Genomic DNA, 40,494 nt, shown 5'->3' on the forward strand with positions numbered 1-40,494 from the left:
CATCGTTCCAACGAGTGAGTGAGTCGTAATGGGCCTGACCGACTTGATCTATTACATTGACCCGGAGGGCGGACCGCTAACGCCCACTGCCGAAGAGCGCCTCAACCGACTCCCCGACGGCGCCACAAATCTTTCATTTTCATTTCAAATTCCTCACCCCCTCCCCCGCCTAGCCCTCACAAACGTGCATAAAACAGTACCTTGCATAAAACACTAGTGCCTGCTACAGTTCGTGCCATACAAAGTACCTTGCAATGCACAACACAGAGCGCAGTTAAGCCGAATGAAGACCCAACTAAAGAAAGGCACGCTCGACATGTGTGTACTCGCCGTACTCGCCCGTGGTGACAGCTATGCCTACGAACTCGTATCGACGTTGTCGCAGACGATGGAGATCAGCGAAGGCACGATCTACCCGCTCATGCGCCGCTTGCAGGCCGAAGCGTGGGTATCGACCTACCTGGTCGAGTCGAGCTCGGGGCCACCGCGCAAGTACTACTCGCTGACGGCCGTGGGCCGCCGCAGCCTCGAGGACATGCAGGAAGAATGGAGCAGTTTCGTCGACGAAGTGAATAGCGTGCTCGGCGTGTCCGGCACGATGCATAAGAAAGGGGAACAGCAATGAAGCAGGAGGCATTCATCCAGCAGTTGCGGCAGGCGCTCGAGGGCCTGCCCAAGCACGCCGTCGACGAGATCGTGGCCGACTATCGCGAGTACATCGGTGATGCACTGGCCGCCGGTCGCAGCGAAGAGGACGTCATTGCCGCGCTCGGCGACCCGGCCAAGCTCGCCCGCGAGCTCAAGGCACAGGCCAGCTACCGTCAATGGCAGCAAAGTCGCTCGTTCGGCAATCTGGCCCACGTGATCGTATCGATCGCGGGGCTCGGTCTGCGCAATGTCCTGCTGCTGGTGCCATTCATGCTCTATCTGGTCGTGCTGACTGTCGGCTACGCGATCTCGAGCGCGCTGACGATCGCCGGGCTCGTGGCCGTCGTTGGCCTGGGCAGCCATTACATGTTCGGCTGGCCTGCACTCGATTCAACACCGATCAACGTCACGACGCAGGGCCACCGCCAAAGCAAGAACGTTGCAGAAGCCGCCGGCGACGCATTGAGCGCCCAGAGCGATATCAAGGACGTGAAGGTCGTCGGCGATCGCCTCGTGCTGAAGCTGCGCGACGGCAGCAAAGCGTCGATCCTCACGCACTCGGGCACGATCGTCATCAAGAACGAAGACGGCCAGAACAAAGTGGTCGCGCTCGGCAGCGGCGTGCTGGATTCGCTGACGAAGACCGACGACGGCACCTACAGCATCCGCACGGCTGATGTGGTGGTGTTCAAGCTGAAAGACGACGATGACAACTCTGTATCCATCGTGCACGGTTCGAACAACTCGTTCATCTGGGACATCCGCGACGACAATGCCGACAACGGCCACGTCCGTTTCGAGCAGGATGCGCAAGGCACTCCGAAGAACGTGACGCTCGATAGCGGCGACGAGTCGGTTTCCATCGATGGAGCCAACGGCCTCTCCGTCAAGAGCGGTGACGATTCGGTCGTCATCAACGGGGCTAGCGGCCTTTCCGTCAACAGCGGCAACCAATCGGTTCACATCGGCGGGCTCAAGGGAGCAACGCTGGCAGGCATCGGATTCATCTATGCAGTCGCCTTGCTGATCGGCGGCGTGCTCGGCCTGTCGCTGTGCATATGGCTGACCCGCGCCACCTGGCGCGCCCTCGCCCGCTACGTGCACCGCCAGATCGATGCAATTACGGCACGGCTCGACGGTCGCGAACAACAGGCCTGATTCGCACCATCGAGCGGTTTGACAAAACGCAGTAGAGCGAAGGTCGGCATGGCGCCGACCGGACCAACCACCTAGGAGTCCTTATGAACCTCCACTATCTGACCCATATTTCGAAGGTAACACGCCGTCGTCCCGCGCCCGCTCCGGTGCATCTCGACGGCCTGCAGCTCGACGCGATGTTCGTGATGGATTGGCTCGCGCTCGGTTGGCGTGCGGTACGTGCCCAACCGCTGCTGTGGTTCGCCGCGATGCTCGTGTGCTCCGCTTGTGCCTTCGCTTGCAAGTTCGTGCCGCTCGTACGGCCGCTCATCGTGCTGATCGCCCCGCTCGTCGTCGGCGCGCTGATGGTGGCGCAAGAGCGCCTGCGCATCGGCCGCCCTGCTTCGCTGCGTGAGATCGGCGCGGCCATCAGCCGTCATCACAACGCATTGCTCGCAATCGGGCTCGCCAGCGGCGCGATCATCGTGCTCGGCTATGTGCTCGTGATCGCCGCGCTGCATACGTCGTTCGTGCAATCGTTCGTCGTCAACGGCGTACATCACCTGTCGATCAGCTACGGTGGTAATGGTGTGCGCGGCATCGTCGCGACGCTCGTGGCCGTGCCAGTCTTCACGGTCGCCCTGGGTGCGGCGTGGTTCGCCCCGGCGCTCGTCGTGCTGCACGGTGCCTCACCGCTCGATGCGATGGTGGCCAGCCTGCACGGCGTAGCGCGCAACTGGCGCACGACGCTGATCTTCGTGGTCGCGCTGACCGATGCCGTCCTGCTCGCACCGCACATCCCGCTGATCGCGAGCGCGCTCATGCTGACGCCGCTGATGCTGCTGTCGATCTACGGCGGCTACCGCGACCTCTACACCGCGCCTACCGTGTAAACTCGCTGCATGATTCGACTCGACGATCTCACGATATTCGTACTCGCCGCCGACAACGGCAGCCTGTCGGCGGCGGCCCGTTTGCTGAACCTCGCACCGGCCGTCGCGAGCTCGGCCATCAAGCGACTCGAGGGCGAGCTCAACGTGAGGCTGTTTGCGCGCTCGACGCGCAGCCTGCGGCTCACGCCCGACGGCGAGCGCTACGTCGAATTCGCCCGCAACGCGCTCGCCGAACTACGCGCAGGCAAAGACGCGCTGATGCAGGACAAGGAAGCGCTGCACGGCACACTCACGCTGTCGATCCCGTCAGATCTTGGCCGCCACGCGCTCGCAGGCTGGCTCGATGCGTTCATCGAATGCCATCCGACGCTGGCGCTGAACGTGCGCATCGGCGATACGCTCGTCGACATGTTCCGTCAGCCCGTCGACGCTGTCCTGCGCTACGGCGTGCCGGACGATTCATCGCTCGTCGCGCTGCCGCTGGCGCCCGACAACCGTCGCGTGCTGTGCGCGTCACCGGATTATTTCGCGCGGCACGGCAAGCCCGCGTCGCCCGACGATCTGCATCAACACAACTGTCTGCGTTACGCGCTCAGCGCGTCGACCTACGAACGCTGGACGTTCTATTCGGGCACTGGCGCGAAGACGGTGAAGGTAACGGGCAATCGCGTTAGTGACGACGGCGAACTCGTGCGCCGCTGGTGCGTCGCCGGGCATGGCCTCGCCTACAAGTCGCGGCTCGATGTGCTGGCCGACCTGCGCGCCGGTCGGCTCGAACCGGCGCTCGAAGACTGGACCGGGGAGTTCACCCCGCTCAATCTCGTCACGACACATCGGCTCGCGTTGACGCCGGCGCTCGACAAGCTGCGCGCCTTCTTGCAGCAGCGAGTGGCGGTCTATCTGGAGAGTCAGTGATTCGCAGCGAGGCAGCGTAGCACCTCCTCGGTGCGCCCGTCGGACACGAGCTGCTCGGCCGTCTTGTAGCCGAACTCGGACAGCGGCTCGTTCCGATACCAGAACAAGGCTCGACCGACGTCGCCCGACGCATCGGTGGCCGCGCAAATCACACGCAGCGCCTCGCGCAGGAACCGCTGCACGCTTTCCGAAGCCGGCATGCGACTCAATGTGTTGCGGTGCACGTGCGCTTGCTTCGCCAGCGTTTGCAAATCAATGTTCAGCGCCTCGGAAAAACGCCGCGCCGACACGACCGGCGCCGGCAATTCCGGATCGCGCAAAGCATTCAAGAATTGCTCGAAGCTCGCGCTCGGAGCCAGTTCGCCGGTATCGACCGTCGAGTCCATCGTCAACCTTGCACCCATTACGCACAAACATACCCATTTGAAAGCGCCCGCGCTGCAGACAACGCAGCGCGGGCGCCAGAAGCGACAACGTTACTGCTTCGTGACTTTCGACGTACCGCTGCTGTCGCTATCGACGAGGTCGATCGCCTTGGGCGCCGACATGTCCCCCCAACCACCGCCGAGGGCACGAATGAGGCTCACTGTCGATTCGGCCTGCGCGCCGGTCAGCTGGCTCGCCTGCCGCTCGGCCGCCAGTACCGACCGCTCGCTGTCGAGCACGTCGAGGTAGCTGATCTGCCCTTCGCGGTATTGCGTCTGCGACAGATGCTGAGCGCGCTTGGCCGCGTCGACCGCGTCGTTCTGCGCGTGGATCTGATCGTCGAGCAGACGCAGATCGGAGAGGCTGTCCTCGACTTCACGGAACGCCGTCAGCACCTGCGAGCGATACTGCGCAACGTCTTCGTCGTATTGCGCATGCGCTTGGGTCAGTTGCGCCTTGCGGCGACCACCGTCGAAAATCGGCAGCGACAGCGCCGTACCCGCGAACGGCCCGAGCAGGAACGTGCGGCTCGACCACATGAAGAGCTCGCCGAGCCCTGCCGACTCATAGCCGAACGCCCCCGTGATATCGAGCTTCGGGAAGAACGCCGACCGGGCCAGCCCCACACGCGCGTTCGCCGCGGCCATCGCACGCTCGGCCGCCGCAATGTCGGGCCGCCGTTCGAGCAGCGCCGACGGCAGACCCGGCGGCACTTTCGCGGTGACCGGCACGAGCGGCTGCTGCGCGAACGAGAAGTCCGACGGTAGCTTGCCGAGCAAGATCGCGAGACTGTGCTCGGCCGCCGCACGCTGCCGCGCGACGCCGACCGCATCGGCCTGCGCCGATGCCAGCGAGTTCTTGGCCTGCGACAGATCGAGCTCGCTGACTTCGCCTTCGTCGAAACGACGCTGAACGAGCTTCACACCCTCCTCGCGCAAGGCCACCGTGCGGCTGAACAGATCCTGTTCGGTGTCGAGCTCGCGCAGCGCAAAGTACGTGGCCGCGACATCGGCCTGCAGCGCAAGCTGCACCGACCGGTACAAAGCCTCGCTCTGCTGCGAGTCGGCACGCGCAGCAGAGACGTTCGACCCCACGCGGCCGAACAAGTCGGCCTCGTAGGAGGCCGTCGCCTGCGCGCGCCACAACGTCATCGGCGGCACATCCGCGTTCTGCGGCAGGCCCTGCGAGGCCGGCGACAGACGCTCACGCGTCGGGCCAAAGCCCGCGTCGAGCTCGGGGAACCATGCCGAGCGCGCTACGTCGAGCGACGCACGCGACTGCCGCACACGCGCGGCAGCGGCCTTCAAGTCGGGGTTCGCGGCCCGCGCCTGCTCCTCGAGCTTGTTCAGCGTCTCGTCGCCGAAAATCGTCCACCACTGTCCGCGCTCGAGCGCATCGGACGGCTGGGCCGCCTTCCAGGTCCCCTCGTGTTGCAACGCTTCCGGCGTTTCCTTGAACGCCGACGGTACGCCCATGTCGGGACGCTTGTACTGCGGCTCGAGCGAGCACGCCGCCACGAGCGCCATCAAGAGGCCACCGGCCAGGACACGCTGCGCGGTGCGCATGATGCCGGCTGCCGAATCAAACCTTTTCATTATTTCTCCTAAGCCTCAAGCATCCGTGACCGACAGCTGGGGGACCGCCGCATCGTCCTTCGCATGGCCGGTCGAATGGCCGCCGTTCGAATCTTCGTTCGAGTCCTTGCCCGCAACGTGGATCTTGCCGCCCGCAAGCGTGCGCAGCACCACGTAGAAGATCGGCGTCAGCATGAGCCCGAACAGCGTCACGCCGAGCATCCCGAAGAACACCGCGATCCCCATGGCATGGCGCATTTCCGAACCTGCACCCGTCGACAGCACGAGCGGCACGACCCCCATGATGAACGCGATCGACGTCATCAGAATCGGGCGCAGCCGCAGCCGGCTCGCCTCGATGGCAGCAGCCATCGGCGTACGGCCGTCATGTTCGAGTTCGCGCGCGAACTCGACGATCAGGATCGCGTTCTTCGATGCGAGACCCACCAGCACCATCAAGCCAATCTGCGTGAAGATGTTGTTGTCGCCTTTCAGCAGCCACACGCCCGTCAACGCCGACAGCACGCTCATCGGCACGATCAGGATCACCGCGAGCGGCAGCGTGAGGCTTTCATACAGCGCTGCCAGCACGAGGAACACGAGCAGCACGCTGATCGGGAACACCCAGATTGCCGCGTTGCCGGCCAGCACTTGCTGATACGTGAGGTCGGTCCACTCGAACTTCACGCCGCGCGGCAGCGTTTCCTTCGCGATGCGTTCGATCGCCGCTTGCGCTTGGCCCGACGAGTAGCCCAGCGCCGGACCGCCGTTGATGTCGGCAGCCGTGTAGCCGTTGTAGCGCACCACCATCTCCGGACCGAACGTGGGCGAAACCTTCACGACCGACGACAGCGGCACCATCTCGCCGGCGGCGTTACGCGTCTTTAGTTGCAGGATATCGTCCGGGTGCGCACGGAACGGCGCATCGGCTTGCACGCGCACTTGATAGACGCGACCGAACTTGTTGAAGTCGTTCACATAGAGCGAGCCCAGATAGATCTGCATCGTGTCGAAGATATCCGTCACCGACACGCCGAGCTGCTTCGCCTTCACGCGATCCAGGTCGACGTCCAACTGCGGCACGTTGATCTGGTAGTTCGTGAAGAGCGGCCCGAGCTCCGGCGCCTGCTGCGCACGCTTGATGAACGCGTTCGTCGCCTCATCGAGCTGTGCGTAGCCGAGTGCGCCGCGATCCTCGAGCTGCAGCTTGAAGCCGCCGAGCTGACCGAGGCCCATCACCGGCGGCGGCGGAAACACCGCAACAAATGCACCCTTGATACCGGCGTACTTCATATTCAACGCGCCCGCGATCGCACCCGCGGACAAGGCCTTCGAGCCGCGCTCCTTGAACGGCTTGAGCGTCACGAACACAATGCCCGCGCTCGAGCTGTTCGTGAAGCCGTTCACGGACAGGCCCGGGAACGCCACGGCCGATTCGACGCCGGGCTGCTTCAGCGCGAAATCGCCCATTTCACGGATGACACCTTCGGTGCGGTCAAGCGTGGCGCCGTTCGGCAATTGCGCGAACGCGATCAAGTACTCCTTGTCCTGCGCGGGCACGAAGCCGCCCGGCACGACGTGTGTGACGAGCAGCGTCGCGCCGATGAGCACCGCATAGATGCCGAGCATGACCGACTTGTGACCGATCACGCGCGTCACGCCGTGGCCATACGATGTCGAACCGCGATTGAAGACCTTATTGAATTGCTTGAAGAACCCGCCGAATACGCGGTCCATCGCGCGCGTCAGCCAATCTTTCGGTTCGTCGTGTCCACGCAGCAAGATCGCGCAAAGTGCCGGCGACAATGTCAGCGAGTTGAACGCCGAAATGACGGTGGAGATCGCGATCGTCATCGCGAACTGCTTGTAGAACTGGCCCGTCAACCCGCTCATGAACGCAAGCGGCACGAACACGGCGACAAGCGTCAATGCAATAGCGATGATTGGCCCGCTCACCTCTCGCATCGCTCGATAGGTTGCGGCTCTCGCACTAAGCCCCGCGGAGATATTGCGTTCGACGTTTTCCACCACGACGATCGCATCGTCCACCACGATCCCGATCGCCAGCACCATCCCGAACAGCGACAGCGCGTTGATCGAAAAACCGAAGGCGAGCAACAGCGAGAACGTCCCCACGATCGACACGGGCACCGCGACGAGCGGAATGATCGACGCACGCCAGGTCTGCAAGAACACGATCACGACGATGACGACGAGCGCAATCGCTTCGAGCAGCGTATGTATCACGGCCTCGATACTCGAACGCACGAACTGCGTCGGGTCATAGACGATGCTGTAGTCGACGCCGGCCGGGAAGTCCTTCTTCAGCTCGGCCATGTCCTTGCGAACCTGGTCGGAAATCGCAAGCGAATTCGCGCCAGGCTGCTGGTTGATACCGAGCGCAATAGCCGGCTTGTTGTCGAGCAGCGAGCGCAGCCCGTACTCGGAAGCGGCCAGCTCGACGCGCGCGACATCACGCAGGTACGTCACGCCACCGTCGGGCGAAGTCTTGATGACGATTGCACCGAACTGTGCTTCGTTTTGCAAACGGCCGCGCGCGTTCACCGACAGTTGCAGCGGCACGCCCGGCAGGGACGGCGAGCCGCCGATCACACCCGCAGCCACCTGGACGTTCTGCTCGCGAATGGCATTGACGACGTCGTCGGCCTTCAGGTTGCGCTCGGCGAGCTTGTTCGGATCGAGCCAGACTCGCATCGCGTAGTCGCCGCCCCCCCACAGCTGCACTTCGCCGACACCCGCGATACGATCGAGCCGATCCTTGACGTTGATCAGCGCGTAGTTGCGCAGATACGTCATGTCGTAGCGGTGGTCGGGCGAAATCAAGTGCACGACCATCGTCAGCGTCGGCGAGCTCTTGATCGTCGTCACGCCGAGCCGTTGCACGTCGTCGGGCAGACGCGGCAACGCCTGCGACACGCGATTTTGCACGAGCTGCTGCGCCTTGTCGGGATCGGTGCCGAGCTTGAACGTGACCGTCAGCGTGAGGTTGCCGTCGCTGTTTGCTTGCGACTGCATGTAGAGCATGTTCTCGACGCCGTTGATCTGCTCTTCGAGCGGCGATGCGACGGTCTCGGCGATCACCTTCGGGTTCGCGCCCGGATACTGCGCGTGCACGACGACCGATGGCGGAACGACCTCGGGATACTCGGAGATCGGCAGCTGGAACAGCGCGATCACGCCGGCCAGCAAGATCAGAACCGACAACACGCCGGCAAAGATCGGTCGATCGATGAAGAATTTAGAAATATTCATAATGCGTTCTTAGTAATTGAGCGCTTCCTCGTGCCCTGGCTAGCCGGCACGTTACGAATTGGCCGTCGCGGTCTTGCCCGACGCGTTCGCGTTCTCGCTCGATTCACCCGGAGCCGTGTCGTCGCCGCCCGTCATCGGCACCATGTGGGCATTGACCGTCATGCCGGGCCGGACACGCTGCACACCGTTCACGACGATACGTTCGCCGTCGTGCAGACCGGCCGAGATCACGCGCAGATTGCCGTGCGATGTGCCGAGCTTGACTTCGCGATAGCCCACGCGGCCGGCCGGGTCGACGACCAGCACGAACTTCTTGTCCTGATCGGTGCCGATCGCCGCTTCGTCGATGAGCAGCGACGCATGCGGATCACCGCCGCCGACCTTCACGCGCGCATAGAGGCCCGGCACGAGCGTGCCGTCGGTATTGTCGAAGCGCGCGCGCACGCGGATCGTGCCCGAGGACGTATCGAGCCGGTTGTCGACCGAGGCGATCGTGCCCGAGCGCGAATACCCCGTTTCGTTGGCCAGGCCGAGATTCACGGGCACGTTTGCACCGTTGCGGGAACGACCGATGTATTGCAGGTAGGTCTGCTCATCGACGTCGAACGACGCGTAGATCGGCGAAACCGACACCAATGTCGTCAGCGGTGCGGCGCCGGCGCCCGCCGACACCACGTTGCCGACCGTGATCTCGGCGCGCGAGACACGGCCCGCGACCGGCGCGACGATCTTCGTATAGCCGAGGTTGATGTTCGCGGCCTCGAGCGCGGCTTGGGCCGCCTTGACGTTGGCGCTCGCCTCGCGTGCGGCGTTTTGCTTCTCGTCGTAGTCGCGCTTGGCGATCGCGTTGTCGGTCACGAGCCGCTGCGCGCGCTGCCAGTCGGTTTGCGCGTAGCCGTCACGAGCCTTGGCGGCGGCGAGCTGGGCGTCGGCGCGGTCGACTTCGGCCGCGTACGGGCGCGGATCGATGACGAACAGCACGTCGCCCTTCTTCACGAGCGCGCCGTCCTTGAAGTTGACCGAGACGATCGTGCCGGAGACGAGCGGACGCACGTCGACCTTGTCGATGGCCTCGAGACGCCCCGAGTACGACTGCCAGTCGCTGACGGTCTTATTCAGTACGGTGGCCACGTCGACCTCCGGCGCCATTTGCGCGGCTGCCTTGTTGGGCGAGCTCGCGTTCACGCGAATCGCGCTGAACGTGGCAATGCCCGCGACAGCGACAAGGGCAATCACCGCGCTGGCAATGCGGGTACGAGAAAGGGGCTGTTTGGTCATACGAGGCTCCGGTTTGATGATGTTTTTCTTGCTATCTGTTGCTTTTGTCTTGCTATGACGCGGCAGGTCAGGCGCTTGCGACCGCCACCCGCTCCAGACGACTCTGGAAAAACCGCACGGCGTCCTGCAATGCCTGCGGCTCGTTCGCGATCTTTTCGTGCGACACGCTGGCGTAGCGCGCGACCTGGGTAGGCACACCCGCACCGATCAGCCGCGCCGCATAGGTTTCCGCCTCCACGTGCAGCACGTCGTTCTGCGCCGTGGCGATGAACGTGGGCGGCAGGCCGCTCAGCCGCGTCGATTCGAGCGGCGCCGCATAAGGGTGCATGCGCTGGGACGCTTGCGGCAGGTACGCCCGGTAGCTGGCCGCGCACTGGCGCGGCGAGATGTCCGACGTGACGCGTCGCTCGTCGGCCAGGCACGTCATGCTGGGATCGAGCATCGGGCTGAACAGGGTCTGCGCCTCGACGTGCACGTCGCCACGATCGCGCGCGACGAATGCCAGCCCGTTGGCGACATGGCCGCCCGAGCAGTAGCCCGCCAGCAACAGGCGCTTGCCGTTGCCGCCATGGGCGCGGCCCGCGCTCTCCGCCCAGCGCGCGGCGCGATAGGCGTCTTCGAGCGCTGCCGGGAACGGATATCGGGGGGCCAACGAATAATCTACCGATATGACCAATGCGTCGAGCCGCTCGGCAAAGTGACGCGCGGCGAAATCGGCGTCGTCGAGCGAGCCGCGCAAGAATCCGCCGCCATGGAAATAAAGCACGACCGGCAACGCACGCCCACCCGCGCGGCGATAAAGCCGCAAGTCGATATTGCGCTGATATCCGGCAATCTGAACCTCGCTCACCTCCAACGGCGGATCATCGCATAGGGCGCCGGCCGAAAGATTACGGGAACGCGTAGTTGGCATGATCGAACGCGCAAAGCGCGATAGTTTCACAATGGAACGAATTGTCGGTTCGGCAACGTTTCGGATAAATGCCTATAATCCGGCAACACAATTCACCGCTTGCGAACAATGGCGCGTTCCGTGCCCTCAATTGACTGAACCGTGCGCGGGTGGTGTGTCATTTCCCCGGAGAACCACGATGGATCGGCTTCAGGCCATGCAAGTGTTCACACGTGTGGTCGACACGAACAGCTTCACCAAGGCCGCGGAAACGCTCGATCTGCCGCGCGCCTCCGTCACGACGATCATCCAGAATCTAGAGGGTTACCTCGGTGTGCGGCTCATGCATCGCACGACGCGCCGCCTGAGCCTGACCCCGGACGGCGCAGCATACTACGAACGCTGCGTTCGCATCCTGGCCGACGTCGATGAGACGGAGAGCAGCCTGCAGAGCGGCAGCAAGAAACCCCACGGCAAATTGCGCGTCGACATGCCGGGCTCGCTCGGCCGCTCGATCGTCATCCCCGCGCTGTGCGAATTCCACCAGCGCTACCCCGACATCGACCTGCAGCTCGGCTTCTCCGATCGCCCCGTCGATCTGTTGCAGGAAGGCGTCGATTGCGTGCTCCGCGTCGGGGCGCTGCAGGATTCCTCACTGGTCGCGCGCCGTATCGGGCTGTTCGAGGGCGTCACCTGCGCGTCGCCCGACTACCTCGCGCGCGCCGGCGAACCGCGCACGCTCGAGGAGCTGAGCCAGTTCAAGGCCATCAACTACTTCTCGAGCCGCACGGGGCGCATCATCAACTGGTCGTTCCTGGTCGATGGCAAGGAAGTCGAAGTGAAGATGGAAGGCGGCGTGTCCGTCAACGATGCGGATGCCTACGTGACCTGCGCGCTGGAAGGCTTCGGCCTCATTCAGCCCGCGCTGTTCATGGTGTTGCCGCATCTGCGCTCGGGCGCGCTCAAGGAAGTGTTGCCGGCCTGGAAGCCGCTGCCGATGCCGATCTCGGCCGTGTACCCGCACAGCCGGCATCTGTCGCCGAAGGTGCGCGTGTTCGTCGACTGGGTCGCGGAGGTGTTCGATCGGTGCCCGCTGCTGAGCGGGCGGCAAAGCCTCGACAAGGTGTGCAGCAAGCGCACGCTCGAAGACCTCGAAAACGCCGCGCCGCTCGATACGCCCGTGCTTTCCGAGTGGGTTGCCTAATTCCAATTATCTGCTCATATATCTGTTATCAGTCATCATCTATGGCACCGCGCGGCGGCTTTGCAATTAGCTTGGCCGCCGCCCGCCTCGCGAATACGCCAGCCACTGACTAAATGGACTCGTTTCACCTGTCAGTTCTAGTAGTTGTTCGCTATTCCAATCGCATTGTTTAATGCCCTCCAGCAGCGCTGCATCGCCGCATAAGCCGCAACGCCGCTTCATATGCCGGGCAACACCCGCCCCCGGCGTCACCGTCGCGTAGCAGTCCCCGTTCTGTCTTCGATACCCCAGCGGAGTCCGGAGGATTTATGTCTTTGCTTTCGAAAGACGCGCAGATCTTTTTAGCAACCGGCTTCAAGTCGGCTCCCGTTGCCAAGACGATGGGTTTGATTTTGACGTACGACGACGAAGGCAACGCGCAAATCGCGTGGAAGCGCGAGCCCGGTTACGACCACGGCATGGGGGACACGCACGGCGGCATCTTCTGCACGATGCTCGATAGCGCCGGGTGGTTCACCGTCGCTGCGCAGTGCAAGAAGATGGTCGTCACCTCGGACTTGCACGTGCGCATGCTCCAACCCGCCAAGCAACAAGACCTCGTCGCCACCGCCCGCATGGTGCGCAGCGGCGGCAAGCTCGCAGTAGCCAGCATGGAGCTGCATTCCGCGGACGGTCAGCTCGTCGCGACCGGCACCGCTTCCTTTGCCATCCTCGGCGACTTGCCGATCTGACGGCGCAGCACGCGATACCGACGTGTCCGATAGACAAAGCGACAAATAAATAAGTTCTACTAAATAGCTTACGACAACAATACCGGACACGTCTTGGCGTGCGCAGACCCATTGATGCAACTCGCGAACGGTCCTCTCCAGCATGAACGACATTTCTTCGATTCATTCGCATCGCACCATCATCGATCGCCTCTGCCATTGGCGTGAATTCAAGCCCGATGAAGCCGCGTATACATTCTTGAAGGATCGCTGCCGTCTCGACGGCGAGCTGACCTTCGCCGAGCTGCACGATGCCGTCGCCGCCCGTGCCACCGAGCTCATCGCCCGCGATCTCGCGGGACAGCGCGTCATGATCGTGCTGCCCTCGGGCCTCGATTACATCGTGAGCTTTCTAGCCTGCCTGGCAGCCGGCGCGATCGCGGTGCCGATGTACCCCCCCACGACGCGGCGCGACTGGGACAAGATCGGCGCCGTCGCGAAGAACTGCACGCCGCGCGCGGCCATTCTTGGCCACAAGGATACCGAGCAGCTCAGCGCCACCTTCGAGGCCGCGCTCGGGCCACGGCAGCTTGCGCTCATTCATGTCGACGCGCCGGCCGCCGATACGTCGCGCGCCCATCGTGCCGCGCCGCAGATGCCGCTCGTCGCGTTGCAGGACGTCGATCCGCAGCGCCTCGCCTTTCTTCAGTACACGTCGGGATCGACGGGCAATCCGAAAGGCGTGATGGTCTCGCACGAAAACATCCTGCATAACGCGCGGCAACAGGCGAGCGCGATGCAAAGCGATTCGCGTTCCGTGCACGTGAGCTGGCTGCCGTTCTATCACGACATGGGGCTCATCGGTGTGATCCTGCAAGCGCTATCGGTCGGGGCACATGCCGTGCTGATGTCGCCGTTCAGCTTCCTGCGTCAGCCCTTGAGCTGGCTGCGGGCCGTCTCCGACTACGGCGGCACGATCTCGGGCGGCCCTAACTTCGCCTTCGATCTGTGCGTGGAGCGAATCCTCGACGCCGACATCGACACGCTCGATCTCAGCACATGGCGCGTGGCGTTCAACGGCTCGGAGCAAATCAAGGCCTCGACGCTCGAACGCTTCGCCGCGCGCTTCGCCCGTGCCGGGTTTCACGCGCAGACGCTGTTTCCCTGCTATGGCCTCGCCGAAGCGACGCTGTTCGTCTCGGGCGGCCATCTGCAAGCCGAGACGGCCGCGCTGACGCTCGACCGTGCTGCGCTGGCCGCGCATCAAGTCGTGCCCGCAACGAGTCCGGCCACACCGGAAGAATCGACGGTGCAGATCGTCAACGTGCACGCGTGGCCCGGTGACCTGAAGACGGCCATCGTCGATCCCGGCACGTGGAAAGCGCGGCTTGATGGCTCGGTCGGCGAAATCTGGCTCAAGGGCAAGAACATCACGGGCGGCTACTGGGAGCGTCCTGTGGAAACGGCGGAGACGTTCCGCGCGTATCTGGCCGACACGGGCGAGGGGCCGTTCCTCCGTACGGGCGACCTGGGCTTTGTCCAGGAAGGGCGGCTCTACATCACGGGCCGCATCAAGGAATTGATCATCGTCCACGGCGCGAATCATTATCCGCAGGACATCGAAGCCACCGTCGAAGCGCTCGGCGATCCATTTCGCACGCACAGCGGCGCGGCGTTCTCGCTGTCCGACGACCGTGTCGCGATCGTGCAAGGGCTCAACCGTTCCAAGCTCGAGCCCGCCGAGATGGAAGCCGAGATCGAACGTATCCGGCGCGCGGTGTGGGACGCGCACGGCATTGCGCCGGCGTTCGTCGGGCTCGTTCAACCCGGCGAGATCGCCAAGACGAGCAGCGGCAAGATCCAGCGTGAGCTGATCCGGCGCCGGCTCGCGACTGGCGAGCTCAATCTGCTCGCGTCTTGGTCGGCCCCGGCTTCGCCTGAAGAAACGACGCAGGCTGTGCGCGACGAGCCGGCTCAGGTGCCGCTGCTGCCGCTTGTGTCCACTGCGTCGCCCGATGTCGACGCACTGATCGCCTGGATCAAGGACTACTTCCCTCGCCGCGTGAACGCGCAGTTGATCGACGAGCGGCGCACGATCGCCCCTTATATCGTGCTCGACCTCGGCAATCGCGGCCTGCTCGGCATGTTGGCGCCAAGCACGGCTGGCGGCCTCGGGCTCGGGACGGCCGACTTCCTGCGTGTGCTCGAAGCGCTCGGCGCGAAGGATATGACGATCGCTTTGTTCGTCGGGCTCAACAACGCGCTCGGCATCCGCCCCATCGCCTTGCATGGCAGCGCCGACACACAGGCCCGGCATCTTGCGGCACTCGCCAGCGGCCGTGAACTCGCGGCGTTTGCATTGACCGAGCCAGGCGCAGGCTCGAATCCCGGCGCGATCAGCGCCACGGCCCAGCGCCTGCCCGACGGTAGCTTCCGCCTCGACGGCACCAAGTATTGGAGCGGTTCGGCCGCGTGGGCCGGCGTCATCAACGTGTTCGCGAAGACGCTCGACGCCGACGGGCGCATCACCGGCGTGACCGGGTTTGCCGTCGCCGAGGACAGCCCCGGCCTCGTGCAAGGGCCCGAAGCGTTGACGATGGGCATGCGCGGGATGATCCAGAACACGATCGTGCTCGAGAATGTGCGCGTCGCTGCGTCACAGATTCTCGGTGCGGCCGATCACGGCATGGCCGTCGCTCAGGACACGCTGTGCTACGGGCGGCTCGCCATCGCGGCCGTGTGTCTGGGCGCCGCCAAGCGCTGCTATCGCACGATGCTGCGCTATGCGAGCCGCCGCGAAATCGCGACGGGGCCGCTGCTCGCCAATCCGCATGCGCGTACCGTACTGACCGATGCGATGCATGCGATCGCCGCGCTCGAGCAACTGATCTTCGACACGGCCACCGAGTTCGATCGCGGCGCCGTAATTGCTCCCGAAGTGCTGGCGGCCTGCAAGTGCCTGTCGACCGAATGGCTGTGGGACATCGTGGATCGCACGATGCAGATGGCGGGCGGGCGCGGCTACATCGAGAGCAACGCGATCGCGCAAGTCTTCCGTGACGCCCGCATCTTCCGCATCTTCGAAGGCCCCACCGAAGCGTTGCATCACTTTCTCGGGAGCTCGGCCGTTCGCAGCCCCGATGTGTTGCGTACGTATCTACGGGCACGCATGGATGAAGCTGCCGTTCTCGCCCATTTCGATGCGGCACTCGCCCAATCGGGCGACGCTTTCGCCGCGGTGCAGGCCGCTTCGGCTTCAGGCGCTGATGCAAACGCCCTGCACTGGCGCTACTCGTCGCTGGGAGCGTACGTCTCGGAGCTCGTCTTTCAGGCGGCCGGCCGCCGTGTCGGGTCGATCTCGCGCGACTGGCTCGACGCGCGTCTCGCGGATGCGCGACGTCAGCTCGATCTGGCTGTCGTGCACGGCGCCACGATGGCCGGCGTCGAAACGCTGAAGGCCTTCGGGCAGACACTCGACGCCGCGCTCGGCGCCGATCCGGGCAACGTCGCACAGCCTGCGACGGCGTGCGATGCATGGCTGGCGGTCGAAGGTTCGAGCGCGGTGGGGGTAGTCGGCTCGGTCGGATCGGTCGGATCGGTCGCGGGCGATCGCACGCGCGAACGTGATCCTGAGCCCGGACCTGAGCCGATCGTCGTCGCCGAGCAAGTCATCTCCCGCACGCATTCCGATACCGCTGGCACGACAGTCGCTGCCGTTGCTCCTGTCATGGCCGAATCGGAAGAAGCCACTGAAACACTGACAGTCGTTGTGGAAGCGCGCGCGGAGGCCCAATCGCAAGCGCAAGCCGAGCGCAAGGAATTCAAGTCCGGCGCCCTGCCCCATTCAATACCAACCAGCGCCCCACCAAGCCGCCCTGGGCTCGCCGACATCACCGCCCACATCACGCAGTGGATTGCCAAGCACTGCCGCGTGAGCCATGAGGCCGTCGGCGTCGACATCGAATTCTCGATGCTCGGCCTCGGTTCGGTCGATTCGAGCCTGCTCGCCGAGACCCTGTCTCAGCGCTACTCGATCGATCTCGATCCGACCGTGCTGTGGAGCTACCCCAACACGCGTGAGCTTGCACGCTTCGTACACCGCAAGCTCGCGTGACCGTTCGCGCCATCCGTCAAGACGCTGCAGGAGCTTAGCCATGGGAAGCAAGATTCTTCGCAATCCGGTCGATGTCAGGCCCGCCGCACTCGTCACGCTGTTGTTCGTGGCGTTGCTGCTGATCTATTTCTACGTCGACAACGTCTGGCTCATGACCGTTCTGTCGGTCTTGCTGCTGCTGCCAAGACTCTCGGTCGTCGGCTACAACCACAACCATATTCACTGCCTCACGTTCGTGCATGCAGCGCCGAATCGCCTGTTCGAAATCATGATGTTCTTCGAGACCGGCACCACGCCGTTCTCGAGCACGCTGAATCACATCGTCGGCCATCACGCACACTACTTCGAACCATCGCTCGATACGCTGAACTGGCGCCGCGCGGACGGCTCGACGATGGGCCGCCACGAGTTTTCGCTGCGCGCGATGTTGTGGCACTACCCCTCCTGCATCCCGCTGAGCCGCGACCGCAAGCAGATGCGTGCAAAGTTCATCGTCTACTCGCTGCTCTGCGTGCTGCTGCTCGCCGCGCTGATCGCGCACAAGCCGCTCGCGGCCATCGTCGTGTTCGTCGTCCCGATGCTGCTGATGCTCTACATGCTCAAGTACTCGGCCTACGCGCATCACAGCGGCTTGCCGCTCGGCGACGACTTCACGGGCACCCGCACGAATACGAGCCGGTTCTACAACTGGCTGACGTGGAACGCGGGCTACCACGCCGCCCATCACGTGCGCCAGGCGCTGCACTGGAGCGAATTACCGGCGTTGCATGCCGAGCTTGCCGACCGGATCCCTGCCGATCTGCAAGGCGAGCGCTGGGGGAGTCAGTTCCGTCACGCAGGCGCAAGCGCAGGCCTGCAGCCGAATTGAACGAGCGGCCGCCTGCCGCAAAACGCCCGACCGACCGTTCAATCCTTTCAATACGCACTCATAGGAATCGACCACATGTCCGAACTCGCTACCGATTCGCGTACCGCCGCACGCGAGCTCATCAAGGCCAGCATCGAGCCGGCCCTCTGGGAGCAGAACGAGGCGTTCACGCGCAAGCTCGTCGCCGAGACGATCACTGCGCATCGCCTGCATCGCCATCCGATTCTCGATGCCTGGAACCGCAGCGAGTTCAATCTCGCCGCCATTCGCCTCGTGCACATGGAAGTACGCTCGGCCTTCCTCGAAACGTTCAGCGAGTCGCTGCTGCGTCTCATGCAGACCTCGTCGCAACTCGAAGCGACGCTCGGCTTCAAGGCCAAGCTCGCCGCGCGCTTTCTCGTGCAGCTGAACGTGCTCGACGAAATCGGCTTCTCGCTCGGCGGATCGGGCGATGGCCATCACGTAGGCCATCCGAAGTCGGCTCACTACTGGCTGCTCGCCGACGCGATGCAGGCGCTCGGGCTCTCGGAAGCACAGTGGCGCGCGCATACGCCGTCGCCCGAAGCGCGCGCGACGCGTGCCACGCTCGACGGCAACCAGAACGACCATCTGCGCCTTGCCGTGCTGCTGGCCTGCATCGAGACCGTGTTCATGCCGTACTACAACCCGTGGGCCAAAAACAGCATCAAGGTATGCCCGGCACTGAGCGCGCCGAACGGCTATCACTCGGTGCATATCGAGGACGACGAAGGCCACTCCGTCGACGACGATCACTCCGAAGACAGCTGGTACGTCGTGCGCCAGGCGCTCGCGCCTTCGCGCTACGAAGAGATTCGCGAGTTCACGACTTCGCTGCTCGAGACATGGGCGCAGTTGTTCGACTCGCTGCTCGCACGCAGCCGGGCGCTGTAATGCGTGCCGAGCCGATCGCAGCCGTCATCGGCGCCGCGTGCCGCTTTCCGGCGGCCGATAGCGTCGAGGCCTACTGGCAACTGCTGCTCGAAGGCCGTGCTGTCGCGGCCGAGCCCGATGCCACGCGGCTCGACCTGTGGTCGGCCGCGCACGACCCCGAGCTCGCCGCACGCCTGACGACGCTCAAGGGCGGCTACCTGCGCGACATTCTCGGCTTCGATGCGGACTACTTCGGCATCGCGCCGCGCGAAGCGGCCAAGCTCGATCCGCAGCAGCGCCTGCTGCTCGCCGCGACGCATGACGCGCTCGACGACGCCGGCCTCACGCGCGAGCGGCTGCGCACGTTGACGGTCGGCGTGTTTGTCGGGGCGGGCAGTAACGACTATATGACGCTCGGCGGCCGCAGCCGCCAGGCGATCGACGGCTATCACGGCCTCGGTAACTCGCACAGCATTCTCGCGAATCGCATTTCGTACTACTACAACTTCAAAGGGCCGAGCCTGACCGTCGATACGGCATGCTCGTCCTCGCTGACGGCGCTGCACGTTGCGCTTCAGTCACTCGCGCACGACGAGCTCGATCTCGCGATCGTCGGCGGCGTGAACGTGATCGTCGCGCCCGACCTGACGTTGGCATTCTCGCAGGCGAGCATGCTGTCGCCATCCGGGCGCTGCAACACGTTCAGCGCGCACGCGGACGGCTACGGTCGCGCGGAAGGCGTCGGCGTCGTCGTTCTGACGCGGGCCGCGGGCCGGCACGCGCTCGACGACGTGCGCGCGCGTTGCATGATCCTGTCCAGCGCCGTCAACCAGGACGGCCGCAGCAACGGCATCACGGCCCCCAACGGCGCGAGCCAGGTCGAAGTCATCGGCGCGGCGATGGCACGCGCAGGCGTCGATCCCTTTGACGTCGCCTACGTCGAGACGCACGGCACGGGCACGAAGCTCGGCGATGCGATCGAGTTCAACGCGCTGCGCGAGGTATTCGCCGGCAGCCCCGATGCGCACTGCTACGTGGGCTCGGCCAAGGCCAGCGTCGGTCACATGGAAGCGGCGGCCGGCATGGGCGGGCTCATCAAGGCCATGCTGATGCTCGAGCATGAAATGATCGTGCCACATGCCGTGAAGCCGCCGTATAACGAACTGCTCAAGCAGGCAGATGGTCAGCTCGACATCGCGCAAGCGCCGCTGCCGCTTCCCGAGCGAAGCTGTATCGGCATCAGCTCGTTCGGCTTCGGCGGCTCGAATGCGCACGTGATCGTCGCGCGCGCGAACAACAACGACACGGCTCGAGTTGCGCTCGCCGGTGCCGCGGCCGACGAAGGGCCGACGCTGCTGCTGTTGTCGACGCATCATGCAAGCCTTCTGGCGAACGACGCCGCACGGCTTGCCACGTTCCTGGCCAATTCCTCGACCCCGCTGCAAGCCGTGGCGAGCACGCTAGCGCATCGCCGCGACACCCTGAAGCACCGCGTGGCGCTGGTCGCCTCGAATCGAGCCGATGCAATCCGTGCGCTGGAAAAAATCGACCCGCTCAGTCGCAGTCAATCGGGTGCGCCTTCGCGCGCCCCGCGCATCGCGTTCGTCTTCACGGGGCAAGGCAGCCAGTACGCGGGCATGGGCGCTCAACTGTATGCGGCCAACGCTACGTTCCGCGACGCGTTCGACGACTGCGCCGCGCGCATTCGCGCGTGCTCGGGCTTCAGCGTCGACGATCTGCTGCATGGCGGTAACGCGGGGGAACAGCGCCTGCTCGACGATACGCACCTCGCGCAGCTCGCGCTCTTTGGCGTCGAATACGCGCTCGCCCAGCTCGCCATCGCGGCAGGCATCGTGCCGTCGGCCGCCATCGGTCACAGCATCGGCGAAATCGTGGCGCAGACGCTGGCGGGCATGCTCGACCTCGACTCGGCCGTCGCGCTCGTGCACGAACGCGCGCGCCTCATGCAGGCGCATCGCCCGGCCGGCGCCATGCTCGGCGTGTTCTCCGGCGAGGCAAGCGTGGCCGACGCGATCGCCCGAGCGCAGCTCCCCGTTCATATCGCGGCCGTCAACGGTGCGACCTCGGTGACGGTCAGCGGCCCGAACGCCGCTATCGACGCGTTCGAAGCCCTGCTCACAGCACAAGACATGCCGATGCGGCGCTTGCGCACACGTCATGCGTTTCATACCCCCGCGCTCGCACCGGCTGCAACGCAATTGGCCCAGTTCACGCGTGGCCTCGTCACGCATCCTGCCAGCTTGCCGATCGTGTCGAACCTCGACGGTGCACTGCTCGACGCGTTGCCACCCGGATCCGATTACTGGAGCCGTCAGATCGTCGCCCCCGTCATGTTCGCGCGTGGGATAGAAACGCTTATCGAACAAGGGATCAACGTGTTTCTCGAGATCGGTCCCGATCGGGTCCTGTCGCAAGTGATCGCGCGCGACCACGGCGATGCCGGCATCGAGGCGCTGTCGTTGCAACGGCGTGGCGGAGACAACGTCGCCGAGTTCATGACCGCGCTCGGCCGGCTCTTCGAATGCCAGATCACCATCGACGCGGGCGCGCTCGTGCCTCCCCTGCCACTCGTTCGCCTGCCGGCCAGATCGTTGCGCGAGCAACCGTATTGGGGATTGCCTGCGCCGGACGACGAGCATGGTCCGTCGCGCACAAACGTGCCGACCGATGCGGCGCCGACAGTCGCCACTTCCGGCACGAGCGCCGCGCTGCCCTCTACCCAACACACGCTGATCGATCTGCAACTGGACGTCATGCGCCGACAGCTCGCGCTGCTCGACGCGCGCAAGCGCACCGCATCGATCGAGCTTCATCCAGCGCCATCGAAGGGATAACACCATGGCTGACTTCGCATCGAACGACATCGTCGGAAAAATCGTCGAGCACATCGTGCGCGAGCTCGCACACAGTCTCCGGCAAGCGCCGCACGACCTCGATCCAGAGCGGCTGTTCGTCGACATGGGCGCCGACTCGCTGATCCTTGCCGAGACGCTGCAGGACATCAACCGGCGCTACAAGGTTTCGCTGTCGGTCGGCGAGATGTATGAGAGCGTCAATACGATCGCCAAGGTCGCTCAGTACATCTTCGAGCATGGGCAATACGAGCCGGTGTTGCGTGCCGTCTTGGCACCCGTCGATGTCGCTGCCCCCGTCGTGCGCGCGCAAACGCAAGCACCTCGAGCGCACACTGAGTTTCAGGCTCATCAAATGCCTCTTACGCCAGCACCGGCACCGCTCCCGGCCGCGCTACCGTCGGGCCTCGCGCTCGCCGATGCGAGCACCGTCGAAGACATCGTGCGCCGCCAACTCGAGTTGATGGAGCGGCAGCTGGCACTGCTCGGCGCGGCACCGTCGGAGATTGGACAAGACCAAAGCCCCGCGCAGGCCCATACGCCAATGCCGGCGCAGCAGCCAGTCGACGCCGCTCCCGCATCCGTCGCAGCCAAGCCAGCCGGCCACCCAACTCCCGCTGCCCCATCTGAGTCGTCATCATCGACCGACCGCTTCAGCGCGTTCTCGGTCCGACTCGAAGCGGACCAGCGCAAGGACGACACCCGCAAGCTCGCGCACATCGAGGCGCTGACCGAACGCCACAACGCGCGCACGAGCACGTCCAAGCGCATGGCGCAGACCTACCGTCGCGTGCTGGCCGACAACCGGGTCTCGGCAGGCTTCCGCCCACTGCTGAAGGAGCTCGTCTATCCGGTGCTGGCCGAAACGGCCGAAGGCGCGCATCTCGTCGACGTCGACGGCAACCGCTACATCGACTTCACGATGGGCTTCGGCGTGCATCTGTTCGGCCATGCACCATCGTTCGTCGTCGAGCGCGTGCGCGCGCAGATCGAGCGCGGCATGGCGATCGGGCCGCAGTCGCCGATGGCGGGCCGCGTCGCCGAGCTGATCGCCGAATTCACGGGCCATGAGCGCGTCGTGTTCTGCAACTCCGGCACCGAAGCGACGATGACGGCCGTCCGCCTCGCACGCCTGGCCGCGGGCCGCGACAAGCTCGTCGTATTCAAGAACTCGTATCACGGCAGCTTCGACGCGTTCCTCGCGCGCAGCGCCGCGCAAGGTGCGACGCGCCCGGCCAGCCCCGGCACACCCGAATCGCTGGTGGCCGACACGATCGTGCTCGACTACTGCGAGCCGTCGTCGCTCGACTATCTCGAAGCGCATGCGGACGAGATCGGCGTCGTCATGGTCGAGCCCGTGCAAAGCCGCGCGCCGTCGATGCGGCCCGGACCGTTCCTGGCCAAGCTGCGTGAGCTCACGCGCGCGCATGGCATCGTGCTGGTCTTCGACGAGGTGATCTCGGGCTTTCGCTGCGCGCGCGGCGGCGCGCAGGAATACTTCGGCGTGCGGGCCGACATGTGCACGTACGGCAAAGTCGCGGGCGGCGGCATGCCGATCGGTCTCGTGGCCGGCAGCGCGGCGTGCATGGACGGCATCGACGGCGGCTGGTGGCAGTTCGGCGACGACAGCTACCCGGCCAAACCCACGATCTTCTTCGCGGGCACGTTCTCGAAGCATCCCCTGACGATGGCCGCCTCGCTCGCCGTGCTCGACTATCTGAAAGATGCGGACCTGTCGCTTTACGAGCGGCTCAATGAGGCAACGCGCGTGCTGGCCGAGCGCCTCATCGCCGTGTTCGAAGAGGCAGGCGTCGACGTGACCATCGAACAGTTCAGCTCGCTGTTCCGCTTCACGTCGAAGGGCAATCTCGATCTGTTCTTCTATCACTTGCTCGCGAACGGCATCTACATCTGGGAAGGACGCAACTGCTTCGTGTCGACCGCGCATACGCCGGCCGATCTCGATCGGCTCGTCGATACCGTGCGCGACATCTGCAAAACGCTCGCGCCGCTCGGGCTCGTCCCGGTCAGGGAACAGCGTTCCGCCGAAACATCCGCCGCAACAGGCAAGGCCGATCCTCAACCGCATACGCTGAAACAACCGCAGCAACAGCGCCGTTCACGCCTGCCGCTGTCCGACGCTCAGCAACGCTTCTTCGCACTGGAAGGCGCACGCCCCGAAGGGCGCATCGCGAACAACGTCTGCTTCGGTTTTCGCTTCGACGAACCCGTCGACGCCGAGCGTCTTGCCGCAGCCGTCGAAGCGACGATCGGCGCGCACGACGCGCTGGGCGCGCGCATCGATCTGGCGTCTGCATCGCAAACGTTGGGCAAAGCTCACGACTTGACGGTCGAACGTATCGCGCACGACGAAACGCTGAGTGCGGAGCGCGCCGTCGAACTGGCCGAAAGCGAGCAGGCACGCCCGCTCGAACTCGAAAACGGGCAGAACGTACGCGTGACGCTGCATACGTTTGCCGACGCGCATGCCCTGCTCGTCATCTCGCTGCATCATCTCGCCTGCGATGGCTGGAGCCTCGGCGTACTGCTCAAGGAGATCGGCTTGCGCTTCAACGGCGAGCCCGTGCTGCCATCGTCGTCATACGCCGACTGGATCGCACAAGAAGACGAATACCGCGCGAGCGACCGCTATGTGGCCGATCAAGCCTACTGGCGCAGCGCGATCGAGCAGGTGGCCGCCTATCGCACCGCGCATGTCACGGCACCCGTGCAGCACGACGACCGCGTCGCACCGCGGCCTGGCGCACGTGCCAGTGTCACGTTCGACGCCGCGTTGAGCACGGCCATCGCCGCGCGAGCCAAGCGCAGCGGTACGACCACGTTCACGTGGCTGCTGACCTGCATGCAGCTGTTCCTGTCGCGTGTCTATCGCGGCCGCTCACCCGTCGTCGCGCTGCCGTTCGGCAACCGCACGAGCAAGCTGCGCGATCTCGTCGGCAACTGCGTGAACCTGCCCGTGCTCGTGCCCATGCACGGCGAGGGCCTCGTATTCGACGACGTGCTGGCCGCGACGCGTACCGCGATGAGCGAGCTGATGAACCACTCGCGTTTTCCGTATCACGAGCTCTGCGAACTCTACCGCGCGCAGACTGCGCAGCAAGGTGAGCGGCCGGCCGAGATCACGTTCAACGTCGAGCCGCTGACCGACATGCCTGCGTTCGGCACCGCCGTGCCCGAGCTCGTCGCCCCCGTCAATCACTGGATCGAATTCGATCTGATGTTCAACGTGTTCATGCTGCCGGGCGGCATGCGCATCGAGCTCGACTACAACGCCGAGCGGTTCACGGCGCAGGAGAGCTACGGCTGGCTCTATCTGCTTGCCAAGGTGATCGAAAACGAGGCCAACGCCGCGCAGCCCTCGGCGCTGACGGCCTGACGCGCGGAGCCAGACCATGACGACTTCTGCGCTGCTTGACCATCTCGAACGAACGCCGCCTGTGCTCCGGGCGGCCGCACTCGTCGAACACATCGTCGCGCGCCTGTGCGAAGCACTGTTCATCGAAGAGCCTGGCCGTGTCCATGCCCGCTCGCGCTTTGCCGAGCTGGGCCTCGATTCGAAGCGCGCACTCGCGTTGAAGGAAGACCTCGAAGACGAGCTCGGCTGCCGACTGTCGACGACGCTGTTCTTCGACTACCCGACCCCCGAGCGGCTGGCGGCACACCTCGTGGGCACTGTACTCGCCTCGGAGCCTCAACGCGACGCGGCGGATACCTCGAACCCGTCGCCCACGTCGCCGACGCTTGACGAGCCGACCACGCCGGAAGACTTCGACGCCCGCATGCGACGCACCTTCGACAAATACGGACTTTAGGCCCAGCTCGCCGCCATGACCTCGAACCCGAACGATCTGATCCGCGCCTTCAAGGTGATCGAGCAACTCGAAGGCGAGCTCGACGCCCTCAAGCGCGCGCAAATCGAGCCTATCGCCATCGTCGGCATGGCCTGCCGCTTCCCCGGCGCGGATGGGCTCGACGCCTACTGGTCGCTGTTGTCCGAAGGACGCGACGCGGTGACGGAGGTGCCCCCCGAGCGCTGGGACATCGATGCCTTGTACAGCCCCGACGCCGATGCACCGGGCAAGCTGACGACGCGGCGTGGCGGCTTCATCGACGGCGTCGACCGGTTCGACGCGGCGTTCTTCAACATCTCGCCGCGCGAAGCGACGCTGATGGACCCCCAGCAGCGGCTTGCGCTCGAAATGGCGTGGGCCGCGCTCGAACACGCAGGCATCGCACCCGACGCACTCGAAGGCAGCGATACCGGTGTGTTCGCCGGCGTGAGCTTCTCCGACTATTCGCGCCTGGCCGCGGCCAACATCGACAATCTCAACGCGTATTGGGGCACCGGCAACGTGCCCAGCGTCGTCGCCGGACGCATCGCCTACACGCTGGGCTTGCAAGGCCCGTGCCTGTCGATCGATACGGCCTGCTCGTCGGCGCTCGTGGCCGTGCACGAGGCCGTCGAAAGCCTGCGGCGCCGCGAATGCCATGCGGCGCTCGCGGTCAGCACGAATCTGCTGCTCGCGCCCGAAGCCACGATCGCGTTCTCGAAGGCCCGCATGATGTCGCCCGACGGCCGCTGTCAGTCGTTCGACGAGCGTGCCAACGGCTACGTGCGCTCCGAAGGCGCTGCCGCACTCGTGCTCAAGACGTTGAGCCAGGCACGCGCCGACGACGACCGGATCCATGCCGTCATTCGCGGCAGCGCGATCAATCAGGATGGGGCGAGCTCGGGATTGACCGTGCCGAACGGCCCCGCGCAGACGGCGCTGATCCGCCGCGCGATTGCGAACGCGGGCTTACGCCCTCAGGACATCGGCTACATCGAGGCGCACGGCACGGGAACGGCACTCGGCGATCCGATCGAGGTCGGCGCGCTCGGCGAAGTGTTCGGATCGAGCCATAGTCACGCGCAGCCGCTGTACCTCGGCTCCGTGAAGTCGCTGATCGGCCACCTCGAAATCACCGCGGGCATGGCCGGGCTCATCAAGCTCGTGCTCGCGCTGCAACACGCATTGATCCCCGGTTATCCGCAGCTGGGCAAGCTCAATCCGCATGTCCCATGGCAGCGCTTGCCGTTCGAGATTGCGCGAGCGGCCACGCCTTGGCCCGTCGAGCGACGTATCGGCGGCGTCAGCAGTTTCGGGTTCAGCGGCACCAATGCCCATGTGATCGTCGAGGCCGCCGCGAATGTAGACGTGGATGTGATCGTAGACGCCAACACGAATGCCGCCAGGCAGCCTGCGTATCTGCTGTGCCTGTCGGCGCGCAGCGAAGCGGCATTGCTGACGGTCGCCAAGCGCTATGCCGCCCATCTGTCGTCAGACGTTGCCAATGCCGATGCCGCTGCCGACGCCGTGTGTCACGTCGCCGCGACTGGCCGTGCGCATCTGCCCTATCGGATTGCGCTCGTCGGCACCGATACCGCTGAATTTGCGTCCGCGCTCGCCCACGTCGATGCCGACACGTTCACGCAGCGCGGCGGCGTCTGTCCACCCGATGCGCCCATGCTGGCGTTCTCGTTCTCAGGTCAAGGCGCGCAGTACCCGGGGATGGGACAGGCGTTGTATGCGCTGCATCCCGTGTTTCGCGAAGCAATCGACCGTTGCGAAGCGGCCTTCGCAAGCGAGCTCGACGTGCCGCTGCGCGAGCTGATGTGGCACAGCGAAGCCAACCGCCTCGCGCAAACGCGCTATACGCAGCCCGTGCTGTTCGCGTTCGAATATGCGCTCGCGCAGCTATGGAGAAGCTGGGGCGTGCAGCCGAGCTTCGTCGTCGGACACAGCATCGGCGAGTTTGCGGCGGCTTGCCTTGCCGGCGTCTTCAGCGTCGAAGATGGCGCGCGGCTCGTCGCGGCACGGGGTCGCCTCATGCAGGCGCTGCCGCCGGGCGGCGCAATGGCTGCGCTCACCGCGCCGCGCGAACTCGTGGTTCCGTTGGTAGCAGCCGACGCCGAGCGCGTCTCGATCGCGGCCTTCAACTCGCCGACGCAAACCGTCGTGTCTGGCCATGCCGACGCGGTCCAGGCCATCGCGCGCCAACTGCGCGAGACGCATGACATCGCTGAGCCGATGCTGCTCGACGTATCGCATGCGTTCCATTCGCCGTTGATGCGGCCGATGCTCGACGCATTCCGTCGGGTAGCCGAAAGCGTGTCGTATGCCCCTGCCCAGCTCGGCTTCGTGTCGACGGTCACCGGCACGCTCGCGCTCGAACGCGTCTCCACCGCCGACTACTGGGTCGAGCACATCCTGGCCCCCGTCGACTTCATGTCCGGTATCGCCGACCTCGCGAGCCGCGGCGTGACTGTAGCGCTCGAAGTCGGCCCGGGCTCGACACTCAGCGCGCTCGCCCGTGCGTCGCTGCCGCCCGGCACGATGCGTACGCTGGCCTCCGTGCGTCGCGGCGCCGACGACTGGCGCGAGTTGCTCGCCGCACTGAGCCAGCTCTACGTGGCCGGCGCTGCGATCGACTGGAATCGTGCGGGACGTATCGATCAGCCGCGTCCGGCGCGCGCCGTGCTGCCCGGCTACCCGTTCGAGCGGCGCCGCTATTGGCTGCCGGAAACGGGCAGCGGTGCGGTAGTGGCCCATGCCGTGCCCTCCGCTCACGCGATTCATCCACTGCTCGGCGCCCCGCTTCCCGCAGCCGCGCTGGGCCCAGGCGATGCACTGTTTCAGGCGTCGCTATCGGCACGCCACCCCGCATGGTTGCGCGACCACCGTGTGTACGGCAAAGTCGTGGTACCCGGCGCGGCCTACGTCGATATGGCACTCACCGCAGCGTCCACACTCGACCCGACATCGACGCCGGCGCTGGTGAATCTGTCTATCCAAGCCGCGCTTGCCATCACGGCCGAGCGCCCGACGATCGTGCAGACGCTCGTCGCTCAGCGTGGCGAAAACGGCGCGCGCACCGTCGAGATCCTCAGCCAGCCACCGAATACGGACGTGTCGGTGTCGGCATCGTCGACCGAGTGGCGGCGGCACGTCAGCGCGCAGATCGATTTGTCGGCCGCGTCGATGCACGAGCGCGTCGATCTCGATGCATTGCGTGCACGCTTTGTGCAAGCTGGCGAGCCGCTCGAAATCGATGCGTTCTACACGGGGTATGCAGCGCTCGGCCTCGGTTACGGCCCGGCATTTCGCAGCGTATGCGCTGTGTCGCGCATCGCCTCGTCCGGCGAAAGCCTCGCGCAAGTCGCGGTCGAAGCGGCAGGCGCCGCAGAGCATGTCGTGCATCCGGCACTGCTCGACGGGTGTTTTCAGGCGGTCGGGGCAATCTTTTCCGACCTCGATCAAGACGCGGCCTATCTCCCTGTCGCGATCGAACGTGTGCAAGTGCATGCCCCGTTGCCCGCCACGGCCTGGAGCCATGCGGTACTGCGTGAATCGGCTCAGCCAAGCCGCGCGCGCGTGACCGTCGATCTTCGTCTGCTCGACGATGGCGGTCGCGTGCTGGCGAGCGTCGACGGACTGCAAGCCGTGCCAGTCGATCGCCGCGCGCTGAGTCTTGCCACAGCCGACTGGAAAGACAAGCTCTATGCGCGCAACTGGGTCGCGCAACCGCGCCGCGCCGCTGGCAGCAGCGCGCAGATCGGCGAAGGCGGCTGGCTCGTCGTCGCGGACCGTGGCGGCCTCGCGCAGGCATTGATGGCCATGCTGCAAGCGCGCGGTCAACACGTCGTGCTCGTGCCGGCCGATGAAGCCGAGAACATGACGCGCACGGACTGGACGCAAACGCTGGCCACGCAGCTTGCGCCCTTGCGCGCGCGAGGCCTGCCGCTGCATGGCGTCGTGCACATGGCGTCGGTCGACGTCAGCGATCCCGACGATTCGCAGACATCGGCCCAGCCACCCGCACTGGCCGAAGCCGAAGCGCGTCTGTGCGGCGGCGCGCTCGCGCTCGTGCAAGCGCTCGCTGGCAGCGCCGACGCGCGCCCTCCTCGTCTCTGGTTCGTCACGGCCGGCGCTCAGGCCGTCGACGAGCAAGGGCCCGCCAACGTCGTGCAAGCGCTGCTGTGGGGCTTCTCGCGCTCGGTTGCGATCGAGCATCCGGCGCTCGAATGCACGACGATCGATCTCGCACCGCACGAGCCTCACCTCCCCGCCGAATTCGTCGATGAGCTCGTCGCGCCCGAAGCCGAACCGCAACTCGCCTACCGGCAAGGCCGCCGCCACGTGGCTCGGCTTGCCGCGATGAAGTCGTTCAAACGCCAGCGCGAGCTCGTGCCACCGGCCGGGGCATTCCGGCTCCGTGCCGCGGACTACGGCGGCTTCGATCAACTGACGCTCGTCGGCGTCGAGCGCACCGCACCCGCTGCGCAAGAAGTCGAGATCGAAGTGCATGCGGCAGCCGTCAACTTCAAGGACGTGCTGTTTTGCCTCGGCATGCTCCGGTCGTTCAGCGAACGGCATGGCATCCTCAAGGCACTTGATCAGCCGCTAGGATTCGAATGCGCGGGGCGCGTCGTGCGCGTGGGCAGCGCGGTCACGGATCTGGCCGTCGGCGATGAAGTCATCGCGATGGCGCTGTCGGCAATGGCAAGCCATGTCACGGTCGAGCGCCGTCTCGTGCACCGCAAGCCGGCGGCGTTGTCGTTCGAAGCCGCCGCTTCCGTGCCGACCGTGTTCATGACGGCCGTCTACAGTCTCGAACGGCTCGCGCACCTGCGGCCCGGCGAGCGCGTGTTGATCCATGCGTGCGCGGGCGGCGTCGGCCAGGCTGCGCTGCAAGTCGCGCAGCGTGCGGGCGCCATCGTCTACGGCACCGCGAGCCCGTCGAAGTGGCCTGTGCTGAAGCGCCAGGGCGTCGCGCACGTCATGCATTCGCGCCACCTCGACTTCGCCGACGAGCTGATGCGTGTGACCGAAGGGCGTGGCGTCGACGTCGTCATCAACAGCTTGAGCGGCGACTTCATCGAGAAGAGCGCCGACGCGCTCGCGCCAGGCGGGCGCTTCATCGAGATCGGCAAGATCGGCATCTGGAGCGCCGAGCGCATGGCCGCGTATCGGCCCGACATCGTCTATCGATCGTTCGATCTCGGTGAGCTCGACGAAACCGGCGGTGGCTTGCAGGCCGATCTGCTCGGCGACGTCGTGCGCCGCTTCGACACCGGCGAGCTCGTGCCGCTCCCCACGCGGACGTTCCCGATCACCGAGGCCGACGCAGCGTTCCGCTATCTCGCGCAGGCGAACAACGTAGGGAAGGTCGTGCTCGGCGTGCACGGCAATCGCGACCGCAGCGTCGCGCAACGCGCGGTGCGCGCCGATCGCAGCTATCTGGTGACCGGCGGCCTCGGCGCCTTGGGTCGCGCGGTGGCGCGACGGCTCGTCAACGAAGGCGCGCGCCATCTCGTGCTCGCCAGCCGCAGCGGCCACGACGACGAGTTGGCGCGAGCAGCCGAGGCCGAGCTTGCGCCGGCTCAGGTGCATGTGTGGCCCCTCGATGTGGCCGACTCGGCTAGCGTGATAACGACGATCGAACGCATCGGCCGCGAACTGCCGCCGCTCGGGGGCATCGTGCATGCAGCCGGCTTGCTCGACGATGCGACCGTCGCCAATCAAAGCTGGGAGCAGTTCAGCCGCGTGCTCGCGCCGAAGGTGGCCGGCGCCTGGCATCTGCATCGCGCGACGCACGCGATCAAGCTCGACTTCTTCGTGCTGTTTTCGTCGATCGCCTCGGTGTTCGGCGCGCCGGGCCAAGCCAACTATGCGGCGGCCAACGCATTCCTCGACGCACTCGCGCAGCAGCGGCGTGCGCGCGGGTTGACCGCGACATCCGTCAACTGGGGGCCGTGGGACACGGGCGGCATGGCCGAGCGCACACGCGCGGCCAACGAAGCGCGCTTTGCTGCGTTCGGGCTCGAGCGCATGACGGCCGCCGACAATCTCGACGTACTCGGCTGCCTGCTCGGCTCCGACGTCGCGCAGACGATCGTCGCCGATGTGGCATGGGAGCGCTTCGTGCGGTCCTTGACCCATCCGTCAGCCACCGCGCTCTATACGCTCGTGCAAGGCCGAGCAAAAACCGGCTCACGCGCAACTGCCCAGCAAGGCGCGCTACGCAAGCGGCTCGGATCCGCCGCGCCCGACGCACGCGCGGCATTGCTGACAGACGCGTTGCGTAGCCTTGTCGCGAACGTCGTCGGGCTCGCGTCGGCAGAGACGGTCGATGTCAGCGCGCCGCTGCGCACGCTCGGCATCGATTCGCTGATGGCCGTCGAGCTCAAGAACAAGGTCGAGCAAGCGCTCGCCTGCGCATTGAACCCGACATTGCTGATCGACCATCCGAGCATCGCCGCGCTCGTCGCCCATCTGATCGACACGATTGCGAGCGATGCGCCGGCATCGGCGCCGCTCGCACTGTCACCGTCACCCTCGTCATCGACATCGAACGACACCGCCGCCCCCGCGACCGCCAACGCCCTCGCCGGCATGCAGGAGACGATGCTCGAACTCGGCGAGCGCCGCCTCGCCGTCTGCCTCTGGACACGCCATGCGCAAGCCCCGCTTGCAATCTGCGTGCACGGCATGCTCGATCAAGCCGCGACGTGGGCCGGCGTCGCAGGCCGCCTGAGCGAACAAGGTATCGCAGTGCTCGCACCCGACCTGCGCAGCCACGGCCGTTCGAGCCATCATCCGTCGCATGCGACGCTGACGGTGCTCGACCTGCTCGTCGACCTCACCGAGGTCATCGCGCACGAAGCGCCCAGGCGCAGCATCGTGCTGATCGGTCATTCGACAGGCGCCGTCGTCAGTGCGCTGTACGCGGCGCTGCACCCCGAGTACGTCGCGCATCTCGTGACAGTCGAACCGATCGCGCCTACGCTGCGCGACGCGCGCGATCCGCTCGAGCGACTCAGCGTCGACCTGCGCTATCTGACCGATGCTCCCGCACATCCGGTCTACCCTGACCTGCCGACGGCGGCGAGCATGCTCTCGATCAACCACCCGAAGCTGCCTCACGACACGGCGCTGGCGCTGGCGTGCCGCATCACGCACGGCGTCCCGGGCGGACTCGGCTGGATCTGGGATGCGCGGCTGCGCAATCAGTTCGGCGTCGACCTATCGTTCGGCCACGAGGAATACCTCGCGATCCTGCGCACGCTCACCGTGCCTTCGACGCGCATCTACGGCGCGACGAGCCAGTTTGCCGGCACCACCGCGCTGCTCTCGCCCGAGGTCGCGTTGCCCCACTCGCAGACCGTCTCGCTCGACGGCGGCCACAACCTGCACACCGATGCGCCGGCCGAACTCGCGCAGCAGATCGCCGCCGTCTTTTCTACCGTTACGGAGGGATGAACTCGATGCTCGCTCATTACGAAGCCACGCGTACCCTTGCCGACGTTCCCGATCTTCACCCTGAAGGCACGGCCCTGATCTTCGAGGACCGCCCGATTGGCTATGCCGAGCTGTCGGCCTCGGCCAACCGCGTCGCGCAAGCGCTGATCGAGAACGACGTGATGCCGGGGGCACGTGTCGCGTTCGTCGGCCTCGACAGCGAGAAGAGCTACGAGATCCTGTTCGGCTGCGCGCGCGCCGGTGCCGTATTCGTCCCGGTCAACTGGAAGCTCGGCGCGGAGGAAATCGCGTTCATCGTCGAAGATGCCGAAGCTCAATTTCTGTTCGTCACGCCTGAGGTGGCCGAGCTCGCCCAGCGCTTGCGCACACAATGTCCGAAGCTGCGGCGCGTGATCGTCATCGATTCGGGCACGAACGGCCCCAACGATTACGGCGTGTGGCGCGATGCGGCGCCGGCCGTGCGCCCCGACTTCTACCGCGCCGATCCTGCCGCACCAGTCGTACAGGTCTACACGAGCGGCACGAGCGGTCGGCCCAAAGGCGTCGTGCTCGCGCATCGCGGCTTTCTCGACCTCGTGCGCGAGATCGTGCGCTCCGGCGACGAGTTCATCGACTGGCGCCCGGGCGATGTCGCCCTGCTCGCCTTGCCGACGTTTCATGTGGGCGGCCTGTGGTGGGCGATCCAAAATCTCGTCAACGGTGCGACCGGCGTCGTCATGAAGACCTTCGACGGCGCCAAGGCGCTCGCCGCCATCGAACGTCATCGCATCACGAAGCTCGCGTTCGTGCCGGCCATGCTGCGCTTTCTGCTGTCGGAGCCGGCGTGCACGAAGACCGATCTGTCGTCGGTCGGGCTCGTGATCTACGGCGGCTCGCCGATGCCGGCGCCGCTGCTAGCGCATGCCCAAACGCTGTTACGCTGCCCCTTCGCCCAAAACTACGGCTTGTCGGAGACGACGAACATGGCGATCTTCATGCCGCCGTCCGAACACGCGGCGCTCGGCGACGAACGCGCCAGCACGGCGGGCCGGCCATTGCATGGGGTATCGGTGCGCATCGTCGATCGCGAGCGGCTCGACGTGGCGCGCGGGCAGCACGGCGAGATCGCCTTTCATACGTCGAGCCGCATGCTCGGCTACTGGAAGCGCCCGAAGGAGACAGCCGAAACGCTCGTCGACGGCTGGCTCTTTACCGGCGATGCGGGCTATATCGACGAACGCGGCTATCTGCACATCACCGACCGCATCAAGGACCTCATCATTTCTGCCGGCGAAAACATCTCGCCAGCCGAGCTTGAACAAGCCCTGCAAACGCATCCGCAGATCGAGGAGGCGGCCGTGATCGGCGTCCCTGATCGGCGCTGGGGTGAGGTCCCTGTCGCTTATGTGGTTACTACGCCGGGCTCAGCGCTGACGAAAGCCGACATCATGGCGCACGCACGTTCGCATATCGCGCCGTTCAAGATGCTGTATGACGCGATCCTCATCGAGCGGTTGCCGCGCAACTCGACCGGCAAGGTGCTCAAGCGCGTGCTGCGAGAGCCGCATTGGGCCGGGCACGAGCGCCGCGTCAATTGACTGGTCGATTGGCGGGCGGCCAGCGAAGGCCGTCCGCGATTGTTTTACGTACGCAACAATTCATTTCGCCAAACGGGCATTTATCCAAGGTACCCGAGGCTCTACATTTGCACCTGTCACGGCGCCGTCGTTCGGCGCCGCACCGAATCGACAGGAGCATCACCGTGAAACGCAGCACGCTTCTCGCCACGCTTTTCGTTTCGTTCTTCGCCAGCACGGCCGCCTTCGCCGATGGCGGCAGCGGCATCGGTCACAACGGCAGCTACAACGATCAATCGTGGATCGGCGCGAGCACGAAGACGCGCGAGCAAGTGCGCGCCGAGGTCATCGAGGCAAGCCGCAACGGGACGTTGCCCTCGATGAACAAGCAAAGCTACCCGGATCTGGGCCTGGAAGGGCAAACGCAGGCTGCGCGTGTCGCCATGCAGGAAGGAAGTGCTGCGCGTATCGAGCTTGCCCGCGCGGGCCGCTAAACAACGCTAACGACATTCAACGAGATCATCCCATCATGTCGGATCACGTTCTCTCGCTACTTGATAACTGGGACAGCGACACGCCGCTGTGGACGCCGTTTGCGCCGCGGCGGCGCGCCGCCGCGGCAAGCACCATCAGCGTTGCGGCACGCCGTGGCGCCACTCGCCCCAATGCGTCGCAATGTCCTGCACCAGCGGATTGCCGGTCAGGAACAGGTTCTGGATCGCCGGACCGAAGCCACCCTGCGACGCGTAATTGAGCAGGTTGTCGGCGCTCGTCTGGCCTGCATACGGACGGTCGAAGTCGGAGCCCGCACGCAGCACGGCCACGCGCGTCAGATCGACGCGGTGCGCGGTCGCGGCGCGCGACAACGCTTCATACGTCGCGTTGTCCTCCTGCTGCGTCGTGCAGTAGGTGCCCTTGCCGTCCGTGACGATCTTGGTCCATTCGCGCGCACGTTCGCCGATCTGCGTGCCCGACCACCACGTATCGCCTGCCAGCGTGTCGCACTGAATGACCGACGGCGGACGATTAGCCGGCGCGTAGCCGTACTTGGCACGCGCGGCCTGTGCCTGCGCGCTGTCGGACAGCACGACATTGCGCGACAGCGCGAACGCAGCATCGGCCAGTTGCGGGTTCAACTGGAAGACTTCGGTGCGGTAGTCGAGCGGCGGCTTTTGCGACGGGTCCTTCGTGTTGATGCCGAGGAAGCCCGTGTTCCAGCCAGCCGGGATTTCGCGGCCGTCGAGCTCCCATTGGATGCCGAAGTCGACCAGATACTTGGACCAGGTGGCCGAGCCGATCGTGCCTTGCGCAGGATCGATACCGGCGATGCCGGCGATCATGAAGTACGTGTGGCGCAGGTCGAAGCGTGGCGAGAACGTGAGCGCCATCGTCGATGCCGCGGCATTCGCGTGGCCCATGCCCGTCGTCATGACGCAGATGTCTTGCTTATTGCAATGCACATCGGGGTAATCGGGCGAGAGCCCGGCGACGGGAATCGACTCCCACGGACCGAGCTTGTCGAGCCAGACCTGCCCTTCGGGTCCGAACATCGAGATGATCATGACCTTCATGGGATGACCGTGCCCGGCCGTTTCGGCAAAGCTGTCGGTGCTTTGCGCGTTGGAGGCCGTGGCCGCGCAGGCAGTGAGCGCGAGTGCGCCGATCGACAGGATGGAGCGAGTGAGCATAGGCGTTCCTTTTATTTCGTTCATTTGTTGGTGAGAACCGCTCTAGATTTGCTGTGTGTTGAGTACAGCGCGCTCAGTATAGTGGGGTCGGGGGTGGACGACTATGCTCGACGTATTTCATCACCGGGCAGCATTCTTGAAGACTCAGCGGTCAATGGCTCCGGTTCGCGCCGGCCTTCGCCTCGATCTCCTCGGTGTCCCAATGCCCGGCGACCATCGCCTCCGCGAGCATGCCCAGCGTGATCGGAACCAACGGCTGGCGTGATCGCTTCGAAAAGATCGAAGCGATCGCGCCAATGACGTCGAGACCTTCCGGGCCGAAATAGCGGGCGTAGGGAAACTCTTTCGCGGTGATTCCGAACCGCTCCACCCAATGGTCGATGAACTCGACCGCGTCGACGCCGGTCAAGCCGAGATCTTCTTCGAGTCGGGTCGATAGCTCGAGCCTCAGCTTTCCGAACAATGGCTTGCCGAGCTCCTCGCGAGCGAAAGCCTCCAACTTCCCCCAAGCCTCGTCTCGCTGCATGTTTAGAGCACCTTGTCTTCCGGCTTCACCAGCCGATTGTAGGTCGCAACCGTATTGCGCATGATGAAGAAGGCGTCATAGCTCATCATCACGACGCCGATCACAGGAATGGCACGGCCGACGAAGCCGCCGAGGCTTCGCGTGAAAGCGATTCTGAGCCCGCGCGGGCCAATGCCTACAATGGTTGGCAGCCTGTGGCGCAGTTGCAGCGGGAACAGCTTGCGCGCCGCGATCGAAATCACCGAAGTGCCCGCAGTCGCGCCGCCCAGCTTGCCAGCGACCGGCACGTCGTTCTGGCCGAGTAGCAGCATGGACACCGCGGCAAGGTCCTTGAACCCGAGTTGCTTCTCTGTCTCGTCGACTGTGACAAAGAAAAACAGCTCACCAGCCGACAGGTTCGTGTGTTGAAAAAATCGGTATCTGTTTTCGCTCATGCGTTTCGGCTTTTTTCGTATTGACTGCTTGCCCTTCTCTCAGGCGACGCAAGAATAGCAGACGTGCGGGGCTTCGACGCCCTACGTCGTCCGCGTTTCGGCCAAGCCAAAGTGGCGAACGCCGTTCGTCGCGTCAACAGGCCGCGCAACGGGAGACGAGCCTCGCCCAACATCTCGCCGACGCTCACCGTCAAAGAAACCGAGGATGCGACCGCTCTTTGTTTGATGTTAGGCGCGACAGACGCAGCGAAGCGCCCGCGCTCACAACGATCGGGGCCGGAGCGCACTGCCGGCAGCCGATCCCGTGTCGCCCCCTGCTTCGCGCGCTAGCTTTCGGCGACCGCTCGGCTCAGCGCCTGGCGAATCTGCAGCATCGATATAAAAGCTACGCTTAAACCTACGCTAACCGATGTCTGGAACGGCCGGCCGCTGCCGACCCGATCCGGCCAATGGATCCCACGCCACTTCAATGGCAGCTCCCAAGGTTCAACTGCCATCTGCGCGTGTTGCGTCGGCCGGCACCTCTCCGCCGAATCGGACAATCTCGACTGCTCCAGTCAGGCATATACTTACTGCTCGCTTCGAGTCAGTTGAAAGTTCTGCCGACAAATTCGGGAGGGGGGAATGACGACAGGCATCGACCAGATGTTGCAGAACTTCATCGCGTTGGAACCGGATATGACTGCTGCCCTCAATGCGGCTCCCAACGAGAGCGATACGCGGCTGAAAGCGCTCGATCGGATTTTGTTTGAGGTCTTAGGGTGGCGACATGAATCTGTTTTCACAGAGCCAGTAACCTCATCTGGATATATCGATTACCTGCTAACAGTCGGCGAGCGACGAGGTGCTATCGTAATTGAGGCTAAGCGGCCGGGGCTTCTCCAGGCAAATACCGCCGCAGGTAAATCGACGGTCCTGTCCCTTACCGGGCCTGTTCTGCAACCATTGAAGGATGGCATACGTCAAGCATTAACGTACGCAACAGAGCAAGGTACTCCAGTGGCGGCGCTTACCGATGGTCGTTGCTGGTTGTTTTTCAAAGCTTCAAGGACCGATGGCCGTCCTCCCTTGCAGGGAAAAGGAATCTTCTTTCCCACGATCGAATCCGTTAGAGACGATTTTTCGCGGTTTGCGGAATTACTTGCACTGCCGTACGTGCTCGAACGACGCCATTTGGCTCACCTCAATTCAGCCGAAGGGGTATCGATCGGCGAGGCCGAAGAACAGTATTTCGTTGCAAATCCAGCTGACGCCCATATGAAGCCACGCGACGCCCTCGCAACCGATGCATCTTTGATGTTCTCTCAGTTTTTCTCGCGTTTATCAAATACCGAAGACAAGGAAATGGTGCGAGCATGCTTTGTCGAAACGCCAGAAAGCCGACGCGCCGATTTCGAGCTTGAAAAGATCGTTCAAAACGTATTGAACGGCATAGCTTCCATTGACACAGCAGAAGGCTCTGCTCTTCAAGCAGAAATCGAGAAGACGCTGACTTCCCAAAGATCGGAGACAGTCGTACTCGTTGGGAACAAGGGCTCTGGAAAATCCACATTTATAGATCGTTTCTTTGGCGAAATACTGCCACTAAGCGTCAGGCAACGATGTTCGATTGCAAGAGTTGATCTTGGTGAATATTCAGGCGACTCATCTGGCGTAGTGGAGTGGTCGATTCGGCAACTTCGAGGACTGCTAGAGGTTCAGATCTGCACCAACCAACCGCCCAGCTATGACGATCTACAAGGTATTTTCTGGAATGAATATGTTCGCTGGAAAGATGGTCCCAAGAAACCGCTATACGAAACGAACAAAGATCAATTTAAAATTGCCTTCGGCGATCATATGGAGGTTAGACGGGAGAGCCAACCGGAGGAGTATGTTCGCCTCCTACTGAAGCGGTCAGCTGTGGGACTGAAGCGCTTGCCATGTATTGTCTTCGACAATACAGATCAATTCTCGTCTGAGATACAAGACGCAATCTACCAGCTTGCACACTCGCTTGAGAGCGCGTCATCGGTGTTTATCATCGTCCCAATAACAGACCGTACCGTTTGGAGGCTAAGTAAAGCTGGCGCACTTCAAAGTTATGCGGCCAAAAGTTTCTATCTTCCCGTCCCCGAGGCCAAGGAAATATTGGCGCGTCGCGTACGCTTTGTAAAGGAAAAAATCAACGTTGAGAAAGCAAATAATTCTTCTTATTTTTCAAAAAAGGGTTTCTCGGTAAGCATCGATGATCTATCCATGTTTTCGGATGCAGTCGAGCGAATATTCGTTGACAGCGACTATGTATCCGGCCTAATCGGGCGGCTTGCAAATTTCGATATTCGGCGCATGTTGCGACTGGCCGAGCGAATTTTTGTTTCCCCGGAAATAAAGATCGACGACATAGTCAAGTCTCACTATGGCGGACCGTCCGTTTCATCTAATAAATATCGAACCCATCGCGCCCTTATCAAGGGGGAGTATGACAGATTTTCTGAATCTGAAAATGAATATGTCTGCAATCTATTTTATACGGACCCGCGTAAGCCCGCATCCCCTTTGCTCGCGCTCTATGTACTCTGGATATTGCGCCAACGTTCCGTAAACGCTCGGTTGGATCAGGTGGAGGCGCGACATTGGCTGGTGTCTGAGCTGTGCGATTTCTTTGAGGCATGCGGAGTCCCCATTGAATCTGTTTTGGATATCGTGTCTCGCCTTTTTGATCGACGCTTATTGGAAACCCTTGATCCAAATGTGGCGAAGCCTACTCTTGCCGATCGGATTGCAATAAAGGAGAGCGGTATTGCTCATATCGAGTTGTTAGGTAACTCATCCGTCTATATGGAACAAATGGCGTTAACGACAGGCATTAACATTCGCCTGGTGCGCGACGAATTGAAGCAAAAATCGCATGGCTCGAACACCCAAAGCTTTATAGAGATGCGTGACGTATTTCTCGCGTATTTGCTCAAACTTGACTCAATTCGGGTTTCTATCCCCCAGACGAGTCAGTACAAGCAGTTGAACGAAGCGAGGGCGTTTGTCCGGGACATCCGGACGCTTGATAGGCCAGGACCACGCCTACAAAGCGGCACTCAGAATCGTCGGAGCGTGGGCGGACGTGCAAAGCAGTTCGCTGTTGCACGCAAGAACCTTCGAGGTGACAAATCGCGCTAGGGGAAAGTCCGTTCCCAGCTGCGGATTCAACCGGTCGATGCAACAGCTAGATGGAATCGTTCAGCCGGTGTATCGAAGTTTAGTGTCTTGCGCGGACGTTCGTTGAGCCGCCTG

24 protein-coding genes are annotated in these 40,494 nt (G+C 64.1%); 16 read left to right on the forward strand and 8 right to left on the reverse strand.

Annotated elements, in window-relative coordinates:
* The first annotated feature begins 283 nt into the window (after positions 1-283).
* From D7S89_RS20800 to D7S89_RS20815, 4 genes are all read left to right on the forward strand, one after another.
* Positions 284-625, forward strand: coding sequence for a PadR family transcriptional regulator (locus D7S89_RS20800; RefSeq protein WP_121280664.1), 342 nt, complete (start codon positions 284-286; stop codon positions 623-625).
* Positions 622-1,806 (forward strand): DUF1700 domain-containing protein, encoded by a 1,185-nt coding sequence (locus tag D7S89_RS20805; RefSeq protein ID WP_121280666.1) that lies wholly within the window; start codon positions 622-624, stop codon positions 1,804-1,806. The genes D7S89_RS20800 and D7S89_RS20805 overlap by 4 nt, the downstream gene beginning before the upstream one ends.
* Before the next feature lie 83 nt (positions 1,807-1,889).
* Positions 1,890-2,678, forward strand: a complete 789-nt coding sequence (locus tag D7S89_RS20810; RefSeq protein ID WP_147426725.1) for a BPSS1780 family membrane protein — start codon at positions 1,890-1,892, stop codon at positions 2,676-2,678.
* A gap of 9 nt (positions 2,679-2,687) precedes the next feature.
* Positions 2,688-3,593: a LysR family transcriptional regulator gene (locus D7S89_RS20815; RefSeq protein WP_121280670.1), complete on the forward strand. Its 906-nt coding sequence runs from the start codon at positions 2,688-2,690 to the stop codon at positions 3,591-3,593.
* Here D7S89_RS20815 and D7S89_RS20820 read toward each other — a convergent pair.
* The 5 genes from D7S89_RS20820 to D7S89_RS20840 all read right to left on the reverse strand — a co-directional run bounded on the left by D7S89_RS20820 (position 3,587) and on the right by D7S89_RS20840 (position 11,057).
* Positions 3,587-3,979, reverse strand: a complete 393-nt coding sequence (locus tag D7S89_RS20820; RefSeq protein WP_121280672.1) for a DUF2384 domain-containing protein — start codon at positions 3,977-3,979, stop codon at positions 3,587-3,589. The genes D7S89_RS20815 and D7S89_RS20820 overlap by 7 nt on opposite strands.
* A 90-nt stretch (positions 3,980-4,069) precedes the next feature.
* Entirely contained in the window at positions 4,070-5,614 is a 1,545-nt protein-coding gene (locus D7S89_RS20825) for an efflux transporter outer membrane subunit (RefSeq protein WP_121280674.1), read from the reverse strand.
* A gap of 15 nt (positions 5,615-5,629) precedes the next feature.
* Positions 5,630-8,866, reverse strand: a complete 3,237-nt coding sequence (locus tag D7S89_RS20830) for an efflux RND transporter permease subunit (RefSeq protein WP_245983103.1) — start codon at positions 8,864-8,866, stop codon at positions 5,630-5,632.
* 51 nt (positions 8,867-8,917) lie between these two features.
* Positions 8,918-10,144, reverse strand: coding sequence for an efflux RND transporter periplasmic adaptor subunit (locus D7S89_RS20835; RefSeq protein WP_121280676.1), 1,227 nt, complete (start codon positions 10,142-10,144; stop codon positions 8,918-8,920).
* Between the two features lie 67 nt (positions 10,145-10,211).
* Positions 10,212-11,057 carry an alpha/beta hydrolase gene (locus tag D7S89_RS20840; RefSeq protein WP_121280730.1) on the reverse strand — a complete coding sequence of 282 codons (846 nt, stop codon included), beginning with the start codon at positions 11,055-11,057 and terminating at the stop codon, positions 10,212-10,214.
* A 178-nt stretch (positions 11,058-11,235) separates the two neighbouring features.
* Here D7S89_RS20840 and D7S89_RS20845 point away from each other — a divergent pair, with 178 nt between their 5' ends.
* The 11 genes from D7S89_RS20845 to D7S89_RS20890 all read left to right on the forward strand — a co-directional run bounded on the left by D7S89_RS20845 (position 11,236) and on the right by D7S89_RS20890 (position 35,070).
* A complete protein-coding gene (locus D7S89_RS20845) occupies positions 11,236-12,240 on the forward strand; it encodes a LysR family transcriptional regulator (RefSeq protein ID WP_121280678.1) in 1,005 nt (334 codons plus the stop codon).
* A 308-nt stretch (positions 12,241-12,548) separates the two neighbouring features.
* Complete coding sequence (locus D7S89_RS20850) at positions 12,549-12,971, forward strand: PaaI family thioesterase (protein ID WP_121280680.1); 423 nt, start codon at positions 12,549-12,551, stop codon at positions 12,969-12,971.
* Between the two features lie 142 nt (positions 12,972-13,113).
* Positions 13,114-17,064, forward strand: a complete 3,951-nt coding sequence (locus D7S89_RS20855) for an AMP-binding protein (protein WP_121280682.1) — start codon at positions 13,114-13,116, stop codon at positions 17,062-17,064.
* A gap of 40 nt (positions 17,065-17,104) precedes the next feature.
* Entirely contained in the window at positions 17,105-17,932 is an 828-nt protein-coding gene (locus tag D7S89_RS20860; protein WP_121280684.1) for a fatty acid desaturase, read from the forward strand.
* Positions 17,933-18,007: 75 nt separating this feature from the next.
* Positions 18,008-18,844 (forward strand): heme oxygenase-like domain-containing protein, encoded by an 837-nt coding sequence (locus D7S89_RS27545; RefSeq protein ID WP_183085291.1) that lies wholly within the window; start codon positions 18,008-18,010, stop codon positions 18,842-18,844.
* Entirely contained in the window at positions 18,844-21,678 is a 2,835-nt protein-coding gene (locus D7S89_RS20865) for a type I polyketide synthase (protein ID WP_183085292.1), read from the forward strand. The genes D7S89_RS27545 and D7S89_RS20865 overlap by 1 nt, the downstream gene beginning before the upstream one ends.
* Before the next feature lie 4 nt (positions 21,679-21,682).
* Positions 21,683-25,093 (forward strand): aminotransferase class III-fold pyridoxal phosphate-dependent enzyme, encoded by a 3,411-nt coding sequence (locus D7S89_RS20870; protein WP_121280688.1) that lies wholly within the window; start codon positions 21,683-21,685, stop codon positions 25,091-25,093.
* Between the two features lie 16 nt (positions 25,094-25,109).
* Entirely contained in the window at positions 25,110-25,529 is a 420-nt protein-coding gene (locus D7S89_RS20875) for an acyl carrier protein (RefSeq protein WP_121280690.1), read from the forward strand.
* Positions 25,530-25,544: 15 nt separating this feature from the next.
* A complete protein-coding gene (locus tag D7S89_RS20880) occupies positions 25,545-33,020 on the forward strand; it encodes a type I polyketide synthase (RefSeq protein WP_121280692.1) in 7,476 nt (2,491 codons plus the stop codon).
* A 5-nt stretch (positions 33,021-33,025) separates the two neighbouring features.
* Positions 33,026-34,597, forward strand: coding sequence for a long-chain-fatty-acid--CoA ligase (locus tag D7S89_RS20885; RefSeq protein WP_183085293.1), 1,572 nt, complete (start codon positions 33,026-33,028; stop codon positions 34,595-34,597).
* Positions 34,598-34,761: 164 nt separating this feature from the next.
* Positions 34,762-35,070, forward strand: a complete 309-nt coding sequence (locus tag D7S89_RS20890) for a DUF4148 domain-containing protein (RefSeq protein WP_121280696.1) — start codon at positions 34,762-34,764, stop codon at positions 35,068-35,070.
* Between the two features lie 135 nt (positions 35,071-35,205).
* On the opposite strand, the gene D7S89_RS20895 is transcribed toward D7S89_RS20890, so the two are convergent.
* From D7S89_RS20895 to D7S89_RS20905, 3 genes are all read right to left on the reverse strand, one after another.
* The gene (locus tag D7S89_RS20895) at positions 35,206-36,264 is read right to left on the reverse strand and encodes a purine-nucleoside phosphorylase (RefSeq protein ID WP_121280698.1); all 1,059 of its coding nucleotides are present in this window, start codon (positions 36,262-36,264) and stop codon (positions 35,206-35,208) included.
* A 151-nt stretch (positions 36,265-36,415) separates the two neighbouring features.
* Positions 36,416-36,790: a DUF1493 family protein gene (locus D7S89_RS20900; protein WP_121280700.1), complete on the reverse strand. Its 375-nt coding sequence runs from the start codon at positions 36,788-36,790 to the stop codon at positions 36,416-36,418.
* Between the two features lie 2 nt (positions 36,791-36,792).
* Positions 36,793-37,224 (reverse strand): STM2901 family protein, encoded by a 432-nt coding sequence (locus D7S89_RS20905; RefSeq protein WP_121280702.1) that lies wholly within the window; start codon positions 37,222-37,224, stop codon positions 36,793-36,795.
* Between the two features lie 624 nt (positions 37,225-37,848).
* On the opposite strand from D7S89_RS20905, the gene D7S89_RS20910 reads away from it, so the two are divergent.
* The gene (locus D7S89_RS20910) at positions 37,849-40,380 is read left to right on the forward strand and encodes an ATP-binding protein (protein WP_183085294.1); all 2,532 of its coding nucleotides are present in this window, start codon (positions 37,849-37,851) and stop codon (positions 40,378-40,380) included.
* The last annotated feature ends 114 nt before the right edge of the window (positions 40,381-40,494 follow it).

This window comes from Trinickia fusca (assembly GCF_003628145.1).
GTDB lineage: Bacteria > Pseudomonadota > Gammaproteobacteria > Burkholderiales > Burkholderiaceae > Trinickia > Trinickia fusca.

What these genes read in the sequence shown, in the direction of transcription:
- D7S89_RS20870 (WP_121280688.1), top strand. Translation starts at nt 21,683, where the DNA reads ATGGCTGACTTCGCATCGAACGACATCGTCGGAAAAATCGTCGAGCAC.
- D7S89_RS20835 (WP_121280676.1), bottom strand. Translation starts at nt 10,144, where the DNA reads ATGACCAAACAGCCCCTTTCTCGTACCCGCATTGCCAGCGCGGTGATT.
- D7S89_RS20845 (WP_121280678.1), top strand. Translation starts at nt 11,236, where the DNA reads ATGGATCGGCTTCAGGCCATGCAAGTGTTCACACGTGTGGTCGACACG.
- D7S89_RS20895 (WP_121280698.1), bottom strand. Translation starts at nt 36,264, where the DNA reads ATGCTCACTCGCTCCATCCTGTCGATCGGCGCACTCGCGCTCACTGCC.
- D7S89_RS20880 (WP_121280692.1), top strand. Translation starts at nt 25,545, where the DNA reads ATGACCTCGAACCCGAACGATCTGATCCGCGCCTTCAAGGTGATCGAG.
- D7S89_RS20815 (WP_121280670.1), top strand. Translation starts at nt 2,688, where the DNA reads ATGATTCGACTCGACGATCTCACGATATTCGTACTCGCCGCCGACAAC.
- D7S89_RS20830 (WP_245983103.1), bottom strand. Translation starts at nt 8,866, where the DNA reads ATGAATATTTCTAAATTCTTCATCGATCGACCGATCTTTGCCGGCGTG.
- D7S89_RS20865 (WP_183085292.1), top strand. Translation starts at nt 18,844, where the DNA reads ATGCGTGCCGAGCCGATCGCAGCCGTCATCGGCGCCGCGTGCCGCTTT.
- D7S89_RS20875 (WP_121280690.1), top strand. Translation starts at nt 25,110, where the DNA reads ATGACGACTTCTGCGCTGCTTGACCATCTCGAACGAACGCCGCCTGTG.
- D7S89_RS20900 (WP_121280700.1), bottom strand. Translation starts at nt 36,790, where the DNA reads ATGCAGCGAGACGAGGCTTGGGGGAAGTTGGAGGCTTTCGCTCGCGAG.
- D7S89_RS20905 (WP_121280702.1), bottom strand. Translation starts at nt 37,224, where the DNA reads ATGAGCGAAAACAGATACCGATTTTTTCAACACACGAACCTGTCGGCT.
- D7S89_RS20800 (WP_121280664.1), top strand. Translation starts at nt 284, where the DNA reads ATGAAGACCCAACTAAAGAAAGGCACGCTCGACATGTGTGTACTCGCC.
- D7S89_RS20885 (WP_183085293.1), top strand. Translation starts at nt 33,026, where the DNA reads ATGCTCGCTCATTACGAAGCCACGCGTACCCTTGCCGACGTTCCCGAT.
- D7S89_RS20910 (WP_183085294.1), top strand. Translation starts at nt 37,849, where the DNA reads ATGACGACAGGCATCGACCAGATGTTGCAGAACTTCATCGCGTTGGAA.
- D7S89_RS20840 (WP_121280730.1), bottom strand. Translation starts at nt 11,057, where the DNA reads ATGCCAACTACGCGTTCCCGTAATCTTTCGGCCGGCGCCCTATGCGAT.
- D7S89_RS20810 (WP_147426725.1), top strand. Translation starts at nt 1,890, where the DNA reads ATGAACCTCCACTATCTGACCCATATTTCGAAGGTAACACGCCGTCGT.
- D7S89_RS20825 (WP_121280674.1), bottom strand. Translation starts at nt 5,614, where the DNA reads ATGAAAAGGTTTGATTCGGCAGCCGGCATCATGCGCACCGCGCAGCGT.
- D7S89_RS20860 (WP_121280684.1), top strand. Translation starts at nt 17,105, where the DNA reads ATGGGAAGCAAGATTCTTCGCAATCCGGTCGATGTCAGGCCCGCCGCA.
- D7S89_RS20850 (WP_121280680.1), top strand. Translation starts at nt 12,549, where the DNA reads ATGTCTTTGCTTTCGAAAGACGCGCAGATCTTTTTAGCAACCGGCTTC.
- D7S89_RS27545 (WP_183085291.1), top strand. Translation starts at nt 18,008, where the DNA reads ATGTCCGAACTCGCTACCGATTCGCGTACCGCCGCACGCGAGCTCATC.
- D7S89_RS20855 (WP_121280682.1), top strand. Translation starts at nt 13,114, where the DNA reads ATGAACGACATTTCTTCGATTCATTCGCATCGCACCATCATCGATCGC.
- D7S89_RS20820 (WP_121280672.1), bottom strand. Translation starts at nt 3,979, where the DNA reads ATGGACTCGACGGTCGATACCGGCGAACTGGCTCCGAGCGCGAGCTTC.
- D7S89_RS20805 (WP_121280666.1), top strand. Translation starts at nt 622, where the DNA reads ATGAAGCAGGAGGCATTCATCCAGCAGTTGCGGCAGGCGCTCGAGGGC.